Source organism: Paraburkholderia lycopersici, assembly GCF_900096975.1.
Taxonomy (GTDB): Bacteria; Pseudomonadota; Gammaproteobacteria; order Burkholderiales; family Burkholderiaceae; genus Paraburkholderia; species Paraburkholderia lycopersici.
In genome coordinates, this window is record NZ_FMYQ01000003.1 from 1 (window position 1) to 55194 (window position 55194).

General features: G+C 66.7%; 55 protein-coding genes (1 of these 55 only partly in view). 21 read left to right on the forward strand and 34 right to left on the reverse strand.

What is annotated here, in order from left to right; genetic code table 11:
* The 3 genes from BLU17_RS32200 to BLU17_RS04480 form a co-directional block, all read right to left on the reverse strand.
* Window positions 1-149 (reverse strand): FAD-dependent oxidoreductase (locus BLU17_RS32200; RefSeq protein WP_143189181.1); only part of this gene is annotated, 149 nt, incomplete at its 3' end.
* 42 nt (window positions 150-191) lie between these two features.
* Window positions 192-1982 carry an acyl-CoA dehydrogenase gene (locus tag BLU17_RS04475; protein WP_091995131.1) on the reverse strand — a complete coding sequence of 597 codons (1791 nt, stop codon included), beginning with the start codon at window positions 1980-1982 and terminating at the stop codon, window positions 192-194.
* A 225-nt stretch (window positions 1983-2207) separates the two neighbouring features.
* Entirely contained in the window at window positions 2208-3212 is a 1005-nt protein-coding gene (locus BLU17_RS04480) for an AraC family transcriptional regulator (protein WP_091995138.1), read from the reverse strand.
* Window positions 3213-3383: 171 nt separating this feature from the next.
* Here BLU17_RS04480 and BLU17_RS04485 point away from each other — a divergent pair, with 171 nt between their 5' ends.
* A complete protein-coding gene (locus BLU17_RS04485) occupies window positions 3384-3611 on the forward strand; it encodes a hypothetical protein (RefSeq protein WP_091995142.1) in 228 nt (75 codons plus the stop codon).
* A gap of 217 nt (window positions 3612-3828) precedes the next feature.
* Here BLU17_RS04485 and BLU17_RS33015 read toward each other — a convergent pair whose 3' ends face one another.
* Entirely contained in the window at window positions 3829-3984 is a 156-nt protein-coding gene (locus tag BLU17_RS33015) for a hypothetical protein (protein WP_176928918.1), read from the reverse strand.
* 311 nt (window positions 3985-4295) lie between these two features.
* Between BLU17_RS33015 and arcD the strand changes: the two genes are divergently transcribed.
* The 4 genes from arcD to arcC all read left to right on the forward strand — a co-directional run bounded on the left by arcD (window position 4296) and on the right by arcC (window position 9171).
* A complete protein-coding gene (arcD, locus tag BLU17_RS04490) occupies window positions 4296-5777 on the forward strand; it encodes an arginine-ornithine antiporter (RefSeq protein WP_091995145.1) in 1482 nt (493 codons plus the stop codon).
* Between the two features lie 13 nt (window positions 5778-5790).
* A complete protein-coding gene (arcA, locus tag BLU17_RS04495; protein ID WP_425434062.1) occupies window positions 5791-7044 on the forward strand; it encodes an arginine deiminase in 1254 nt (417 codons plus the stop codon).
* 75 nt (window positions 7045-7119) lie between these two features.
* On the forward strand, window positions 7120-8130 hold the full coding sequence (locus BLU17_RS04500; RefSeq protein ID WP_091995148.1) for an ornithine carbamoyltransferase: 1011 nt from the start codon (window positions 7120-7122) through the stop codon (window positions 8128-8130).
* 105 nt (window positions 8131-8235) lie between these two features.
* Entirely contained in the window at window positions 8236-9171 is a 936-nt protein-coding gene (arcC, locus tag BLU17_RS04505; RefSeq protein WP_091995151.1) for a carbamate kinase, read from the forward strand.
* Window positions 9172-9237: 66 nt separating this feature from the next.
* Here arcC and BLU17_RS04510 read toward each other — a convergent pair whose 3' ends face one another.
* The 5 genes from BLU17_RS04510 to BLU17_RS04530 all read right to left on the reverse strand — a co-directional run bounded on the left by BLU17_RS04510 (window position 9238) and on the right by BLU17_RS04530 (window position 11917).
* Window positions 9238-9492 carry a hypothetical protein gene (locus BLU17_RS04510; RefSeq protein WP_091995154.1) on the reverse strand — a complete coding sequence of 85 codons (255 nt, stop codon included), beginning with the start codon at window positions 9490-9492 and terminating at the stop codon, window positions 9238-9240.
* 94 nt (window positions 9493-9586) lie between these two features.
* A complete protein-coding gene (ppk2, locus tag BLU17_RS04515; protein WP_091995157.1) occupies window positions 9587-10408 on the reverse strand; it encodes a polyphosphate kinase 2 in 822 nt (273 codons plus the stop codon).
* Window positions 10409-10545: 137 nt separating this feature from the next.
* Window positions 10546-10977 (reverse strand): PRC-barrel domain-containing protein, encoded by a 432-nt coding sequence (locus tag BLU17_RS04520; RefSeq protein WP_091995159.1) that lies wholly within the window; start codon window positions 10975-10977, stop codon window positions 10546-10548.
* Between the two features lie 104 nt (window positions 10978-11081).
* A complete protein-coding gene (locus tag BLU17_RS04525; protein ID WP_245746725.1) occupies window positions 11082-11660 on the reverse strand; it encodes a cupin in 579 nt (192 codons plus the stop codon).
* Window positions 11657-11917 carry a hypothetical protein gene (locus BLU17_RS04530; protein WP_143189182.1) on the reverse strand — a complete coding sequence of 87 codons (261 nt, stop codon included), beginning with the start codon at window positions 11915-11917 and terminating at the stop codon, window positions 11657-11659. Before BLU17_RS04530 ends, BLU17_RS04525 begins: the two co-directional genes overlap by 4 nt.
* Before the next feature lie 253 nt (window positions 11918-12170).
* On the opposite strand from BLU17_RS04530, the gene BLU17_RS33020 reads away from it, so the two are divergent.
* Both BLU17_RS33020 and BLU17_RS04535 read left to right on the forward strand, forming a co-directional pair.
* On the forward strand, window positions 12171-12344 hold the full coding sequence (locus BLU17_RS33020) for a hypothetical protein (protein WP_176928920.1): 174 nt from the start codon (window positions 12171-12173) through the stop codon (window positions 12342-12344).
* 218 nt (window positions 12345-12562) lie between these two features.
* Complete coding sequence (locus tag BLU17_RS04535) at window positions 12563-13018, forward strand: thioesterase family protein (protein WP_091995166.1); 456 nt, start codon at window positions 12563-12565, stop codon at window positions 13016-13018.
* A gap of 15 nt (window positions 13019-13033) precedes the next feature.
* Here BLU17_RS04535 and BLU17_RS04540 read toward each other — a convergent pair whose 3' ends face one another.
* The 3 genes from BLU17_RS04540 to BLU17_RS04550 form a co-directional block, all read right to left on the reverse strand.
* A complete protein-coding gene (locus tag BLU17_RS04540; RefSeq protein WP_091995169.1) occupies window positions 13034-13351 on the reverse strand; it encodes a YnfA family protein in 318 nt (105 codons plus the stop codon).
* A 113-nt stretch (window positions 13352-13464) separates the two neighbouring features.
* Entirely contained in the window at window positions 13465-14268 is an 804-nt protein-coding gene (gene phnX, locus BLU17_RS04545; RefSeq protein ID WP_091995753.1) for a phosphonoacetaldehyde hydrolase, read from the reverse strand.
* A gap of 55 nt (window positions 14269-14323) precedes the next feature.
* Window positions 14324-15484, reverse strand: a complete 1161-nt coding sequence (locus tag BLU17_RS04550) for a 2-aminoethylphosphonate--pyruvate transaminase (protein ID WP_091995172.1) — start codon at window positions 15482-15484, stop codon at window positions 14324-14326.
* A gap of 125 nt (window positions 15485-15609) precedes the next feature.
* Here BLU17_RS04550 and BLU17_RS04555 point away from each other — a divergent pair, with 125 nt between their 5' ends.
* Window positions 15610-16467, forward strand: coding sequence for a LysR substrate-binding domain-containing protein (locus BLU17_RS04555; RefSeq protein WP_091995176.1), 858 nt, complete (start codon window positions 15610-15612; stop codon window positions 16465-16467).
* 17 nt (window positions 16468-16484) lie between these two features.
* Here BLU17_RS04555 and BLU17_RS04560 read toward each other — a convergent pair whose 3' ends face one another.
* Together BLU17_RS04560 and BLU17_RS04570 are read right to left on the reverse strand one after the other, a co-directional pair.
* Window positions 16485-16706 (reverse strand): hypothetical protein, encoded by a 222-nt coding sequence (locus tag BLU17_RS04560; protein WP_091995179.1) that lies wholly within the window; start codon window positions 16704-16706, stop codon window positions 16485-16487.
* 775 nt (window positions 16707-17481) lie between these two features.
* Entirely contained in the window at window positions 17482-17778 is a 297-nt protein-coding gene (locus BLU17_RS04570) for a YciI-like protein (RefSeq protein ID WP_091995755.1), read from the reverse strand.
* Window positions 17779-17973: 195 nt separating this feature from the next.
* Here BLU17_RS04570 and BLU17_RS04575 point away from each other — a divergent pair, with 195 nt between their 5' ends.
* The 3 genes from BLU17_RS04575 to BLU17_RS04585 all read left to right on the forward strand — a co-directional run bounded on the left by BLU17_RS04575 (window position 17974) and on the right by BLU17_RS04585 (window position 19710).
* Window positions 17974-18285, forward strand: coding sequence for a PsiF family protein (locus tag BLU17_RS04575; RefSeq protein ID WP_091995181.1), 312 nt, complete (start codon window positions 17974-17976; stop codon window positions 18283-18285).
* A 264-nt stretch (window positions 18286-18549) separates the two neighbouring features.
* On the forward strand, window positions 18550-18993 hold the full coding sequence (locus BLU17_RS04580; protein ID WP_091995184.1) for a hypothetical protein: 444 nt from the start codon (window positions 18550-18552) through the stop codon (window positions 18991-18993).
* Between the two features lie 129 nt (window positions 18994-19122).
* Entirely contained in the window at window positions 19123-19710 is a 588-nt protein-coding gene (locus BLU17_RS04585; protein WP_091995187.1) for a BPSL1445 family SYLF domain-containing lipoprotein, read from the forward strand.
* Window positions 19711-19737: 27 nt separating this feature from the next.
* Here BLU17_RS04585 and BLU17_RS04590 read toward each other — a convergent pair whose 3' ends face one another.
* The 9 genes from BLU17_RS04590 to mltG form a co-directional block, all read right to left on the reverse strand.
* Complete coding sequence (locus BLU17_RS04590; protein WP_091995190.1) at window positions 19738-20805, reverse strand: glycosyltransferase family 4 protein; 1068 nt, start codon at window positions 20803-20805, stop codon at window positions 19738-19740.
* Window positions 20806-21263: 458 nt separating this feature from the next.
* Complete coding sequence (gene otsA / locus BLU17_RS04595; protein ID WP_091995194.1) at window positions 21264-22679, reverse strand: alpha,alpha-trehalose-phosphate synthase (UDP-forming); 1416 nt, start codon at window positions 22677-22679, stop codon at window positions 21264-21266.
* Between the two features lie 79 nt (window positions 22680-22758).
* Window positions 22759-24069: a mechanosensitive ion channel family protein gene (locus BLU17_RS04600; protein WP_091995197.1), complete on the reverse strand. Its 1311-nt coding sequence runs from the start codon at window positions 24067-24069 to the stop codon at window positions 22759-22761.
* A gap of 226 nt (window positions 24070-24295) precedes the next feature.
* The gene (locus BLU17_RS04605; RefSeq protein WP_091995200.1) at window positions 24296-24658 is read right to left on the reverse strand and encodes a Rap1a/Tai family immunity protein; all 363 of its coding nucleotides are present in this window, start codon (window positions 24656-24658) and stop codon (window positions 24296-24298) included.
* Between the two features lie 64 nt (window positions 24659-24722).
* Window positions 24723-25448, reverse strand: a complete 726-nt coding sequence (locus tag BLU17_RS04610; protein ID WP_091995202.1) for an ankyrin repeat domain-containing protein — start codon at window positions 25446-25448, stop codon at window positions 24723-24725.
* A 66-nt stretch (window positions 25449-25514) separates the two neighbouring features.
* Window positions 25515-26300 carry a TatD family hydrolase gene (locus tag BLU17_RS04615; RefSeq protein ID WP_091995205.1) on the reverse strand — a complete coding sequence of 262 codons (786 nt, stop codon included), beginning with the start codon at window positions 26298-26300 and terminating at the stop codon, window positions 25515-25517.
* Window positions 26301-26342: 42 nt separating this feature from the next.
* Window positions 26343-27386, reverse strand: coding sequence for a DNA polymerase III subunit delta' (locus BLU17_RS04620; RefSeq protein WP_091995208.1), 1044 nt, complete (start codon window positions 27384-27386; stop codon window positions 26343-26345).
* Between the two features lie 86 nt (window positions 27387-27472).
* Window positions 27473-28093: a dTMP kinase gene (gene tmk / locus BLU17_RS04625; RefSeq protein ID WP_091995211.1), complete on the reverse strand. Its 621-nt coding sequence runs from the start codon at window positions 28091-28093 to the stop codon at window positions 27473-27475.
* On the reverse strand, window positions 28094-29104 hold the full coding sequence (gene mltG, locus BLU17_RS04630; RefSeq protein WP_091995214.1) for an endolytic transglycosylase MltG: 1011 nt from the start codon (window positions 29102-29104) through the stop codon (window positions 28094-28096). It abuts the gene before it with no gap.
* Between the two features lie 77 nt (window positions 29105-29181).
* On the opposite strand from mltG, the gene ygfZ reads away from it, so the two are divergent.
* Complete coding sequence (gene ygfZ / locus BLU17_RS04635) at window positions 29182-30201, forward strand: CAF17-like 4Fe-4S cluster assembly/insertion protein YgfZ (protein WP_091995217.1); 1020 nt, start codon at window positions 29182-29184, stop codon at window positions 30199-30201.
* A gap of 113 nt (window positions 30202-30314) precedes the next feature.
* The gene (locus BLU17_RS04640) at window positions 30315-31169 is read left to right on the forward strand and encodes an NRDE family protein (RefSeq protein WP_091995220.1); all 855 of its coding nucleotides are present in this window, start codon (window positions 30315-30317) and stop codon (window positions 31167-31169) included.
* Between the two features lie 7 nt (window positions 31170-31176).
* On the opposite strand, the gene BLU17_RS04645 is transcribed toward BLU17_RS04640, so the two are convergent.
* The 9 genes from BLU17_RS04645 to BLU17_RS04685 all read right to left on the reverse strand — a co-directional run bounded on the left by BLU17_RS04645 (window position 31177) and on the right by BLU17_RS04685 (window position 41163).
* Window positions 31177-32139 (reverse strand): alpha/beta hydrolase, encoded by a 963-nt coding sequence (locus tag BLU17_RS04645; RefSeq protein ID WP_091995224.1) that lies wholly within the window; start codon window positions 32137-32139, stop codon window positions 31177-31179.
* Window positions 32140-32160: 21 nt separating this feature from the next.
* A complete protein-coding gene (locus BLU17_RS04650; protein ID WP_091995227.1) occupies window positions 32161-33042 on the reverse strand; it encodes an SDR family oxidoreductase in 882 nt (293 codons plus the stop codon).
* Between the two features lie 77 nt (window positions 33043-33119).
* Window positions 33120-34118 carry an NADP-dependent oxidoreductase gene (locus tag BLU17_RS04655; protein WP_091995756.1) on the reverse strand — a complete coding sequence of 333 codons (999 nt, stop codon included), beginning with the start codon at window positions 34116-34118 and terminating at the stop codon, window positions 33120-33122.
* A 90-nt stretch (window positions 34119-34208) separates the two neighbouring features.
* On the reverse strand, window positions 34209-34712 hold the full coding sequence (locus tag BLU17_RS04660) for a PaaI family thioesterase (protein WP_091995230.1): 504 nt from the start codon (window positions 34710-34712) through the stop codon (window positions 34209-34211).
* A gap of 8 nt (window positions 34713-34720) precedes the next feature.
* Window positions 34721-35023, reverse strand: a complete 303-nt coding sequence (locus BLU17_RS04665; protein ID WP_091995233.1) for a Dabb family protein — start codon at window positions 35021-35023, stop codon at window positions 34721-34723.
* 147 nt (window positions 35024-35170) lie between these two features.
* Entirely contained in the window at window positions 35171-36349 is a 1179-nt protein-coding gene (locus tag BLU17_RS04670; protein WP_091995236.1) for an acetyl-CoA C-acyltransferase, read from the reverse strand.
* A 109-nt stretch (window positions 36350-36458) separates the two neighbouring features.
* Window positions 36459-37094 (reverse strand): bifunctional nicotinamidase/pyrazinamidase, encoded by a 636-nt coding sequence (gene pncA / locus BLU17_RS04675; RefSeq protein ID WP_091995239.1) that lies wholly within the window; start codon window positions 37092-37094, stop codon window positions 36459-36461.
* A 22-nt stretch (window positions 37095-37116) separates the two neighbouring features.
* Window positions 37117-39198: a 3-hydroxyacyl-CoA dehydrogenase NAD-binding domain-containing protein gene (locus BLU17_RS04680; RefSeq protein WP_091995242.1), complete on the reverse strand. Its 2082-nt coding sequence runs from the start codon at window positions 39196-39198 to the stop codon at window positions 37117-37119.
* A 234-nt stretch (window positions 39199-39432) separates the two neighbouring features.
* Window positions 39433-41163: a 3-(methylthio)propionyl-CoA ligase gene (locus BLU17_RS04685; protein WP_091995245.1), complete on the reverse strand. Its 1731-nt coding sequence runs from the start codon at window positions 41161-41163 to the stop codon at window positions 39433-39435.
* Window positions 41164-41294: 131 nt separating this feature from the next.
* On the opposite strand from BLU17_RS04685, the gene BLU17_RS04690 reads away from it, so the two are divergent.
* The 5 genes from BLU17_RS04690 (at window position 41295) to BLU17_RS04710 (ending at window position 45154) form a co-directional block, all read left to right on the forward strand.
* Window positions 41295-42890, forward strand: a complete 1596-nt coding sequence (locus BLU17_RS04690) for a protein adenylyltransferase SelO (protein ID WP_091995248.1) — start codon at window positions 41295-41297, stop codon at window positions 42888-42890.
* 48 nt (window positions 42891-42938) lie between these two features.
* Window positions 42939-43358, forward strand: coding sequence for a peptide-methionine (R)-S-oxide reductase MsrB (msrB, locus tag BLU17_RS04695; RefSeq protein ID WP_091995251.1), 420 nt, complete (start codon window positions 42939-42941; stop codon window positions 43356-43358).
* 102 nt (window positions 43359-43460) lie between these two features.
* Entirely contained in the window at window positions 43461-43994 is a 534-nt protein-coding gene (locus BLU17_RS04700) for a septation protein A (RefSeq protein ID WP_091995255.1), read from the forward strand.
* Window positions 43991-44299 (forward strand): BolA family protein, encoded by a 309-nt coding sequence (locus BLU17_RS04705; RefSeq protein ID WP_091995258.1) that lies wholly within the window; start codon window positions 43991-43993, stop codon window positions 44297-44299. The genes BLU17_RS04700 and BLU17_RS04705 overlap by 4 nt, the downstream gene beginning before the upstream one ends.
* 75 nt (window positions 44300-44374) lie before the next feature.
* Window positions 44375-45154 (forward strand): peptidylprolyl isomerase, encoded by a 780-nt coding sequence (locus BLU17_RS04710; RefSeq protein WP_091995261.1) that lies wholly within the window; start codon window positions 44375-44377, stop codon window positions 45152-45154.
* A gap of 249 nt (window positions 45155-45403) precedes the next feature.
* Here the strand turns inward: BLU17_RS04710 and purL are convergent, their stop codons facing one another.
* Window positions 45404-49480 (reverse strand): phosphoribosylformylglycinamidine synthase, encoded by a 4077-nt coding sequence (purL, locus tag BLU17_RS04715; RefSeq protein WP_091995264.1) that lies wholly within the window; start codon window positions 49478-49480, stop codon window positions 45404-45406.
* Window positions 49481-49989: 509 nt separating this feature from the next.
* Here purL and BLU17_RS04720 point away from each other — a divergent pair.
* From BLU17_RS04720 to pgi, 3 genes are all read left to right on the forward strand, one after another.
* Window positions 49990-51285 carry an FAD-dependent oxidoreductase gene (locus BLU17_RS04720; protein WP_091995267.1) on the forward strand — a complete coding sequence of 432 codons (1296 nt, stop codon included), beginning with the start codon at window positions 49990-49992 and terminating at the stop codon, window positions 51283-51285.
* A 141-nt stretch (window positions 51286-51426) separates the two neighbouring features.
* The gene (locus tag BLU17_RS04725) at window positions 51427-53019 is read left to right on the forward strand and encodes an NAD(P)H-hydrate dehydratase (protein WP_091995270.1); all 1593 of its coding nucleotides are present in this window, start codon (window positions 51427-51429) and stop codon (window positions 53017-53019) included.
* A gap of 276 nt (window positions 53020-53295) precedes the next feature.
* Window positions 53296-54915 (forward strand): glucose-6-phosphate isomerase, encoded by a 1620-nt coding sequence (pgi, locus tag BLU17_RS04730; RefSeq protein ID WP_091995274.1) that lies wholly within the window; start codon window positions 53296-53298, stop codon window positions 54913-54915.
* A 47-nt stretch (window positions 54916-54962) separates the two neighbouring features.
* Here pgi and BLU17_RS04735 read toward each other — a convergent pair whose 3' ends face one another.
* Window positions 54963-55194, reverse strand: the 3' portion of a protein-coding gene (locus BLU17_RS04735) for an ABC transporter ATP-binding protein (RefSeq protein WP_091995278.1). Its footprint extends 509 nt past the window's final position; the window shows 232 of its 741 coding nt (coding positions 510-741); the start codon falls outside the window, past its right edge; its stop codon occupies window positions 54963-54965.

Consider the following 55194-nt stretch of genomic DNA (forward strand, 5'->3'; position numbering starts at 1 on the left):
CAGACGCCGATTTCGACGCCTTTTTCCGCGGCCTGCTGCTTCAGGCGGATCGCCGCGGAAAGTCCGGCGGGGCCGCCGCCGACGATCACCACGTCATATTCCATCGACTCGCGTGGGCCGTATTGCGCAATCAGATCACTCGACAACATATCCTCTTCCTTGCTTACCAACTGAGCACCGTGCGCGCCCGGTCAAAACTGCACTTCGCTCAGCGCGAGCACGCTTGCGTCGCCCTTCGCGGCCACGATCGACGTCTCGAGGCCGCCGGCCTGCGCGAGGATGTGCTCGGCGTAGAACTGCGCGATGGCGATTTTCGCGCCGTGGAACTCGGGATCGTTGGCGAGTTCGCGTTGCGAGACGAGCATGGCGCGCGCCATCTGCCAGCCGCACAGCACGATGCCCGCAAGCTTCAGATACGGCACGCTGCCCGCGAACACCGCATTCGGGTCGCGCTTGACGTTCGCCAGCACGTAATCGACGACATTCGCGAACGAGCGAGCGCCCTTCTCCAGTTGCACACGCATCGATTCGGCCGCCGCGCCGCCCGCCGCGCCCAGCGCCTCTGCCGTTTGGGCGATTTCCGCGAGCAGCGCCTTCGCGACCGCGCCGCCGTCACGCACCGTCTTGCGCCCGACCAGGTCGTTTGCCTGGATCGCCGTGGTGCCTTCGTAGATAGCGAGAATGCGCGCGTCGCGGTAATACTGCGCGGCGCCCGTCTCCTCGATGAAACCCATGCCGCCATGCACCTGCACGCCAAGGCTCGCCACCTCGTTGACCATCTCGGTGCTCCAGCCCTTCACGATCGGCACGAGAAACTCATAGATCGCGAGATGCCGCGCCCGCACGTCGGCGTCGGCGTGGTAGTGCGCGGTATCGCTGTGGGCCGCCGCGACGTAGGCGAGCGCGCGGGCCCCCTCGGTCATGGCGCGCATCGAGCCGAGCATGCGGCGCACGTCCGGGTGATGGATGATGGTGGCCGACTGCTTGAGCGAGCCGTCGACGGGGCGGCTCTGCACACGCTCCTTCGCGTAGGCGACCGCCTTCTGATAGGCGCGCTCGGCCACGCCGACGCCCTGCATGCCCACGCCGAAACGCGCCGCGTTCATCATGATGAACATGTATTCGAGGCCGCGATTTTCTTCGCCCACGAGATAGCCGATCGCGCCGCCGTTGTCGCCGTACTGGAGCACGGCCGTCGGGCTCGCCTTGATGCCGAGCTTGTGCTCGATCGACACGCAATGCACGTCGTTGCGCGCGCCGAGCGAGCCGTCGTCGTTCACGAGGAACTTCGGCACGACGAAGAGCGAGATGCCCTTCACGCCTTCGGGCGCGTTCGGCGTGCGCGCCAGCACGAGGTGGACGATGTTTTCGGCCATGTCGTGCTCGCCCCACGTGATGAAGATCTTCGTGCCGAAGACCTTGTACGTGCCATCGCCCTGCGGCTCGGCGCGCGAGCGCACGAGCGCGAGGTCGGAGCCGGCTTGCGGCTCGGTGAGGTTCATCGTGCCGGTCCACTCGCCCGAGATGAGCTTGGGCACGTAGCGCGACTTCAGCGCGTCGCTGCCCGCCGTGAGCAGCGCTTCGATGGCGCCGTCGGTGAGCAGCGGGCACAGCGCGAACGAAAGGTTCGCCGCGTTGAGCATTTCGATGCAAGGCGTGGCGATCAGCTTGGGCAGCGCCTGGCCGCCGAACTCGGACGGATGCTGCAGGCCCTGCCAGCCGCCTTCCACGTACTGGCGAAACGCCTCCGGGAAGCCCGGCGTAGCGGTGACTTCACCGTCGCGCCAGCTGCTCGGCGCGCGATCGCCTTCGACGTTCAGCGGCGCGATGACTTCGCCGGAGAGCTTCGCGCACTCGTCGAGCACCGCCTGCGCGGTATCGAAGCCGGCGTCCTCGAAACCCGGCAGGGTTGCGACGGCGTCGATGCCAGCCAGCTCTTTCAGCACGAACAGCATGTCCTTGACGGGGGCGTTGTAGCTCATGATCGGTGTTCCAGTCAGACGAGGGAAAGAATGCGCCGCCGGGCCAGAGGGGCAAATATGGCCACGTTGCGGCAATACAGCGTGCATCGTAGCGCGAAATGGCGGCTCGCTGACTGGCCAAAATGGCCCACATGGTGACAATTCTGGCCACATCGTCGGCTGGCGCGGCCTCCCGTCGAGGATGGTCCCGCGCCGTTCGCCCGCGCCGGGGTCCCCGTGCGGCGCTCAGCCGCGGCGCCGGTAGGTGCCCGGCGTGCTGCCGGTCCAGTGGCGAAACGCGCGATGAAAGGCGCTGGGATCGTCGAAACCCAGGTCGCCGCCGATCGCCGCGATCGTGTCGTGGGTGTCGGTGAGGCGCTGGATCGCGACGTCGCGGCGCAGTTCGTCCTTGAGAACCTGAAACGTGGTTTCCTCCGCGGCGAGGCGCCGGCAGAGCGTGCGCACCGAGCAGTGCAGGCTTTTCGCCGTCTGCTCGATGGTCGGCAGATCGGGCAACTGCGCGGCCAGGTACTGGCGCACGTTGTGGCTCACGAGCTGCTCGCTGAAGGATTCGAAGATCCAGTCGCCGGGCGAGCGAGCAAGAAACGCGCGCAGGTTGCGCTTGCTTTGCCTGATCGGCATGTCGAGATAGGCGGCGCTGAAACGCATCAGCGTCGCCTCGCAGCCGAAACGCACCGGCCCCGAAAAGAAATAGCGGTGGTCGAGCGCATGCGGCGGCTGCGCGCAGGCGAAATCGACTTGCAGCAACGGAATGCGCTGCCCGATCAGCCAGGAGGACACGCCGTGCGCAAGCTTGAGCGTGAGCTCCTGGCCGAGCGGCCCGATTGCTCCGCATGCCGGATTGGCACGCAATGCCACTTGGGCCACGAGCCCCTGGCGGCGCGACTCGAGCCGGAAATCGTCGAGCACGATGTGAAAGAACTGGTCGAAGCGATGCAGGGCCGTCTCGAGGTTGCGGGCATCGAGCAGACTCAGGCAGAGAAACTTGAGCGTGCCGCTGCGCAACGGCCGCGTGAAGACGCCGGGCATTTCGTCGTCGAGCTCGATGGCGAGCGTTCGGTAAAGCGTGGAGAACTGTTCTTCCGTGACGCGTCCGCCCGGCTTGGCGAGCAGCTCCAGCGCGATGCCCGCTTCGTTGAGATAGCGGCGGATCACGGCGGGCTGCGCGTCGGCGCTGGCGAGAAAGCCGTTGACGAGCGAAATGGGGACGGTGGCGCTAGGCGATGGCATGCGTTGACGACGGGTGGCGGCTCGATACGGCCGGTCGTTGATGCCGGCTTGCGCGCCATTCTAAAACGACACCGCGCATCCTGCCCTCAAAGTCTCGCCATCGCGTGAGCCGCGCCATGGCGCCAGCCCGCTTTCGCTGCTCGAAACGAGCGCGGGGCAGGCTGCGTTCGCGTGGCGCAGGGCCTGCTCGACGTAGTGGAACTCGACACCGGGAAACCAGCGCGCTGGCGGTATCGCGGCATCGTCGAGCACGTTGCCGCGCGGCTCGCCAAGCCGCTTCATGAACCGTTGACGCGGGCCGATTCGATCTCCGGCGGTGTCGGTGCCCAGGCCGGGCTGGATGCGGGGACGGGTTCGTTCATCTCGATGTGCTGGCGAGTGCGGTTTCGTCTGAGCTAACGATGCCGGAGCGTGCGCGCGCCAAACAATCGACGGAAACCGGTGGGAATGTTTCCCGGTGCCATCGCCTCCGGAAAGCCCCGCAGTTGCGGCGAATTCCATCACATCGCGATCATTTTCAAATTTTCGATAAAGGAGGCGGCATTGAAAGTCGTTTTGGGCGAAGGACGTTTAATTCGCGATTCAGTTGGACAGGTGCAAATACTCGCGCTCCGACTCAACTCGTTACGGCATTGCCGCCATGAATAATGGCGCGATGCAACATTCCGGCATGGCGATATTCATGATGCACGGCGCGATTCGCTACGCGCTTCGGCGCTTCGCAGCGCGGCTCCCATCGCCGCAGCGCGATTGCACACGCATTGAGGATCATCGGTTTTCCATTGCGCGATGCATTACGCCAATTCCCATGAGTTGTTTTTGCATCGGCAATTCACACGACGTCAGTCATAAAAATGCAATGCATCAATGGCTTTAGCCGGTTTCGACGCCGCCGGCCAGCTATTTCATATCGGACCAAAGTCTTATTGTCAGATTGCGCGCCCCCTATCAGATTGTGCGCGTAGCGGCATGGGTTTGCGCTCTCGCGTCACGAGATCCGCGCCGCCGACGCAGGTGCACGCAAGCCGACGGGTTGGCGCGGCGCAAGATCTGCGACCCAGCCGGCTCGTATTGGAGACCCCCATGTCCGATTCGACGTCCACGCCGCGCCCCGCTGCCTCGCCCGACAGCGCCGCCACGCCGGCTACGGCCAGCAAGCTGCGTCTAGGCGCCCTCACGGCCCTCGTCGTGGGGTCGATGGTGGGCGGCGGCATCTTTTCGCTGCCGCAGAACATGGCGGTCAGCGCCGATGCAGGCGCCGTGCTGATCGGCTGGGCGATTACCGCGGTCGGCATGCTCATGCTCGCATTCGTGTTCCAGACGCTCGCCATGCGCAAGCCCGAGCTCGACGGCGGCGTCTACGCTTTCGCCAAAGCCGGCTTCGGCGACTATATGGGTTTCGGCTCGGCATGGGGCTACTGGATCAGCGCGTGGCTCGGCAACGTCGGCTACTTCGTTCTCCTTTTCAGTACGCTCGGCTACTTCTTCCCGATCTTCGGCGAAGGCAACACGCCCGTCGCCATCATCTGCGCCTCGGTGCTGCTCTGGGCGCTGCACTTCCTCGTGCTGCGCGGCATCAGGGAAGCCGCGTTCGTCAACCTGATCACGACGATCGCGAAGATGGTGCCGCTGTGCGTTTTCATCGTCATCTGCGCATTCGCGTTTCGCGCCGGCATCTTCATGACCGACTTCTGGGGGCAATTGAATCCGAAGCTCGGCAGCGTGACGAACCAGGTCCGCAACATGATGCTCGTGACCGTGTGGGTATTCATCGGCATAGAAGGCGCGAGCATCTTCTCGGCGCGCGCGGAAAAGCGCAGCGACGTGGGCAAGGCGACGGTCATCGGCTTCGTGGGCGTCCTGCTGCTGCTCGTGCTCGTGAACGTCCTGTCGCTCGGCGTGCTCACGCAGCCCAGACTCGCGACCCTGCAGAATCCTTCGATGGCCGGCGTGCTCGAAAACGTGGTCGGCCACTGGGGTGCGATTCTGATCAGCGTGGGGCTCGTCGTGTCGCTCGCGGGCGCGCTGCTTTCGTGGGTCCTGCTGTGCGCCGAAATCATCTTTTCGGCGGCGCGCGATCACACCATGCCAAACTTCCTGCGCAAGGAAAACGCGAGGCACGTGCCGGCCAACGCGCTGTGGCTCACGAACGGCATGGTCCAGATATTCCTCGTCATCACGCTGTTCTCGAAGGGCACCTATCTCTCGCTCATCTATCTCGCGACATCGATGATCCTGCTGCCCTACTTCTGGTCGGCCGCCTACGCGCTGCTGCTCGCGGCGCGCGGCGAGACCTACGAGGGCAATCCCGGCGAGCGCAACAAGGACCTCGTCATCGCGGCCATCGCCGTGGTCTACGCGGTCTGGCTCATCTACGCCGGCGGGCTCAAATACGTGCTGCTCTCCGCGCTGCTCTACGCGCCGGGCGTCGTGCTGTTCGCGCGCGCAAAGCGCGAGAGCGGCCAGCCCGTCTTCACCCCCATCGAGAAGCTCGTTTTCGCCGCGGTGCTGCTTGGCGCGCTACTGGCGGCTTTCGGCCTGTACAAGGGCTTTCTCACCCTCTGATTCGAGGAGTCTCATGATGAGTACGGACACTGTCGCCTTCGGCGTCAATTCCGAGGCGGGCAAGCTGCGCAAGGTCATGGTGTGCTCGCCCGGTCTCGCGCACCAACGGCTCACGCCCAGCAATTGCGACGAGCTGCTATTCGACGACGTCATCTGGGTCAGCCAGGCGAAGCGCGACCACTTCGACTTCGTGACGAAGATGCGCGAGCGCGGCGTGGAAGTCCTCGAGATGCACAATCTGCTGACCGAAGCGATCCAGAACCCGGAAGCGCTCAAGTACATCCTCGATCGCAAGGTGCGCCCCGAAACCGTGGGCGTCTCCCTCGCCGGCGAGGTGCATAGCTGGCTCGAAGGGCTCGAGCCGCGCCGCACCGCGGAATTCCTGATCGGCGGCGTGGTGGCCGAAGATATTCCGGATACCGAACAAAGCAAGATCCTCAAGGAGTTCCGCCGCTATCTCGGCTATTCGAGCTTCGTGCTCGCGCCGCTGCCCAACACGATCTTCACGCGCGACACGACCTGCTGGATCTACAACGGCGTCTCGCTCAATCCGATGTACTGGCCGGCGCGCCGCCAGGAAACGCTGCTCACCACGGCCATCTATCGCTATCATCCGCAATTCGCTGGCAAGGGCTTTCACGTCTGGTACGGCGATCCCGACGAGGACCATGGTTCGGCCACGCTCGAAGGCGGCGACGTGATGCCGATCGGCAACGGCGTGGCGCTCATCGGCATGGGCGAGCGCACGAGCCGCCAGGCCATCGGGCGTCTCGCGCAAAACATCTTCGCCAAGGGCGGCGCCCAGCGCATCGTCGTCGCGGGGCTGCCCAAGTCGCGCGCGGCCATGCACCTCGACACGGTGTTCAGCTTCTGCGACCGCGACCTCGTGACGATCTTCCCCGAAGTGGTCAACGAGATCGTGCCGTTCTCGATTCGCCCCGACGACAAGAGCCCCTCGAAGCTCGACCTGCGCCGCGAGGAAAAGCCCTTCGTGGACGTGGTGGCCGAGGCGATGGGCATCAAGAGCCTGCGCATCGTCGAGACCGGCGGCAATGCATTCGCGGCCGAGCGCGAGCAGTGGGACGACGGCAACAACGTGGTGTGCCTCGAACCCGGCGTCGTGATCGGCTACGACCGCAACACCTATACGAATACGCTGCTGCGCAAGGCCGGCGTGGAAGTCATCACGATCACGGCGAGCGAACTGGGCCGCGGACGCGGCGGCGGCCACTGCATGACGTGCCCGATCGTGCGCGACGCCGTGTAGTCCTGAGCGTTGCCCCGACCGGTGCGTTATCGCCCGTCACCCGCATTCCAACTGCCTTCGCAACGGAGAACCGACATGGCTTTCAATCTGCGCAACCGCAGCCTGCTCAGCCTCGTGCATCACAGTACCCGGGAACTGCGCTATCTGCTCGACCTCTCGCGCGACCTCAAGCGCGCCAAGTACACGGGCACCGAACAGCAGCACCTCAAGGGCGTGAACATCGCGCTGATCTTCGAGAAGACTTCCACGCGCACGCGCTGCGCGTTCGAGGTCGCGGCCTATGACCAGGGCGCGAACGTCACCTATATCGATCCGAACTCCTCGCAGATTGGCCACAAGGAGAGCATGAAAGACACGGCGCGCGTGCTCGGCCGCATGTATGACGCGATCGAATATCGCGGATTCAGGCAGGACATCGTCGAGGAGCTCGCGAAGTTCGCGGGCGTGCCCGTGTTCAACGGCTTGACCGACGAATACCACCCGACACAGATGCTCGCCGACGTGCTCACCATGCGCGAACATTCGGACAAGCCGCTCACGCAGATCAGCTACGCATATCTCGGCGACGCCCGCAACAACATGGGCAACTCGCTGCTGCTCGTCGGCGCGAAGCTCGGCATGGACGTGCGCATCGCGGCGCCGAAATTGCTGTGGCCGCACGACGACCTCGTGGCGCAATGCAAGCAGTTCGCCGAGGAAAGCGGCGCGCGCATCCTGCTGACCGACGACACCAGGAAAGCAGTCAAGGACGTGGATTTCGTCCACACGGACGTCTGGGTTTCGATGGGCGAGCCGATGGAAGCGTGGGGCGAGCGCATCAAGGCGCTGCTGCCCTATCAGGTGAACATGGCGCTCATGAAGGCGAGCGGCAGTGCGCAAACGCGCTTCATGCACTGCCTGCCCGCCTTCCACAACAGCGAGACCGTGATCGGCAAACAGATCGCCGACAAATATCCGGAGCTGAAGGGCGGCATCGAGGTCACCGAAGAAGTGTTCGAGTCGCCGCTGAACCTCGCGTTCGAGCAGGCGGAAAACCGCATGCATACGATCAAGGCCATTCTCGTTTCGACGCTCGCCGACATTTGAGCCACGCGGCGAGATGGGGGCGCCAGCGCGGCGCTGCCGGGCTTCGAATCCGGTCGCGCCGCCTCGCCCCGCTCCAACGACACGCACAAACCATGGGAGTGCATCATGCGAATCGTGATTGCGCTTGGCGGCAACGCGCTGCTGCGTCGCGGCGAGCCGATGACAGCCGAAAACCAGCGCGAGAACGTGCGTCTCGCGGCCACCCAGATCTCGCAGATCGCGCCGGGCAACGAACTGGTGATCGCGCATGGCAACGGCCCGCAGGTCGGGTTGCTCGCGCTGCAAGGCGAAGCGTACACGGCGGTGCCCGGCTACCCGCTCGACGTGCTCGGCGCGCAGACCGAAGGCATGATCGGCTACATGATCGAACAGGAGCTCGGCAACCTGCTGCCCTACGAGGTGCCCTTCGCGACGATTCTCACGCAGGTCGAAGTGGACGCGAACGATCCGGCATTCCAGCATCCGAGCAAGCCGATCGGCCCGGTGTACACGAAGGAGCAGGCGGAGATGCTGGCCGCCGGGCGCGGCTGGAGCATTGCCCCGGACGGCGACAAGTTCCGCCGCGTGGTGGCGAGCCCGAGGCCGAAGCACATCTTCGAGATCCGTCCCGTGAAATGGCTGCTGGAGCATGGCACGATCGTGATCTGCGCGGGCGGCGGCGGCATTCCGACACGCTATGGCGCGGACCACAAGCTGAGCGGCGTGGAGGCGGTGATCGACAAGGATCTCTGCTCGGCCCTGCTCGCGCAGGAACTGGAGGCCGATCTCCTCATCATCGCGACCGACGTGAACGCCGCCTTTATCGATTGGAACAAGCCCACGCAAAAGGCGATCGCGAGCGCCCATCCCGACGAACTGGAAAAGCTCGGCTTTGCGGCCGGATCGATGGGGCCGAAGGTGATGGCCGCCGCCGAATTCGCGCGCAACACAGGCAAGGACGCCGTGATTGGCGCGTTGGCCGATATCGTGGCGATCACTCAGGGCAAGGCGGGCACGCGCGTGAGCACTGCCACGCCGGGGCTGATTGACTACCGAGCCTGATCGCTCCCGTTCGAAAACACAGGACGCGCGCCGCGGCACGCGAAACGGTATGCGTCCTGCCGCCGCTCACTCCTCGCGCGCCGGCGGCATGACCTGCGCGCTGACGGTGTGTTCCCGCCAGAACAGGTTATGGATGCGGCCTTGCAGCTTGCGCAATCCCTCCTCGCTCGCCGTGTGGAAGGTGAGCAGCGCGGCCGGCCGGCCCGCCCCCTCGATACGCTGGATGGCGTCGAACGGCGGAAAGCCGTATCGCTCCAGAAACGCGTTGATTTCGGCGTCCGTAACATGTTCGTCGATATTTCCCAGCAGCAGATCGGCCATGGTCTACCCCTCGTGAGCGTTCAATCGTGATGATAGTGTGGATTGGTCCGGCATGACGGGACGCCGAGCCGGACGGTGAGCCGGGCCCCGACGATCAGAATTTTTCCGTCACGTAGCGGTAGGGGTAGTCCGGGTCCTGATAGCCTTGTGCCTTCTGGCGGGTGGGCAACGCGATCTTCTCGCGCGGCAGCGGTGCGTATGCGATGGTGTTCAGCAAATGGCTGATGACGTTCAGCCGCGCCCGTTTCTTGTCATCGGACCGGACGACGAACCATGGCGATTCCGGCGTGTCGGTCATGTCGAACATCTCGTCTCGCGCGCGCGAATAGTCGTACCAGCGCCGATACGATTCGAGGTCCATGGACGAAAGCTTCCATACCTTGCGCGGATCGTTGATACGCCCCTCGAGACGCCGGGTCTGTTCTTTCTGGCTCACCTCGAGCCAGAACTTGATGAGGATCGTGCCCGAGTCGATGATGGCGCGCTCGATGAGCGGCACGCCGCGCAGAAACTCCGTGGCTTGCTCCTGCGTGCAAAAGCCCATGACGCGCTCGACCCCCGCGCGGTTGTACCAGCTACGGTCGAACACGACGATTTCCCCGGCAGCGGGCAGCAGCGGGAGATATCGCTGAAAGTACATCTGGGACTTCTCGCGCTCCGTGGGCGCGGGCAGCGCGAACACGCGAAACACGCGGGGGCTCACGCGTTCGGTGAGCGCCTTGATCGTGCCGCCCTTGCCTGCGCCGTCGCGTCCCTCGAACAGGATGCACACCCTGAGGCGCTTTTTGACGACCCACTCCTGCAAGTGAACGAGTTCGCCATGCAAGCGCGCGAGTTCCTTCTGGTAGGCTTTTTCGCCGAGTTTCTGGCCCGGCTCTGCCGTGCGATCCGCCGTCTGTTCCTCTCTCTTCGCCATTGATGCGCTCCCCGCCGATGGAGCCTCCCACGAGGCATCTCCTCACTATGGTGCGCGGACGGGACGCGCGCAATAGGACTTTGGACTGAGGAACCCAACACCCGGACTTCGAACCGGCGAATTCCCGCGCGCAACCGCTAGTCGTGCGCGTAGTTGAATTCGGGCATGGCCTTCAGTTGCGCCTTGTCAGCCTGCAGCACGATCTGCCGGCTCGTAATGCGCAGGTCGTTGAACGGCACAGCCACGAAATGCTTGCCCATGCCAAGGAATCCGCCCACCGAGAGGATGGCGAAAGCGCCCTCGTCGGGCGACTCGAGCACGATGTCGTCGATCGCGCCGATCTTGCTGCCGCTGTTGTCGTACACATCGGAGCCTACGAGCTTCGAAGCGCGAAAGCCGGTCCCGGACTGCACCGTCGCCATGCGCTGCACGGCGATAGATTGCGGTGCGCCCTGCGCATGAGCGGACGTGGCGACGCCCGCCGCGCAACCGAGCGTCACGGCGAGCGCGCAGGCACGACGCAAGGCGATGTCACGAAGGTTCCGCGGGCGATTCGATCGTGTCGTCATGGTGTCCCCTCCCTCATGCGAATTCGCGGTGAATACCGCGCGAATGCAAGCGCTGTGCCCGGTGCGGCAATCGTTCGGGCGCAGTCATGGGCGCCCGAACGCGTTCATACCTGGGCGAGCCAGTGATCGATCAGCGGCCCTTGCCCGCCATAGAGGGGATCGCACGCGGGAAACGGCAGTGCCTGCATGGCGCGCAATTCGGCCGGCGCGAGCGCATCGCGCCGGATGTCCCATTGCTGCCCGCGCGGATAGCCGCCCGCCACGCGAAAGCCCTCCGCCAGCGAAAACAGACAATGCCCGGTGCCGGCGGGTAGCAGCAACGCGTCGCCGGCATGCACACTCAGTACGCGCCCACCCGGTCCGCCGAGAATCAACTCCGCCGTGCCCGCGAACACGCCCAGCACTTCGTGCGCCGTGGAATGGAAGTGGTGATAGTCGAATACGCCGTCGAGCCACTGCACAGGCCAGCCGTTCGCCTCGAAGCGTTCCTTGAATGCGTGCGCGAGATCCTCGGAGCCCGGCGCCAAAGCTTGCCGATATACGATGACCGGCAGGCGTGCGTTGTTCGGCACCCAGCCGTGCGGGGCCAGATGAAACGCCTCGACGCCGCTTTCGCGCTGGGCGATGCGGCGCTGGCCGGCATTGCGCGGAAAATGGAAGGCGCGATTGTCGTGCATTGTCATTGCCCCTTTGCATTGCCGCCGTTCGCCGGATTTTCGGCGCGATGCGGTTTGTGCCTGGAAGCCTGCGTCGTGCGCGTGGCATGCGCGCTTTTGCTCGCGGGCACGCCCTGCTCGACACCCTGGGTCGGTGCCGGGTACACGCCGTTGGCCTTGGCGCCGCTCGACTCCGTGGCGGGCGCGGTCGTGGGACGATCCGCGCCAGTGTTGTCCTGCGCCTGCACCTGCGCCACACCGGCGAATGCCAGCGCAGTGGCCACGAAAGCCTTCGTCAATGAGATGTGAGGATTCATCGGTTGTCGTCCCGCGAGGTACACGCACTTCGCGCAGCAACCTGCGTACCGGGCTGTCGAGCGTGGCCGTCTGGTGCGCGGCCACGCAGGGAAAATCCGTTTGCGCCCCAAAGCCTCGCTCACGGAGGAGACGGATGCCGGGCGCTGTCCGGCATGCGTTTTGCGCGCGTTATTTCCGTACGGATTCGCGCGGCACGCTTCGCGCATCCTGGAGATATCCATGCTTTCGTATCGCCTGTTTGCCATACGCGGTTTTCTCGGACCCGAGGCGCATCTGCCAACGCAGGAACCCGACGATCCCCATCGCCCGCCGCCGCCCGTGCCGGACACCGAGCCGCCGCCGGTGCCCGAGGGCGACCCGCCGCCCGAAGCGCCCCCGGAGCGTCTGGGCTAGCGCGGCGCGTCGAGCCCCACGTCGAGCCCCATTGCCTGCCGCAATCTGCCCGCGTCGGCCTGCCCGGCAAGATGCGCAAAGCGGGGGAGGCCGACAGTGCCGCGCGGCCCTGCCCGGCTCGCCATCGAGCCGGTGCGCGACCCGTTACAATCGCCACGCGCTCGAGGCCGGCCGCACGAGGCCCGGCGCCGCCCTTCCCCACCCTCGCGCATCGCACCATGGCCCGCATCCACCTCCAGTTCCCCGAAGACCAGTTCTACTACTCGACCCATCTCACGGTGCGCGTCACCGACATCAACGCGGCCAATCACCTCGCCAACGACTCGATGATTTCGATGATTTCCGAGGCGCGTGCGCGTTTTCTGTTCGACGCCGGCATCGAGGACATGAAGGACGCGCACACGAGCATCATCGTGACCGACCTCGCCACCACCTATCGCGCCGAAGCCTACGCGCGCGACGCGCTGTGCTTCGAAGTCGGCATCATGGATTTCAACAGGTACGGCGGCGACATCATCTTCCGCATTACGCGGCCCGCCGACGGCGCGCTCATCGCCATGGCGAAATCCGGCTTCGTGTTTTTCGACTACGAAGCAAAAAAGGTCGTGCCGATGCCGCAGGCGTTCCGCGACAAGTTTCCCCGGGTCAATACGGTCGGCCAGGCGAACGGCTGAGGCGCGCCAGCCGCTTCAGCGCGGCTGGAACATGATGAGCGCCATGCCGGCCAGCGTGAAGGCGATGCCCGCCCAGTCCCACGGGCTCGGCCGGATCGCCTCGACAGCCCACAGCCACAGGATGGCAACGCAGACATAAACGCCGCCATAGGCCGCGTAAGTGCGCCCGGCGGCGGTGGGGTGAAGCGTGAGCAGCCACGCAAAAAGCGCAAGCGAAGCCGCGGCGGGTACGAGGAGCCACGCGCTCGCGCCTTCGCGCAGCCAGCGGTAAGGCAGGTAGCAGCCGACGATCTCGGCGAACGCGGTCACGACGAAAAGCAGGAACGTCTTCATGGGCGGCGAAGCCAGGCGGCAGGGGCGCCCATGGTAACGCAGACGGCGCGGCAGACGGCGCGATCCCCGCCGACGCCGCGTCCGTCGATTCAAACCGCCTGAGCCAGCCTGGCTCAGGGCCGCTCGCCGCGCGCGAGCCGCGTCTCGATCTCGCTCACCACGGGCAGCAGGTCCGCGACGCTGTCGATCACGTAGTGCGCGCCCGCCGCGCGCAGACGCTCCACCGCCGCGGCGCGGCGGCGTGCGAACTCGTCGGGCGCGAGCGCGTGGACTTCGTCCTCGGTCAGGCCGAACGCGTTGCCGCTCACCGCCACGCCCACCGTCCACGTCCCGCCGTTGATGCCCTCCTCGATGCCGACTTCGGTGTCGTCGACCTTGATGGCGTCGCGCGCGAGCCACACGCCGAGCTGCGGCAGCGTGCGATAGATCATGTAAGGCGAAGGCCGGCCTTCGGGCGTGTCGCCGGTGCAGACGATGCTGTCCGCCTCGAAGCCCTGGGCCGCCGCGCCCGGCACGATCTGATCGATGATCTCCCGCGTGTAGCCCGTGGTCGAGCCGATGCGCACGCCGTCGGCGCGCAGCGCGGCCGTCACGGCCGCCACGCCCGGAATCACGTGGCTGTACTGCGCGGCCACGGCGACGTTCTTCGGCACGAAGACGTCATATACGGCGTCGATGTCGGCCTCGCCCGGCGCGTGGCCATAGCGCGCCTCCCACGCCGCCGCGACGCGCGGCAGCGCGAGCAGCGCCGCGATATGCGGGCGCTTGGCCATGCCCATCGGCCCGCGCGCCTCGTCGATCGTAACCGGCACGCCGAATTCCTCGAAGGTCTCGACGAAGGCGCCCATCGGCGCGCGCGAGCCGTAGTCGACCACGGTGCCGGCCCAGTCGAAAATCACTGCCTTGACGTGTTTCATTGCATGCATCCCGCTAAAAGAATCGATGGAGTGAGGTCGTGACGTTGTGCGCGAATCAGGCCGCGAGCGCCTCGCGCGCGCCGAGATCGGCCGTTGCGGGCGCGGCGCTCGCCACGCCGAGCGTGCGCAGCGCCGCACCGCAAGCCGCGACGACGCGGCGCATGACGGCTTCGTCGAGCGCGCCGATGCAGCCAATGCGGAAGCTTTCCACGCTCGTCAGCTTGCCCGGATAGATGACGAAACCCTGCGCCTTCATCCGCTCGTAGAAGTACGCGAAGTCGAACGCCGGATCGGCCGGCGAGAAGAACGTGACGATGATGGGCGAGCGCCAGCCCTGCGTGAGCAGCGGCTCGAAGCCGAGGCCGCGCATGCCCTCGACGAGCACGTCGCGATTGCGCGCATAGCGCGCGAGCCGCCCGGGCTGGCCGCCTTCGAGCGCATGCAGGCGCAGCGCCTCGATGAACGCCGCCACCGCGTGCGTGGGCGGCGTGAAGCGCCACTGTCCGGTGCGGTTCATGACGTCCCACTGGTCGTGCAGGTCGAGCGCGAGCGAGTGGCTCACGCCCTTTGCATCGCGCAGCACGTCCTTCTTCGCAATCACGAAGCCGAAGCCCGGCACGCCCTCGATGCACTTGTTCGCCGACGAGACGAACGCATCGCACGGCAGCGTGCGCACGTCGAGCGGCACCGCGCCGAACGCGCTCATCGAGTCGATCAACAGGCGACGGCCCTGGCGCGCGGTCACGGCCGCGATTTCCTCGATCGGATTCAGGATGCCCGAGCTCGTTTCGCAATGGACCGCGACCACATGCGTGATGCGCGGATTGGCGACGAGCAGGCGCTCGACGTCGGCGGCGCGCGGCGGCAGATAGTCGCCGGTGTCGTGCACCGTATGCTCGCGGCCCAGGTAGCGCAGCGTCGTGGCGATGCGTTTGCCGTACGCGCCGTTGGCGAGCACGAGCGCATGGCCGTCGCGCGGCACGAAGCTGCCCAGCATGGCTTCCACGCAGTAACTGCCGCTGCCCTGCAGCGGCACGCAGTCGTATTCGCCGCGCTCGTTTCCGGCGATTTCGAGCAGCGCCGCGCGCAGTTGCGCCGTCATGGCGCGGAAATCGGCGTCCCACGAACCCCAGTCGCGCTGCATCGCGGCCTTGGTCGAGGCCGCCGTGGTAAGCGGTCCGGGGGTCAGAAGGTACGGATCGGCGGGGGTAATCATGCGGGCTCCGGTGGGCGTCAGGACATTGGATGCCGACACGTTAGCGCAGCCCTTCCCATCGGTAAAATCGATATAATCGATGTTGGTATCAGTGAAACTTATTTTGATTTTTGGAGCGCACCGGCATGCAATACGCGCAGTTGCGGGCCTTTCATGCGGTCGCCGAACACGGCGGATTCTCGCGCGCCGCGCAGGCGCTCTCGCTCACGCAGCCGGCGGTGTCCGACCACGTGCGACGGCTCGAGCAGGATTTCGGGGTCAAGCTTTTCGAACGCGCGCCGCGCGGCGTGGAACTCACCGAGCTGGGGCGGCGGCTCTTTGCCGTCACGCGCCAGATGGTGGGTTGCGAGCGCGACGCACGGCGCTTGCTGGAGGCGGCGGGCGCGCTCGAATCGGGCGAACTCGCACTCGCCGCCGACGCGCCCGACCTCGCCATCAAGCTGATCGGCGCGTTCAGGCGGCGCTATCCGGGCGTGGTGGTCAAGCTAGCGATCGCGAACGCGACCGAATGCATGCGCCGCGTGCTGGCCAGCGAGGCAGACGCGGCGATTACCGCCGCGCGTCAGGTGCACAGCCGGCTGCAGGCGCGCGTGCTGCGCGAGGAACCGCTGGTCGCGGTCGTCCCCGCCGACAGTCCTGCCGCGAAAAAGCGGCGCATGACCTACGAGGAACTGGTGCGCGAACCGATGGTGTTTCGCGAAACGCACTCGGTCACGCAACAACTGCTCGAAGCCGAGCTCGTGCGCAAAGGGCTGCAGGTGCAGCCCGTACTCTACGTCGACGGCCGCGAGGCGCTGCAGACGGCCATTGCGCAGGGCGTGGGCGTAGGCGTGATCGCGCACGCGGAATTCGGCGAGTCGCGGCGCATCCGCATGCTGCCGCTCGTGGACTGCCAGGTGCGCATGATCGAATCGCTCACACGGCTCGCCGACACGTCATCGTCGAATCTGCTCGATGCGCTCTTTGCGACGCTCCTCGAGTGAGCGCCGCGCTGCGAACCTCACGACACAACGATCTCCGTGCCGACGGCATGAAGCAGATCGCGCAGGGCCTCGGCCTGGTCCATGCGCGCGCCATGGCGTAGATGGATGCGCAACGCTCGCCCCGCAATGCCATCGACCGGGCGCGCAAGCCACAGCTCGATGGCGAGCCCGAGCCCGTCGGGGGCATCGGGCACGACCGGTTCGACGACGCGCGGCTTGAAGGAAACGGAGTCGGACATGGCGGGAACTCGTCGGTGGCGGGATCGGCTTCATCCTAACGAGGCGGCCCGGCCGCGCCAAACGAGAAATCCGCGTATGCAAATGAGTGCCGCCCGCCGATGAATCGCGCTGAGGATGGCATGCGCGGTTGGCACACGGGCTCTCCCGGCACCGCACGAATTTGCGTGCCCGCTTTTCACGCCGGCATACGGCGCCGCGGCAAACTGGGCACATCGTTCCGCCTCGGTTCTGCCTGAGCCGCATGGGATGCCCTCCTCATGGAACGCCCTTTTACCGACCGCCGCGAGGTGGGCCGGCTGCTCGCCGCCCGGCTCACGGCCTATGCCGGCAGACGCGCCGTCATCGTGCTCGCGCCTGCGCGCGGCGGCGAGCCGGTGAGCTTCGAAGTTGCACCGATGCGGATTCCACTCGACGTATTGCCCGTGTGCGAGCTCGGTCTGCGCTGGCAGGCTGAACTCGCCATGGGCGCGCTGTCGTCGAACGGCGCGCAATACGTGGACAGCACGCCCGCGACGCCCGGTCCCCGCGCGCACCGTCGCGGCGCTCCCGGTGGCGCCCGCAGGCTCGCAGGAGCGGCTGGGCGGCGCCGTGGACGAGTTGGTCTGCGTGCGCACGCCGGAGGCGTTCCATGGCGTCCGCCCGTTCTATCTCGACTTCGACCAGGTCAGCGACGAGACGGTGCGCGACCTGGTCGCCAGGCCGCACCTGACGACACGAACGGCAGCACATCCGCGCGAGCCGCGGCCCAGCCGTCCATGCCGTGCGCGCTCGCGCTTACCGCACCGGATTCGAAGCCCGCTCGCCCACCACGGTTTGCCACGGCCGCACGCGCCAGCGCTTCACGAGCCCCGAACGCACATACGGATCGGCGCGCGCGAACGCTTCGGCGGCGGCCGGGGTGTCGCTCTGGAACAACAGCAGCGCGTTGTCGACGGGATCGGCGATCGCGCCCGCGAGCAGCAGTTCGCCACGCTCCGCCGCGGCCCATGCGAGCGCCAGATGCGCGCTGCGGTGCTCGGGCCGGCGTTCGAGGTAGTCTTCGGCGAGTTCGTACATCAACAGGTAATGCATGGCGTTCTCCATACTGTTGCGGCCGCTCCGGACTCCTGGCGGCCGATAGCGAACATTGTGCAGCAGCGCGCGCGTCAACCGAACGCACAGCCGCGTCGTTTTAATGGCGGCTTTGCCATAATGATGGCCGCGCAAAGGCGCACCAGCCATTCACGGTCCGGCCGGCGACAACGTCCAAATCCATGGGAGTGAACGATGAAAATGCAATCCGTCATTGCTGCAGTCGTACTGGGCGGCGCGCTGGCCGCGCCGGTTTTCGCGCAGACCGCCGCGCCGGCTGCGCCGAACAGCCAGCAAAACAAGATGAAGACGTGCAACGCCCAGGCCGGCGACAAAAAAGGCGATGAGCGCAAGGCATTCATGAAGCAGTGTCTCTCGGCCGCTGGCGCCCCCGCGCCGGCGATGACCCAGCAGGAACGGATGAAGGCGTGCAACACCCAGGCCAGCGACAAGAAAGGCGACGACCGCAAGGCCTTCATGAAGCAGTGCCTCTCGACGAAGAGCTAACGGCACGCCCAGGCATCAGTAGCATCGGCGCGCCGCGGCATCTGCCGCGGCGCGTTTTTTTTGCGCCGCAACGGCGGCTCATTTGCCGCCCGGATCGCAGCTCCGGTGTACGAATCATTGCAGAACCGCGTAGTCTCCGGCACTCGTCCGCACCGTTTTTCTCCTATGATGGCTGCAGCGGCGGCCCCCTTCCTACGAAATCACCTACAAGCCATCGGGCCGCTGCCTTGACGTTGATGCCAATGGCATCGAACGGAGGCGCAGATGGCATGGAGACACAAGAATCGCTGGTTTCGCCGCTGGCTGATGGTGATCGTCTTCTGGCTCGTGCCGGTGATGATCGTCGTGGTGCGCGAGATCCAGGACGAAATGGCGTATAACCGCGCGGACCTGCAGCGCGCGCTGACCACGTGGGTCTTCACCGACGCCGGGAGCGCTGCGGGGGCCGCGCTGCGCTGCCACGGCACGCCCGAAGCGGCACGCGCAGCCGGTTGCCCCGCTGACGTGCTCGCGTCGAACGCGCAACGGCAGCAGGAGGCACGCACCGAATACGCGGTGCGGCGCGCGACGCTCGCAAGCTATTTGTGGCACGCCTTCGTCGGCTACTGGATCGTGCCGGCGGCGGGACTGCTGGGGATCGGCATGCTGATCGGCGGCCTGCGGCGCGTATTGCGCCGGCCCACGGCCAAGCCGGTGCCCGAACGCTAGCCGTTTTGCCGCACGTCCTCGCGCGCAGCGACTGCGCTGCGCAACCTCAAGGTGCGGGTTCAAACCTCCGTGTTATAACCGACGCACGCCGCCGAATTGCGGCGTCCGGCAACCAAGACGGAGAACAAAATGACTGCATCTCGTTTCATTTTGAAGGCTTCTGCCACGATCGCGTTCGGCATCGCGGCGCTCTCAGGCTGTACGACCACCGGTAGCCAACCGCCCAACGCCGCCTCGAACGCCTCGCGCGCGCAGTCGATCGACGCCGATGTCGACGCCACGCTGTCGCGCCTCTACCAAACCGTGCCGGGTTCGCGCGAACTGGTCGGCAAGGCGCGCGGCATCCTGGTGTTCCCGCGCGTTATCCAGGCAGGCATCGGCGTGGGCGGCGAGCACGGCGACGGCGCACTGCGCGTGGGCGGCGCGACGGTTGGCTTCTTCAGCACGACTTCCGCCTCGGTGGGCGCGACGCTCGGCGTGCAGTCGAAATCCGTCATCTATCTCTTCATGACGGAAGACGCCCTGACCAAATTCCGCAACTCGAACGGCTGGTCCGCGGGCGGCGACGCCTCGGTCGCGCTCGTGAAAGTCGGCGCGAACGGCACGATCGACACCACCACGGCCACCAAGCCCGTGGAAGTCTTCGTGCTCACCAACAGCGGCCTGATCGGCGACCTCTCGCTCAGCGGCACGAAGATCACGAAGCTCGAACTCTGACGACGTGTGCCTCGCGTCCGCGCGCGTTCAGTTCGCAGACGTGTCGATCACCTTGAAGCGCGAGCGCTTGCTCGCGCGAATCACCGCCTGATAGGCCTGCACGTACTCCTGCGCCATGCGGTGCGACGTGAAGCGCTCTTCGAAGCGGCGCCGCACCCCCGCGCGCGAAATGCGCGAAATGCGGTTCACGGCTGCCACCGCGCCGATCTCGTCTTCGACGATATAACCCGACACGCCTTCGTCCACCACCTCCGGCACCGCGCCGCGATTGAAAGCGATGACGGGCGTGCCGCACGCCATCGCCTCGATCATGACGAGGCCGAACGGCTCCGGCCAGTCGATCGGGAACAGCAGCGCGTGCGCGCCGGAAAGAAACTCCGCCTTCTGGCTATCGTTGATCTCGCCCACGTATTCGACATACGGCAACTCGAGCAGCGGCTTGATGTCACGCTCGAAATATTCGCGATCAGCCTCGTCGACTTTGGCGGCAATGCGGATGGGCAATCCACAGCGCCCGGCGATACGGATCGCCGTATCGACGCGCTTCTCCGGCGAGATGCGGCCGAGGAACGCAAGATAGCGCTGCTCGACCGGTTGCGGCGTGTAGAGGTTCTCCGGCAGACCGTGATAGACCGTGCGCAGCCATCGCGCCTGCGGCATAGGCTGACGCTGCACATTCGAGATCGAGATGACGGGCGCGGTGTTGAACGTATCGAACACCGGCTGCTGCTCGGGCAAATCGAGACGGCCGTGCAACGTCGTCACGAACGGCGTTTCCTGGCGCTTGAACACCGAGAACGAGTAGTAATCCATATGGAAATGCAGCACGTCGAACTGGTCCGCCTGGCGGCGCACCATTTCCATGAGAAGCATGTGAGGCGCAATGCGGTCGCGAATGCCGGGGTCGAGCCGCAGTGCACGCGGCCACACGGGCTCGAGCCTCGCGCTCGTGAGCGAATCGCCGCTGGCGAACAGCGTGACGTCGTGCCCGAGGTCGACCAGCGCCTCCGTGATATATGACACGGCGCGCTCGGTGCCGCCATAGAGTTTGGGCGGGACCGATTCGGTCAGCGGGGCGATCTGCGCAATTCTCATCAAAGGTCTCCAGAAAACGGGCCGCGCGGTCCGTTCTTTCGGTGCTGCTCATTCTAAGCGAGGCGGGCCTTGCGTCCGCGCGGATCCTCGCCTTGTCGGGGTTCATATGGGGCCGGACCGGGGCGCATCGGCGACGCCCCGATCGCCTCATTATTCGGCAAGCCGCACGCTCGCGCCGCCAGTCTTTCAATTGCTATACGGAGTTACATGCCGAAACAAACACGCGCCATGAAAGCCGGTGCTGCGCGAGGCGACAGCCCTCCACGGGGCCGGAGCAACGGCTACCCGGCGCGCCGACCGGCAAGACGGGTTTGCGCCGCGAGCGGTAATTCGCCTTGGCAAGCGTTGTCGGCATGAAGGTGCGCGGCGGGTGCGCGGGCAGGCCGGCGCAGCATTGGCGCAGCATCATACGCACTCGTCAATCGCGTGGCCCGGGCGCGACCGGCGCCTCGTCGGCGTCAGCGCGACTGGGGCACGGCCGCGAGATCGCGCAGGAAGTTGTCGCGCCACACGCCGAGATCGTTGCGTCTGAGCGCTGCCATGTTGGTCTGGTAGCGCGCCTTGCGCTCCTCGAGCGGCATCGAGAGCGCACGCTCCAGCGCCTCCGACATGCCCGTCGCGTCATGCGGATTCACGAGCAGCGCGCCCGTGAGCTCGGCGGCCGCGCCCGCGAAGATCGAGAGCACGAGCACGCCCGGATCGTTCGGGTTTTGCGCGGCCACGTACTCCTTGGCGACGAGGTTCATGCCGTCGTGCAGCGGCGTCACATAGCCGACCTGCGACTCGCGAAACAGCGACATCAGCTTCCAGCGGTCGTACTGCTGGCTCAGATAGCGGATCGGCGTGTAGTCGAGCCCCGAGTAGCGGCCGTTGATGCGGCCCGCCTCGCGCTCGAGCTCCTCGCGGATTACCTTGTAGCTCGCGACGTCCGAACGCGTGGGCGGCGCGATCTGCACGAGCGTGACCTTGCCGCGCCACTCGGGCGACGTCTCCAGCAACTGTTCGAACGCATGAAAACGCTCGACGAGCCCCTTCGAGTAGTCGAGCCGGTCCACGCTCATGATGAGCTTGCGCCCCTCGAGGCTCTGCTTGAGATCGAGCACGTGCTGGCGGCTTTCGTAGCGCGCGGCCTGCTCGGCGATCTCGTCCGGAAACACGCCGATGCGATAGACGCCCGTGCGCAGCGTGCGCCCGTACGCCGCGACCTCGCCATGCTTGTCGTGCTCTTCGTTGACGGCCGGCTCGCCGACCTTGCCGTGCGCCTCGCGCACGACGTAGTCGTGGAACGCCTGCTGATCGTTGCGCGTCTGGAAGCCCAGCAGGTCGTAGCAGCACAGCGACCTGACGAGTTCGTCGTGCGGCGGAATCGTCTGCAGCACCTGCGGCGACGGAAACGGAATGTGCAAAAAGAAACCGATGCGGTTGCGCACGCCTTCGGAGCGCAGCGCCTCCGCGAACGGAATCAGGTGATAGTCGTGGACCCAGATGTTGTCGTCCGGGTGAATCAGCTTCATGAGCTTGTGCGCGAGCCACGCGTTGACGCGGCGGTAGCCCGCATACTCGTCGCGCTCGTAGCGCGCGAGGTCGTTGCGGTAGTGGAAGACGGGCCAGAGGGTGGCGTTCGAGAAACCGCGGTAGTACTGATCGTAGTCCTTGCGCGTGAGCCCGACCGTCGCGAAGGTGACGGGACCGTCTTCGACGAGCGTGGGCCCCGCGTTCGCCACCGTCTCGCTCACCACGTCGCCGCTCCAGCCGAACCACACGCCGCCCGCGTCCTTGAGCGCGCCGAACACGCCGACCGCCAGACCGCCCGCCGAGCCCTTCGTTTCCGTCGGCGTCGCCACGCGGTTCGAGACGACTATCAGTCTGCCCATCTTGCTGTTCCTCCGGCTGTCTTGCGCCCGCTGCATCGATTACCCCGGCAGCCTGCTGCAATTGTCGTTCGCCGCGCCCTCACCCGCTCTCGCGGCGGCTCGCCGCTGCGGGCTCGTGCGCGCTCGCCTCGCGCGCCTCTTTGGCCGCTTCGGCGTCCGCGGCGGCGTACGGCCCCGCAGCGCGGTGCGCGGCCAGTTCCTCGCCACCGTCCGGCACGCGCGTGCCCGTCACCGGATCAGCTTCGGTATGCGCCGCCGTGCTCGCCGCCGTCCGGCGTGTCGGGCGTAGCGCAAAGGCCGGCGGTCCCCCCATGCTGCTTTCGAGTTCCGCCGAAACCTCCGCACGCGCCCGCGGCAGGTACTGCGGATACTGCTCGTTCACGAAATCCAGCAGCCCTTCGCGCACGCGGCAACGCAGGTCCCAGTTGAGCCCGGAATCGCGCGAGCTCACGAGAACGCGCAGTTGCATGGCGCGCTCGTTGGCATCGGTGACCTGTAAAACCTGCACACGGCGGTCCCACTCGGGCGCACCGTCGACGATCCGCGCAAGCGCCTCGCGCAGCGGCGCGAGCGGCATGCGGTAGTCGAGCCACAAGAACACCGTGCCGATGATCTGGGAGCTGCTGCGCGTCCAGTTCGTGAACGGATTCTCGATGAACCATTGCAGCGGCACGATGAGCCGCCGCTGGTCCCAGATACGCACCGAAACGTACGTGCCCGTGATTTCCTCGATGCGCCCCCACTCTCCCTGGATCACGACCACATCGTCGAGCCGGATCGGTTGCGAGAGCGCGATCTGCAGACCGGCAATCAGATTCCCCAGCACGGGGCGTGCCGCGATACCGGCGACGAGACCCGCCACGCCGGCAGAAGCGAGCAGGCTCGCGCCGATCTGTCTCACGTTGGGGAAGGTCATGAGCGCCGCCCCGAGGCCCACGATGATGATGAGCACCATCACCGTGCGCGCGAGCACGCGGGCCTGGGTGTGGATGCTGCGGGCCTGGAGGTTGTCGGCGATGTCGAGCGGATGGGCGGCGATGATCGCCTCGCCGATGGCGGCCGCGCAGCGCACCGAAAGCCACGTGATCGCGGCGATCAGCGCGAACGCGCACAATTCGCGCAGGCCGCTGATGTGCCGAAGCGTGTCTGGCGCCTGCCACCAGACGAACTCGACGGCGAGGATGGCGAGCACGACCAGCGCGGGCTTTCGTACGTCGCGCAAGAACACGCTGACGCGCGGATACGGCCGCGCCACGCGCAGCAGCACGCGGCCGCCGAGCCAGTGGACAGCGAACGCGAAGACGAACGCGAGCACGCTCGCGAGCAACGTGCCAAGCCAGTTTTGCAGCGGAGCGTCGGCGAAATGGGAGAAGTCGTCGAGTGTCGGCATCTGCGGCCAGTTCCTCCTGAGCGATACGGCGACTCGTGGAAACGGCACGCGGGCGCAGGCCCGCGGACGAAAGTGGCGCGGCTCGCCACAGGCGGGCGGCGAGTGCCCCGGCCGCCGCTGCCGGTCGGCAACCGGTGCGCAGCGCAACCTCGATAATGGGCGGCGCGCGAGGAGAATGCGCGCCGCCGTGCTTCTGACTACTGCCTACGTCGTGGAACGGCCGGCTTCAGCCTCCGTTGCCGGTCTTGCAGGGAAACGCCTTGCCGAGCCCGAGCGAAATAGCCGTGCTGGCGTTGTAGCCGGCGACGTTCGGGTTGTCGGCGATGTACTTGCGCACCGCGTCGGTGAGCTGCGCCGAGCGCGCGTCCGGCGGGAGGCAAAAGTACTGGCCCACGCGCGGCCCCGTGGTGCCGCCGATCGCGTCGATGGTGTTGAAAATACCGTCTGCGGCACCTTCGATGTACGCGGCGCACGCGCTTCGCGAAGCGACGTCCGTCTTCGTGCAGAGACGGTTGAGGTCGCTAGCCGTAAATGCGAAAGCGGAAAGCGGCAACGCCATCGCGCCCGCACAGATCAGAACCCGCAGCATGGTTCTCCTTGAGTTGTCGGGGAAGCGGCGCCTCGCGCGCCGCGAGGCGGCCGCCTTCATCTCATTATTTTGCACTGTTTTGCGGCGCCGCCGTATTCGCCGTCGGCAGCCCTGCCTGCGTCATGCGCGCCGTGAGGTCCTTGATCGCGTCCGGCGCCTTGTACTGGCGCGCGAAATCGAGCGCGGTCATGCCGATCTGGTTCTTCGCGCCCAATGTCGCACCATGTTCGAGCAGCATCTGGATCGTCGTGAGATGGTCGCCGCGCGCGGCCATCATGAGCGGCGTCGTGCCGTTGGGCGACAGCGCGTTCACATCGGCCGAATAGCCGATCAGGAGTTTCACGACGTCGTCGTTGCCGTTCGCGGCCGCGTAATGGAGCGGCGTCCAGCCCTTCTTGTTGACCTCGGCGCCCTTGGTGATGAGCAGCTTGACAAAGTCGACGTCGCCGTTGAGCGAGGCAAGCATGAGCGCATTTTCGCCCGCGCGGTCTTCAGCGGCGATGTTCGTCTTCGGGTTGTCGAGCAGCACCGCCGCGACCTTGTCGGACTTTTCGCGCGCGGCCAGCACGAGGAGCGGCATGCCCTGGCCGTCGGTGGCGTTCGGGTCCATGCCGGTCGCGAGCGATTTCTGGACGCCCTTGTCGTCGTCGAACTTGACGCTCTTCACGAGCGAATCGATCGGTGCGGCGTGGGCGGCGGCGCCGAACAGCGTAGCGGCAACGCCGAACACGAGCGCGGCGGCGGCGCGGCGAACAGGATAGGCGGCGTGCGAAAGCGGTTTCGAGTTCATGTCAAGCCTTGATATTATCTGCTATCTCGTTGATATAAAAACAATTATCAGCATGCGGCCCGCGATTCAGGCGGTTGGCTGGATCTTGAAGAGCCGGAAAAAATTCTGCGTGGTGGCAGCGCCAAGTTCGGCGTCCGGCAATCCGCGTTGCTGCGCAATGAACCTTCCGACATGGCTGACGTACGCAGGTTCATTAGGTTTGCCGCGAAATGGCACCGGCGCGAGATAGGGCGAATCCGTCTCGATCAAAAGACGCTCGATCGGCACGCGGCGCGCAACCTCCTGCACATCCAGCGCGCTCTTGAACGTCACGATGCCGGACAGCGAAATATAGAAGTTTTGCGCGAGCGCCCGCTCGGCGACGGCCCAAGGCTCCGTGAAGCAGTGCATCACGCCGCCCGGCTCGCCCGCGCGCTCCTCTTCCATGATCCGCAAGGTGTCGTCGGAGGCCGCGCGCGTGTGGACGATGAGCGGCTTGCCCGTGGCATGCGCGGCGCGGATGTGCGTGCGAAAGCGCTCGCGCTGCCATTCCATGTCGGCGATGGTCCGGTCGCCCAGGCAATAGTAATCGAGCCCCGTTTCGCCGATCGCCACCACTTTCGGGTGCTGCGCCAGTTCGACCAGCTCGGCCACGTCCGGCTCCCTCATGTGTTCATGATCGGGGTGCACGCCTACCGATGCGTAGACGTTCTCATAGCGGCTCGCGATGTCGAGCACCGAAGGCAGCGTTTCGAGGTCGACCGAAACGCAGAGCGCGTGCGTGACCGCGTTCGCGCGCATGTTCTCGAGCACCTGCGGCAACCGGTCGGCGAGGCCCTCGAAGTTGATGTGGCAATGCGAATCGACAAACATGGGTGGTCCTGCGAAGGATGAATCGGGTGTGAGCCGCGCCTGTCAACTGAACAGTTCACGATAGCCGAGAAAAAGTTCCTCGAACACGAGGCGCGCATTCAGCGGGTGGTTCTCCACGGCGCGCTGGCGCGTGACGGTCTTCATGTAGCGAGCCAGCGCCGCCGCGTCGAGCTTCGCGGCGCACCGCGCGAGCCCGCTGGCGGCCTGCGGGTAATAGCGCGGGCGGCCGGCCGTACGTTCGGCGAGCAGGTCGTAGGCCCAGCGCTGCAGCCAGCCGAGCACGAGCGGCACCGGCAGCTTCTGCAGCGCCTCGCCGCAGGCGAAGGCGTCGCAGGCCGGGCCCGCGGCGAGTTGCGCGAGCGTCCAGTCGCGCAGCGTGCGGTTTTCGTCGTGCGCGAGCGCGAGCGCGGCAAGCGGCGCGCCACCGGCTTCGGCGAGGAGCGCAGGCGCGTCGTCCACGCCCTGCTGCGCGAGCCAGGCCGTAGCCGCCGCAGGCGCAGGGGTGCCCATCGGCCATTGGCGGCAACGACTGACGATGGTGGGCAGCAGACGGTCGACGCGTGCCGACACCAGCAGGAACACCACGCCCGCGGGCGGCTCTTCGAGGGTCTTCAGAAGCGCGTTGGCGGCCGCGACGTTGAGCGCCTCGGCCGGATACAGCACGACCACGCGCAAGCCGCCGCGGTGCGAGCCCACACCCGTGAAGTCGAGCAGCGCGCGCACCTGCTCGATGCGGATTTCCTTGCTCGGTGCGCGGCCCTTCTTGCCTTCCTCGCCTTCGGCCTTGTCGGCTTTATCGGCCTTGGCGTCGTCCTCGCCGGCGGCGCCGACTTCTCCGGCCAACGCCTCGGGCACGACGATGCGGTAATCGGGATGATTGCCCTGGACAAACCAGTTGCAGGCCGCGCAGGCGCCGCAGGGCTCGCCGTTGGCTTGCGGCGATTCGCAGAGCAGCCCCTTCGCCAGATGCTGCGCGAACTGCAACTTGCCGATGCCTGCCTGGCCATGCAGCAGGAGCGCGTGCGGCCAGTGGCTGCGCAACTGCTGCAGGCGGTGCCAGTCGTCGGTTTGCCAAGGATAGATCATCTTTTCAATCAATCGTTTAAGCGATCTTGACGAGAAACCAGTTGAAGATCGCGCGGCTACATGAGAAAGCCGACGTTACTGCAGGATCAAAGGGTTGCGATAACTTGCTCGAGCTTCTTGCGAATGGCGTCGACGCTCTGCGAGGAATCGATGATCGAAAACCGGTACGGCGCCTCTTCGGCACGGCGCAAGTACTCGGCGCGCGTGCGCATGAAGAACGCGTCGGTTTCGCTTTCGAAGCGGTCCGGCTCGCGCGCCGCGCCGCGGCGCTCGCTCGCAGTGCCGGGCGGCAGGTCGAACAGCACCGTCAGGTCCGGCTGGAAACCGCCTTGCACCCAGCGCTCCAGCGTTTCGAGCTTGTCGCGCGGCAGGCCCCGGCCGCCGCCTTGATAGGCGAACGTGGCGTCGGTGAAGCGATCAGAGAGCACCCAGTCGCCGCGCGCGAGCGCCGGTTCGATCACTTTGGCGAGGTGCTCCCGGCGCGCGGCGAACATCAGCAGCGCCTCGGTTTCGAGGTCCATTGGCTGATGCAGCAGGATTTCCCGCAGCGACTCGCCAAGCGGCGTGCCGCCGGGTTCGCGGGTCATGACAACCGTGCGGCCGGAGGGCGCCAGCTTCTGGGCAAGCTGGTCGCGAAACCAGGCGAGATGCGTGGTCTTGCCCGCGCCGTCGATGCCCTCGAACGTGATGAATCGGCCCCGCGCCATTTAATTACCCCGGATATATTTGTCGACGGCCTTGTTGTGGTCGACGAGATTGTCAGAGAAAACGCTGCTGCCATCGCCGCGCGCCACGAAATACAGCGCAGCCGTCGACGCCGGATTGAGCGCCGCCTGGAGCGCCGCGGCGCCGGGCAGCGCGATGGGCGTCGGCGGCAAACCGAGACGCAGGTAGGTATTGTAAAGAGTGTCCGACTGCAGATCGCGCTTGCGCAAATGGCCTGCGTAGTTGTCGCCGAGACCGTAAATCACGGCGGGGTCGGTTTGCAGCGGCATGCCGGCCTTCAGACGGTTCGAGAACACGGCAGCCACGAGCGCCCGGTCGTCGGCGCGGCCCGTTTCCTTCTCGACGAGCGAGGCGAGCGTAAGCGCCTCATAGGGCGACTTGAGCGGCAAGCCCGGCGCGCGGGCGCCCCAGGCCTCGGCAAGGCGCGTCTGCATCAGGTGATAGGCACGGCGATAGACATCGAGGTCGCTCGAACCCTTGTCGAACAGATAGGTATCGGGGAAAAACAGTCCCTCGCCGCTGCCGTTCGGCGCCGGCGGCGCACCGATCGCGGCGAGCAGGTCGGCATCGCTCATGCCGCCCGTATCGTGGCGCAAAGACGGATTCGCGTCGAGTTCGGCGCGCATGTGCCTGAAGGTCCAGCCTTCGATAATGGTGGCCACCGACTCGTTCACGTCGCCGAGCGCCATTTTCTGGAGCACCTGGTAAGGCGTGACGCCCGCCTTGAACTCGTAGTTGCCCGATTTGAGCTGGCTTTGCAGGCCGAGCAGCCGGGTCATGAGCACGAAAAGCTGTGCCTGCACAGGCACGCCGCCGCGCCGAAGCTGCAGCGTGACGCTGCGCACGGTGCTGTGCGGCTTGATGGTGACGTCGAGCTGTGGGGCGGCAAGCTCGAGCGGCGTAGTGGCCCAGCGCCAGACGCCGCCCGCCGCGGCGGCGCCCATCACGACAAGCGCGGCGCCGGCAACAAGGCATTTCTTCAGGAGGGACATGGAAACACGACTCAGGGGGACCTCATATAATAACTGCTTGCCTTCGCTAAAGTCAGGATTGACTGTTCCCCGAATCCATGAACTCATCGCTCGATCCCGCTTCCACGCTTTCCGCTCCTGAATCCGCGGCAAATTTCGACGCCGCCCTGAAAGGCGGCGCCTATGCAATCCTGCCGCAGTTCGGGGTGATCGACGCCAATGGCGACGACGCCGCGACCTTCCTGCACAGCCAGCTCACCAACGACATCCAGCATCTCGACGCGGCGAGTGCGCGCCTCGCGGGCTACTGCTCGCCGAAGGGCCGCCTGCTCGCCTCGTTCCTCATCTGGAAGACCGGCGAAGTGATCCGCCTGCTGATCTCGAAGGACATACAGGCCGCCGTGCAAAAGCGGCTGTCGATGTTCGTGCTGCGCGCCAAGGCGAGGCTTGCCGACGACAGCGACAAGCTGCTCGTGGTGGGCTTCGCGGGCGACGTGCGCGGCGCGCTCGCGAGCGAATTCGACGCGCTGCCCGACGGCGTGCACGTGAAGGTCGACGATCCGTCCGGAACGCTGATTCGCGTACCCGATGCGGCCGGTATTCCGCGTTTTCTGTGGGTCGGCCCGAAGGAGGCCGTCGAGGCGCGGCTTGCCAGGATCGACGGCGCGCTTCAGCGCGTGTCGCCGGCTGCCTGGGACTGGCTCGACATTCGCGCGGGCGAACCGCGCATTACGCAGGCCGTGAGCGAACAGTTCGTACCGCAGATGCTCAACTACGACGTGCTGGGCGGCGTGAACTTTCGCAAGGGCTGCTATCCGGGCCAGGAAATCGTGGCGCGCAGCCAGTATCGCGGCACGATCAAGCGCCGCACCGCACTGGCGAGCGTCGCGGCCGGTCTGGACGCCGCGCATGCGGGCGTGGAGCTTTTCCACTCCGACGATCCGGGCCAGCCGTGCGGCATGGTCGTGAACGCCGCGGCCGCGCCCGACGGCGGCGTCGATCTGCTTGCCGAAATGAAGCTTGCCGCGCTCGAAACGGGCAGCGTGCATCTCGGCGCCGCCGACGGCCCCACGCTGCGCGTGCTGCCGTTGCCGTACGCGTTGCCGGCCGAGGTTTGACGCTGCCTTGATGCTCCTTTGAAACTCCCCGCCACATCCATCGCGCGCGAGGCGCCGGCCGTCTCGCGCTGCGTTACCGTGGCCTCGCTGCCGCGCCCGCGAGGCCCCCGCTCATGTGTCTGATCGTCTTCGACTGGCGTCCGCGCGCGCGCGCCGGCGCGCTCTTCACGCTCGCCGCCAATCGCGACGAATTCCTGCGCCGCACCGCCGAGCCGCTGCACTGGTGGAGCGCCGCGGACAGCGTCACGTCGCCGGGCAGCTCGGCCGCTGGCGTGCTGGCCGGCCGCGATCTCGTGGGCGGCGGCACCTGGCTCGGCGTGACGCGCAGCGGGCGCTTCGCCGCGCTCACGAACTATCGCGCGCCAAACGACATGCGGCCCGACGCGCCCACGCGCGGAACGCTCGTCTCGCGCTGGCTAACGGACGCGCAAGATCTGCCGGATACGCCGCTCGGTTATCTCGACGAAGTCGCGCGCTCGGGCGACCTTTACAACGGCTTCAATCTGATCGTCGGCGACTGGGCGCGGCGCGAGCTAGCCTGGTACTGCAATCGCGCCGACCGCCCACCCGCCCCGCTTCCCGAAGGCACGCACGGCATTTCGAACGCCGTTCTCGACACGCCATGGCCCAAGCTCGTGCGCAAACGCGCGGAGCTCGCGCGACTGGCCGCAAGCGAAACGCAGGTGCCGCTCGTCCGGTTCGTGGAGATGATGCGCGACCCGCAAATCGCGCCCGACCGCGAACTGCCCGCCACGGGCATTCCGCTCGAACGCGAACGCGCGCTTTCGGCGGCGTTCATCGAGACGCCCGACTACGGCACGCGCGGCACGACTGCCCTGCGCGTGACCGTGCGCGGCATGCAACTCGACGTGGAAGCGCTGGAGCGCAGCGACGACGACGGCTCGCACCGCGTCGTCCGACCCGGCGGCTTCGAGCGCAGCGAGCGCTACACGGTCGCGGCCGCCTGAGCGCGCCTCAATCGACGGTGCCGAACGCCGCCCGCAACGCGAGGGCGGCTTGTTGCTGCGCGCTTCGCGCCTCGTCGACGAACGCGCCCATCTTGATGAACTCGTGGATCACGCCTTCATAGCGCACGAGCGTTACCTCGTTGCCGGCCTCGCGCAGTTTCCGCGCATAGGCTTCGCCTTCGTCCGCAAGCGGATCGAATTCGGCCACGGCAATCCATGCGGGCGCCACGCCGCGAAAATCCGGCGCGTCGCGGGTTCCGTCGAGCGGCGCGAAACGCCAGTCGTCCCGGTCCGCAACGTCGCGCACGTAGTGATCGAAGAACCACCGGATAGTCGACCCGGTCAGCAGATACCCCTTGGCGAGGCGCTTGTGCGATTCGGTCCGCTGATGCGCGCTCACCGCGGGATAGATCAGCAGTTGCAACACCGGCGCGATGCCCGCGTCGCGCGCGAGCATCGCGCAAACGGTGGCGAGCGTGCCGCCCGCACTGTCGCCGCCTACGGCGAAGCGCGACGCGTCGAGCGCGTATTCGGCCGCGCGCGCGTGGAGCCACGCATAGGCGTCGAAGGCATCATGAACCGCGGTCGGGAAGCGATGTTCGGGCGCAAGCCGGTAGTTCACGGAAAACACGGCGCAGCGCGCGTCGCGCGCGAACATGCGGCAAAGCGCGTCGTGCGTATCGATGCTGCCGATCGTGAAGCCGCCGCCGTGATAGTAGACGAGCACGGGCAACGGCGCGGCCCAGTGCGGCTCGCTGGGCAGATAAAGGCGCGCGCGGATCGTAGCGCCGTCACGCATCGGCACGTGCAGGTCTTCCACCGAATGCATGGGCGCGGAGGGAATCTCCAGCACCGACGCGCTCTTCTCGTACTCCGCGCGCGCTGCCTGCGCCGTTTGCTCGTGATAAGGCGTGCGGCCCGCCCGGGCCACCATGTCGAGCACGAGTGCGATCTTTGCTGAAAGTGGCATTACGCGGCCCCCGTGCGCCGTTTATTGCGGTGCTTTCCTGACTTCCGGTTTGAGCGAGAGCGGATCGGTCGGATTGCGCAACGTTTCGATGTCCTCATGACGCAGCTTCACCGAAGCGAGAATCTGCGGATGCGTGAGGATATAGAAGCGTCCTTCGCGCACCGCATCGAAGGTCGCCTTGGCGACGTCATCGGGCGTGAGCTTGCCCGAGCGCACAGCGCGCTGCAATTGCAGATCGGCGGCCTGCTGCGAGCGCGTGAGCGGCGCATCGTTGCGCAGATCGCCGGGCCGGCTGCGCTCGGCGTTCGCAATGCCGGTGGGCACGAAAGCCGGGCACAGCAGCGAGCAGCTCACATCCTCGCTCACGTTCTTCAGGTCGTGATAAAGCGTTTCGGTGAGCGCGACCACCGCATGCTTCGAAGCGTTGTACACGCCCATGGCGGGCGGCGAAAGAAGCCCCGCCACCGACGCCGTGTTGACGATGTGCGCGCGCTCGCGCTGTTCGAGCATGACGGGCGTGAAGCTGCGCACGCCATTGGCGACGCCCATCACGTTCACGCCGAACACCCACTCCCAGTCTTTGGCGCTGCTCTCCCAAACAAAGCCGCCGGTGCCGACGCCCGCGTTGTTGAAGAGCAGATGGACCTTGCCGAACGCGTCGAGCGTGGCTTTGGCTAGCGCGTCGACCTGTGCCGCGTCGCGCACGTCGGTGCGCACGCCGATGGCCCGCGTGCCGCCAGCGCGCAACGCGTTTACGGTTTCGTCGAGCAGCGTCTGATCGACGTCGGCGAGCACGAGCTGCATGCCGAGCGCGGCGGCGTGTTGCGCGAACGCGCGGCCAAAGCCGCTCGCCGCGCCCGTGATGACGGCCACGCGGCCGTCAAACTCGAACGGTTCTGACATTGCGAATCCTGCGGTGAATGCTGCGGGCGGAAAAGCGAAGCGCCCTTTGCGGGCGCTTGCGCCAGACAGTCGAATAACTAGATCAGCTTGACGAGTTGCTTGCCGAAGTTCTGGCCTTTGAGCATGCCGAGGAACGCGCCGGGCGCCTTCTCCAGCCCTTCGGCCACGGTCTCGCGATACGCGAGCTGATGCTTCGCCACCAGCGTGCCGAGTTCGGCGAGCGCCTGCGGCCACACATCCATGTGTTCGCTCACGATGAAGCCTTGCACGAGCAGCCGTTGCGTGAGCAACAATTGCGGATGTCTGAGCGGCACCGGCTGCGCGTCGTAGCACGCGATCATGCCGCACAGCGCGATGCGCCCGAACGCGTTCATGCGCGCAAGCGCGGCGTCGAGCACTTCGCCGCCCACGTTTTCGAAGTAGCCGTCCACGCCATCCGGCGTCGCGGCCTTCAGATCCTGATAGAGATTGCCTGCCTTGTAGTCGATGCACGCGTCGAAGCCGAGCGTTTCGACGACGTAGCGGCATTTCTGCGCGCCGCCCGCGATGCCCACCGCGCGGCAGCCCGCGCGCTTCGCGAGCTGGCCGACCACGCTGCCCACCGCGCCGCTCGCCGCGCTCACGACGACGGTTTGCCCGGCTTTCGGCTCGATGATCCGGTTGAGCCCGTACCAGGCGGTGACGCCCGGCATGCCGACGGGCCCGAGATACGCCGAAAGCGGCACATGCGTCGTGTCGACGACATGCAGATCGCCACCGTTTGACGTGCCGAACTCCTGCCAGCCGAACATCCCCACCACCTTGTCGCCGGTCTTGAATTTCGCGTTGCGCGACTCGACCACCTCGCCCGCCGTGCCGCCGATCATCACCGAGCCGAGCGGCTGCGGCGCCGCATACGACTTGCTGTCGTTCATGCGGCCTCGCATATAGGGGTCGAGCGAGAGGAAGTGATTACGCACGCGCACCTGGCCTTCTTCGAGCGGCGCGAGCGGCGTTTCGACGAGACGGAAATTGTCGACGCTAGCGGCGCCTTCGGGGCGCGAAGCGAGCAGAATCTGGCGATTGGTCTGGGTCATGGCAGTCATGTTGCTTCGTTGGACGCGGCAGGGCGTTGCCAGCCCGCCGCGCAAAAGAAGCGCGATCGGGCGCGCGCCCGATCGCGCGTTTCAGCCGTCGCTTGGGCCCGGACGCGCGTCGGGGTCGCTGCGCAGACGCTGACGCGTCACGTCGCGGCCCACGGCGAGCCTGCGCATGTACTTGAAGGTCCCGAGCGCCTTGGCGACGAAATGGCCCTCGCTGTCGCGAATTTCGCCTTCGCAATAGGCCATCGTGGTGGAACGGTGCAGCACGCGGCCCGTTGCGCGCAACTCGCCGCGCCCGGGCTGCATGAAGTTCACTTTCATTTCGACGGTGACGACGCCCACGCCGTCCGCGGCGACGCTGCGGGCCGCCATGGCGAGCGCGATGTCGGCGAGCGTCATCGTCACGCCGCCGTGCGCGACATCCCATGTGTTCAGATGCCGCTCGGCGAGCGGCAGCACGACCTCGCTGGCGCCGTCGCGCGCGCTCACGAGCTGCGCGCCGAGATGATCGACGAAAGGACTCTCGACGATCGTAAGCGGCGTTTGGGGGTGCCCGCCTTGCGGGGATCGATCTGCGGTACCGGTCATGATGCGCTTCAGACCACGTAATCCACGCACTGGCGCGATTCCACCACGAGCGTCGCGAACTGCTTCACGACGACGTGCTCCGGGTGGTCCTGGTAGCCGTCGAGCGCGGCCTGGTCGGTGAAGTCGGAAACGAGCACGAGATCGGAGGTGGAAGCGAGCCCCGGCTGGGCCACGCCGACTTCGAGGTGCAGCGTTCCCGGCGCGAGATCGCGGCAGCTTTCGAGCATCGCCTTGAACTTGACGACGTTTTCCGCACGCGTCGCGCCTTCGGCCGACTCCTTGAACCTCCACATCACGATATGACGAATCACGAACTCACCTCTTCAGTCTGTACGGGAACCTGCCGCCATGATACCTGCAGCGGCACGCGCGCGAGGGCGGCTCCGCACGCGCCGGACAGCGTGAAAGCGGTGGAACGGTACGGCGGTTGGGCATTCGCGAATCCGCCGCGCCTCGCATCAGACGACCTCGAAGAGGCCCGCGGCACCCTGCCCGCCGCCGATGCACATCGTCACCACGACGAACTTCGCGCCACGCCGCTTGCCTTCGATGAGCGCGTGCCCCGTGAGACGCGCGCCCGACACGCCGTACGGATGGCCGACCGCGATCGCGCCGCCGTTCACGTTGAGGCGATCGGCGGGAATGCCGAGCTTGTCGCGGCAATACAGCACCTGCACCGCGAACGCTTCGTTGAGTTCCCACAGGCCGATGTCCCCGACGTTCAGGCCCGCCTTCTTGAGCAGCTTCGGCACGGCGAACACCGGGCCGATGCCCATCTCGTCCGGCTCGCAGCCGGCCACGGCGAAGCCGCGGAAAATGCCGAGCGGCTGCAGACCTTCGCGCTCGGCGACCTTCGCGTTCATCACGACGCAGGCGCTCGCGCCGTCCGAGAACTGGCTCGCGTTGCCGGCCGTGACGACGCCGCCCGGCAACGCCGTGCGGATCTTCGAAACGCCTTCGAGCGTCGTGTCGGCGCGAATGCCTTCGTCGGCCGCGATCGTCACTTCCTTCGTGACGAGCTGGCCCGTGGCCTTGTCGGCAACGCCGGCGAGCACCGTCATCGGCACGATTTCGTCGTTGAAGAGACCCGCCGCCTGCGCGGCCGCCGCGCGCAACTGCGACTGCACGCCGTACTCGTCCTGACGCTCCTTCGAGATTTCATAGCGCTTCGCGACGTTTTCGGCGGTCTGCAGCATGCTCCAGTAAATTTCGGGCTTGTGCCGGTTGAGCCAGCCTTCGGCCATCATGTGGCGGTTCATCTCGTTCTGCACGCACGAGATCGATTCCACGCCGCCCGCCACGAACACGTCGCCTTCGCCCGCGATCACGCGTTGCGCGGCAAGCGCAATCGTCTGGAGTCCGGATGAACAGAAACGGTTGACGGTCATGCCCGCCGTGCTCACCGGCAGGCCGGCGCGCAGCGCGATCTGGCGCGCGATGTTCATGCCGGTGGCGCCTTCCGGGTTCGCGCAGCCCATGATCACGTCCTCGACGCGTGCGGGGTCGATCTTCGCGCGCTCGACGGCGGCTTGCGTCACATGCCCGCCGAGCGTGGCGCCGTGGGTCATGTTGAAGGCGCCCCGCCAGGATTTGGCGAGGCCCGTGCGGGCGGTCGAAACGATAACGGCGTCAGTCATGTATGTCTCCTGTCGGCCAGCGCTGGCGTTCTGGCGCTTGCGCATGGTTCCTTGCAGATATGGGTTCCAGAGGATGTCTTCAATTGAACGTTCTAGCGGACGAAGTCATTCACGCGGCGCCGCTCAGCACCTCGGCAGACTGCGCGCGCTTCACGCCGGCGGCGAGCAGTTGCTCCCACGCGGCGGCTAGCGAGCCGTTCAGGTCGATGGCGCGCGAAGCGTCCTCGATCAGCACGGTCTCGAAGCCGGCGGCGCGCGCGTCGAGCGCGGACCACGCAACGCAATAGTCGGTCGCGAGACCGCAGCAGTACACGCGCTTCACACCCACGTCGCGCAGGTAGCCCGCGAGCCCCGTTGGCGTCTTGCGGTCGGCTTCGAGGAACGCGGAGTAGCTGTCCACGTCGGCGCGATGGCCCTTGCGGATCACCGCGCGCGCATGCGGCACGTCGAGATCGCGATGGAGAGCCGCCCCTTGCGTGGCCTGCACGCAATGCACGGGCCACAGCACCTGCTCGCCATAGGGCAATGCGATCGTCTCGAACGGCGCTCGCCCCGCGTGGTTCGCCGCAAACGAAACATGCCGCGCCGGGTGCCAGTCCTGCGTGAGCACCACGTCGCTGAAACCTCGCGCGAGCCGGTTCGCCACCGGCACGACTTCGTCGCCGTGCGCGACGGCAAGCGCGCCGCCCGGCATGAAGTCGTATTGCAGGTCGATCAGCAGGAGCACGTCGTCTGCGCTTCTCATGATGTTCGTCCGAAAGAGAAACCTAGTTGAACGTACCGCCCTTCGCGGCCAGATCGACGATTAACGGCGCGATTTCCCACGCGTCGCCGTTGGGCTGCTGCGCATAACGGCGGATGGCGCGCTCCACGTTGTAGAGCCCGACCGTGTCGGCGTACAGCATCGGGCCGCCACGCCACAGCGGGAAGCCGTAGCCCGTGAGATAGACCATGTCCACGTCCGACGCCTTCGAAGCGATGCCTTCTGCGAGGATCTTCGCGCCTTCGTTCACGAGCGAGAACACGAGACGCTCGACGATCTCCTCGTCGCCGATCGTGCGGCGCTCGACGCCCGCTTCCTTCGAGTACGCGACGATCATCTCGTCGACGAGCTTCGAAGGCAGCGCGTCGCGCTCGCCCGCCTTGTAGTCGTACCAGCCCGCACCCGTCTTTTGCCCGAAGCGGCCGGTCTCGCACAGACGGTCGGCGATCTTCGAGTACTTCATGTCGGGGTGTTCCTGATAGCGGCGCTTGCGGATCGCCCAGCCGATGTCGTTTCCGGCCAGGTCGCTCATGCGGAACGGCCCCATCGCGAAGCCGAACTTCTCGATCGCGCGATCCACCTGGGCGGGCAGCGCGCCTTCTTCGAGCATGTAGAGCGCCTGACGCACGTACTGCTCGATCATGCGGTTGCCGATGAAACCGTCGCACACGCCCGAGACCACCGCCGTCTTGCGAATCTTCTTCGCGACCTGCATGACGGTGGCGAGCACATCCCTGGCCGTTTCTTTGCCGCGCACGACTTCGAGCAGCTTCATCACGTTGGCAGGACTAAAGAAGTGCAGGCCCACCACGTCATGCGGACGCTTCGTGAACGCCGCGATCTTGTCGACGTCGAGCGTCGAGGTGTTCGAGGCGAGAATCGCGCCAGGCTTCGCGACTTCGTCGAGGCGCTTGAAAACCTGCTCCTTCACGCCGAGCTCTTCGAACACCGCTTCGATGATCAGGTCCGCTTCCTTCAGATCGTCGTAGGCCAGCGTCGGGCGAATCAGCGCCATGCGCGCTTCGAGCTTTTCGACCGTGAGCTTGCCCTTCTTGACCTGGGCTTCGTAGTTCTTGCGGATCGTCGCGAGGCCGCGATCAAGCGCTTCCTGTTTCGTTTCGAGCAGCGTGACGGGCACGCCCGCGTTGAGGAAGTTCATCGTGATGCCGCCGCCCATCGTGCCCGCGCCGATCACGGCCACCTTCTGGATCTCGCGCGTGGGCATGCTCGACGGCACATCGGGGATCTTGCTCGCGGCGCGTTCGCCGAAGAACGCGTGACGCAGCGCGCGGCTTTCCGGCGTCTGCACGAGTTCGACGAAATACTCGCGCTCGCGCAGGAGCCCCTTGTCGAAGCCCTGCTTCACGCCTGCCGCGATGGCGTCGACACACTTCACCGGCGCGGGATAGTTCTTCGACATCGCGGCCACCGTGTTGCGCGCGAACTGCAGGAAGCCTTCGGCGTTCGGATGCTCGATCTTGCGATTGCGCACGAGCGGATGCGGGCCTTGCCTGTCGGCTGCCCTGCGTGCGAAAGCAATGGCGTCTTCGAGCAGATCGCCTTGCGCGATGGCGTCGAAAAGGCCCGAATTCGCGAGCTTTTCGCTCATCGCGGGCGAGCCCGTCACGATCATGTTGAGCGCGGCTTCGAGGCCGATCGCGCGCGGCAGGCGCTGCGTGCCGCCTGCGCCGGGCAGGATGCCGAGCTTCACTTCGGGCAGCGCGATCTGCGCGCCCGGCGCGGCAATGCGATAGTGCGCGCCTAGCGCGAGTTCGAGGCCACCGCCCATCGCCACGCCATGAATCGCAGCCACGACGGGCTTCGCGCTCTTTTCGACTTCGTTGATGACGGTGTGGAGCGTGGGCTCCTGCATCGCCCTCGGCGTGTTGAATTCGGTGATGTCCGCGCCGCCCGAGAACGCCTTGCCCGCGCCCGTGATCACGATGGCCGAGACCGACGGATCGCTCGCGGCGCGCGCGATGCCCTCGACGATACCGGCACGGGTCGAATGCCCGAGGCCGTTGACGGGCGGATTATTGAGCGTGATGACGGCGACGCCGTCGCGAGTCGTGTAGTCCACTGCCATTTGCCTGCCTCCATGCATGCGGGTCGCGAGGTGCGTGGTCGGCTTCATTGTCCGACATTCCCGGTCAGCAGGCAGAATACCGAAAAAAGAACGTTCGTTCAATTTTTTGCGGCATTGCGGGCGCCAGGGTTTGTACCGAGCGCGCGCAACCGATCGGTATCCGGCAAAAAACAGACGAAAAAAACGCAGCCTCGAGGCTGCGCCGGAGAACCTTCGGCGGCCGGCTGAAACGGCTCAGTCGCGCATGGAAAGCGGCTTTTCGCCGGGAGAGGCTACGTTGCCTGCGCCAGCCGCGTCTTGTGCCGGATCGAACGGGCACGCTGCCTCCGCAAGCGCAGTCGGCAGCACGTACGAGCGGAACCGCTCTCGCAGCTTGAGTTTTTGCAGCTTGCCCGTTGCCGTATGCGGCAACTCGTCGACGAAAACGGCGTCATCGGGTAGCCACCACTTCGCCACCTTGCCTTCGAAGAAAGTCAGCAGTTCGTCGCGCGTGACCGCGGCGCCGGGCTTCTTCACCGCGACGATGAGCGGCCGCTCGGTCCAGCGCGGATGCGCGCAGGCAATGCATGCGGCCTCGGCGATGGCCGGGTGCGCCACCGCGATGTTCTCGAGATCGATCGAACTGATCCACTCGCCGCCCGACTTGATCACGTCCTTGCTGCGGTCGGTGATGTGAAGGAAGCCGTCGGGGTCGATCGTGGCGACGTCGCCGGTGGGAAACCAGCCGTCCACGAGGGGGGAGCCGCTTTCTTGTCGATAGTAGCGGTCGATCACCCACGGACCGCGCACGTGCAGGTCGCCAGAGGTCGCGCCGTCCCACGGTAGCTCGCCGCCGTCGTCGCCCACGATCTTCATGTCCACGCCGAAAATCACGCGCCCCTGCTTTTCGAGCAGCGCCTGCCGGGCCTCGCGCGGCCGCTGCGACTGCTCCCAGTTGAGCCGCGAAAGCGTGCCGAGCGGCGACATCTCCGTCATGCCCCAGGCGTGGACCACCTGCACGGCGTAATCGTCCTCGAAGCTGCGCAGCATCGCGGGCGGGCACGCCGAGCCGCCGATCACCGTGCGCTTGAGCGTGGAGAAATGCACGCCCGCGCCGCGCATATACGCAAGCAGGCCGAGCCAGACCGTCGGCACGCCGGCCGAAGCCGTCACGCCTTCGGCCTCCATGAGTTCGTAGAGCGACTTGCCGTCCAGATCCTTGCCCGGCAGCACGAGCTTCGCGCCCGTGAGCGGCGCCGCGTGCGGAATGCCCCATGCGTTCACATGGAACATCGGCACGACGGGCAGAACCGCATCGCGTGCGGAAAGCCCCATCGCGTCGGGCAGCGAAGCGCCATAGGCGTGCAGCACGGAAGACCGGTGCGTGTAGAGCGCGCCCTTAGGGTTGCCCGTCGTGCCGGACGTGTAGCAGAGGTTCGACGCGCTGCGCTCGTCGAGCGCGGGCCAGGCGTAGTTGCCGTCCTGCGCGGCGAGCAGCGTCTCGTAGCACAGCACTTCGGTGCGCATTGGCGGGCGGTGCGATTCGTCGCACAGCGCGATCCAGCCGCGCACGTTCGGACACTGCGGCGCGAGCGCGTCGACGAGCGCCGCGAACGTGACGTCGAACAGCACGTAGCGATCGTCGGCGTGATTGACGATCCAGGCGATCTGCTCGGGAAAAAGCCGCGGGTTGACGGTGTGGCAGACGGCGCCAAAGCCGGTCACGCCGAAATAGGCTTCGAGGTGCCGGTAGCCGTTCCACGCCAGCGTGCCGACGCGCTCGCCCGGTGCGACGTTCAGCGCCATGAGCGCCTGCGCGAGCTGCTTCGCGCGCACTTCGCACTCGCGGTACGTATAGCGATGGATATCGCCCTCGATACGGCGCGAGACGATCTGCGCGCTGCCATGATGGCGCGCCGCATGCTCAATCAACGACGAAACCGTGAGTGGCACATCCATCATTTGACCCAGCAGCGGCGCACTCATCGGTAGCGGTCTCCTCGCGTTGATCGGCGTTGTCTGTCTTTGTCTGACTGGCGGGCCGGCGGGCTTCGTGGCTGCTCCAGCACGCCGGCGGGTGCGGAATTACAATATCGACTATTCAACAGGCCCTCAATATGTCGTTTTCACCAGGCACTACCGAATCCCACGGCGGCTCGACCGCTTCGTATCCCGCCGCCGGTCCGCTTGCCGAGTTCGAACGCGCACTGACAGTGCCGCGCGAGAACGCTTTCGCCTCGCTCGGCGCGCACTTCTATACCCGGCTGCCCGGTGCGCCGCTGCCCGCGCCCTATGTCGTCGGTTTTTCGCAGGCCACGGCCGCGCAACTCGGCCTCGATCCGTCCGCCGTCGCCGACCCCGCGTTCGCGGCGCTCTTTTGCGGCAATTTCACCCGCGAGCGCTCGCCTTCGACGATGTCGTACGCCTCGGTCTACTCGGGTCACCAGTTCGGCGTATGGGCGGGCCAGCTCGGCGACGGCCGCGCACTCATGCTCGGCGAAGTCGAGCACGATGGCGAACGCAACGAGGTACAGCTCAAGGGCGCGGGCCGCACGCCCTATTCGCGCATGGGCGACGGCCGCGCGGTGCTGCGTTCGTCGATCCGCGAGTTCCTTTGTTCGGAAGCGATGCATCATCTCGGCATTCCGACCACGCGCGCGCTCGCGGTGACCGGCTCCGACCAGCCCGTGCGCCGCGAAGAAGTGGAGACGGCCGCCGTCGTCACGCGCGTTTCGCCGAGCTTCGTGCGCTTTGGTCACTTCGAGCATTTCTATTCGCACGACGACGTGGACGCGCTGCGCGCACTCGCCGATCACGTGATCGCGCGCTTCCATCCGCAACTGCGCGAAGCCGACGACCCGTATCTCGCGCTACTCGACGAAGCGGTGCGCAGCACGGCCGCGCTGATGGTGGAGTGGCAGGCTGTCGGCTTCTGTCACGGCGTGATGAACACCGACAACATGTCGATCCTCGGCCTCACGATCGACTACGGTCCGTTCGGCTTCATGGATGGCTTCGACGCCGACCACATCTGCAATCACTCCGATTCGCAGGGCCGCTATGCGTACCGCATGCAGCCGCAGATCGCCTACTGGAATCTCTTCTGCCTCGCTCAAGCGCTCGTGCCGCTGTTCGGCGCGCACTACGACATCGCCGACGAAAAGAAGCGCGGCGAGCGCGTGGTGGCCGACGCACAAGCCGTGCTCGAACGCTTCAAGGGGCATTTCGCGCCCGCGCTCGAAGCGCGCATGCGCGCGAAGCTCGGTCTCGAGCAGGTGCGCGAAGGCGACGATGCGCTCGCGAACCGGCTGTTCGAAATCATGCACGCCAACCGCGCCGACTTCACGCTCACGTATCGCAATCTCGCGCGCGTTTCGAAACATGACGCGAGCGGCGACGCGCCGGCGCGCGACCTGTTCCTCGACCGCGCCGCCTTCGATGCCTGGGCCGCCGACTATCGCGCGCGCCTTGCGCAGGAAACACGCGACGACGCCGCGCGCGCCGCGGCGATGAACCGCGTGAATCCGAAGTACGTGTTGCGCAACCATCTCGCGCAAACGGCAATCGAGCGCGCCGCGCAAAAGGACTTCAGCGAGGTAGAACGTCTCGCGAAGGTGCTTGAGCGCCCGTTCGACGAGCAGCCCGACAAGGCGGCTTACGCGGCGCTGCCGCCCGACTGGGCGAGTTCGCTCGAAGTCAGTTGCTCTTCGTGAGCGCGCCCCGATCTACTCCGTCTTGTTCCCACCCGACAGGAATCCGATATGAGCCAGGACGACCACAACTCCACCGCCTACCCCGGCCACAAGTCTGACGAGCAATGGCGTGAGCAGCTCGACCCGACGCAGTATCAGGTCACGCGCCACGCGGCCACGGAGCGTGCCTTCACGGGCAAGTACTGGGATCACTTCGACCGCGGCGTGTACGACTGCGTCTGCTGCGGCGCGCCGCTCTTCGAATCCGGCACGAAATTCGACGCCGGGTGCGGCTGGCCGAGCTATTTCCGCCCCATCAACGGCGAGGTGATCGAAGAGAGAACCGACCGCTCGCATGGCATGCTGCGCATCGAGGTGCGCTGCAAGAACTGCGGCGCGCATCTCGGCCATGTATTCGAGGACGGTCCGGCCCCGACGGGTCTTCGGTATTGCATCAATTCGGCTGCGCTACAATTCGAGCCCAAGTGATCGCTGGCAAGGCCGCCCCGCGCCTCCGCGCGGGGCGCAATGCGGCCTTGAAAGCGTCGTGCCCTCTTTTTGCGGCTCATTTCGTAAACTTTCAGGCCGATAATGAAATTCCTGTTTGACCTGTTCCCGATCATCCTCTTTTTCGCCGCCTTCAAGCTTTGGGGCATCTTCACGGCGACGGCCGTGGCCATCGGCGCGACGCTCGTGCAGATCGCATGGGTGGCGTTCCGCCATCGCAAGGTCGATCCCATGCTGTGGCTTTCGCTCGGCATCGTCGTGGTGTTCGGCGGCGCCACGCTGATGCTGCACGACGAAACCTTCATCAAGTGGAAGCCCACCGTGCTCTACTGGGCGTTCTCGGTCGTGCTGTGCGTGTCGCAGGTCGTCTTCGGCAAGAACCTCATCGAAGCGATGATGGGCAAGCAGATCACGCTCCCGCCGCGCATCTGGACGCAACTGAACTTCGTCTGGTCGATCTTCTTCGCGCTGCTCGGCATCCTTAATCTCTTCGTCGCGTATCACTTCTCGACCGACGCATGGGTGGACTTCAAGCTGTTCGGCGCGACCGGCATTCTCATCGTGTTCATCGTCGGGCAGAGCCTGTGGCTTTCGCGTTACATGAAGGAGGAAGAATGAGCGACGTCTTTCTGCACGCAAGCCCGGCCGAGCGCATGGCGCTGATCGAAACGCGTCTTGCCGCAGCGCTCGCACCCGTTTCCCTCGACGTGCGCGACGACAGCGCGCAGCACGCGGGACACGCCGGGGCCGCTGCCGGCGGTCATTATCACGTCACGATCGTTGCGGCCGCATTCAAGGGGAAAGCCCGCGTGGCAAGGCATCGCATGGTGTATGATGCGCTGGCCGAGGCCATGCAGCGCGGCATCCACGCTCTCGCGATCACGGCGCTCACGCCCGAAGAAGCCGCGGCGCCGCCCCGGTAACCCACGTTTTAATTCGACCTGTTCGGCCCATTTGATTTAGTTCGCCATTTTGGTTCGCCCTGTTAGGACTTTCCGATGACCCTGAAGAAAACCCGTCTCTGGGTGTTGCTGGCTGCGTGCGCGGCGGCTCCCGCCTTTGCGCAGAACATCGCCGTCGTGAACGGCACGCCGATTCCCAAAGCGCGCGCCGATGCGCTCGTCGAGCAGCTCGTGCATCAAGGCCAGCAGGATTCGCCGCAACTGCAGATGGCCGTGCGCGAAGAACTCGTGAACCGCGAAATCCTCATGCAGGAAGCCATTCGCGAAGGGATCCCGAACAAGCCGGACGTGAAGGCGCAAATCGCCGTGGCGCAGCAGACCGTCGTGCTGCGCGCGCTGATCGAAAACTTCGTGAAAAACAACCTGCCCAGCGACGCCGAAGTCAAGGCGCGCTACGAACAGCTCACCAAGGACGCGGGCGGCAGCGAATATCACTTGCACCACATCCTCGTGGACAACGAGCAGCAGGCCAAGGACCTGATCGCCAGGATCAAGGCCGGCGCAAGCTTCGAGGACCTTGCCAAGCAATTCTCGAAGGACCCGGGCTCGGCGAAGAACGGCGGCGACCTCGACTGGTCGGATCCGAAGGCTTACGTGCCGGAATTCGCGGCCGCGGCCACGCACCTGCAGAAAGGCCAGATGACCGATACGCCGGTGCACACGCAGTTCGGCTGGCACATCATCCGCGTGGACGACATCCGCCCGGTCACGCCGCCGCCGCTCGAACAGGTGCGCCCGCAGATCGTCCAGCAGATCCAGCAGGAAAAGCTGCAGGCGTTCGAAGAGAATCTGCGCAAGCAGGCGAAGATTCAATAAGCCATTACGCCCTTCTCATCGCAGGTGCTGCTGCGATGGCAAACCCCGCGACCTTCTTCGAAGCCGCGGGGTTTTTTCATGCGGCAAAGCAAGCGCTACTGGGCAAGGCCGCCAGGCAGCGTGCCCGCACCGCTGCACTCGGCCCGGAGCGACGCCCAAGACGCAAAAACCCCGCCTGCGCCGGAAATTCCGGCGCAGGCGGGGTTTTGCGCCAGAGCTAGCTGCCCCGGCGCAGCACATCGACGCCGCTTAGCCGATCCACTTGCGCGCGTTCTGGAACGCGCGCATCCACGGGCTCGCCTCGCCCCAGGCCTCGGGGTGCCAGCTCATCGTCACCGTGCGCTGCACGCGCTCGGTGTGCGGCATCAGCACGGTGAAGCGCCCGTCGGGCGTCGTGACCGACGTGATGCCTTGCGGCGAGCCGTTCGGGTTGAACGGATAGGCCTCGGTGGCCTGACCGCGATGGTCGACGTAGCGCATCGCCACGGCCACCTTCGAGATGTCGCCCTGCTGCGAGAAGTCCGCGTAGCCTTCGCCGTGCGCGACCGCCACCGGAATGCGCGAGCCTTCCATGCCGCTGAAGAAGATCGACGGCGAGCGCTGCACTTCCACCAGCGAGAAGCGCGCTTCGAACTGCTCCGACTTGTTGCGCGTGAACTTCGGCCATGCTTCGGCGCCCGGGATCATCGAGGCGAGGCTCGAGAGCATCTGGCAGCCGTTGCAGATGCCGAGCGCAAACGTGTCCTCGCGGGTGAAGAACGCCGCGAACATGTCGGCGAGCTTCGCGTTGAAGCGGATCGTCTTCGCCCAGCCTTCGCCGGCGCCGAGCACGTCGCCGTACGAGAAACCGCCGCAGGCCACCGCGCCCGCGAAGTCGGCGAGCGTGGCGCGGCCTTCGAGCAGGTCGCTCATGTGGACGTCGTGCGCGTCGAAGCCCGCGCGATCGAATGCATATGCCGTTTCGAGGTGCGAGTTCACGCCCTGCTCGCGCAGGATCGCCACGCGCGGACGCGCGCCCCTGGCCACGAACGGCGCGGCGATGTCCTCGGCGGGGTCGAACGTGAGATGCGGCTGCATGCCGGGATCGGCGGCGTCGAGAAGCGCGTCGTATTCGGAGTCGGCGCACGCGGGATTGTCGCGCAGGCGCGCGATGCGCCAGCTCACTTCGCTCCACACGCGTTGGAGTTCGGCGCGCGGCGCTTCGTAGATGCGCTTGGCGTCGCGGTAAATTTCGATCGAGTCGCGCGTGTTCAGCGTGCCGATCACGTCCGAACACACCGAAAGACCGTGCGTGCGCAGCACCGCCATCACGGCGTCGCGCTGCTGTGCGGGCACCTGGATCACGGCGCCGAGCTCTTCGGAAAACAGCGCGCGCAGCGTGCGGTCGTCGCGGCGGCCGCTCGTCTGCTTCGCCCAGTCCTTTGCGTCGCCGTAGTCGGATTCATGCCCGGCGTCGAGCGTGAGCATGTCCACGTTCAGCGACACGCCCGTATGACCCGCGAAGGCCATTTCACAGACCGTCGCCCACAGGCCGCCGTCCGAGCGGTCGTGGTAGGCGAGCAGTTGCCCGTTTGCATTGAGCTGCTGGATGGCCGCGAAGAACTGCTTGAGGTCGTCCGCATTGTCCACGTCGGGCACGGCGTCGCCCACCTGCTGCGTGACCTGCGCGAAGATGCTGCCGCCCATGCGGTTCTTGCCGCGGCCCAGATCGATCGCGATCAGCACCGACTCGCCCGCTTCGTCGGCGCGGCGCAGTTGCGGCGTGAGGTGGCGGCGCACGTCGTCGACCGGCGCGAACGCCGAGATGACGAGCGAAACCGGCGCAACCACTTCCTTCGCCACGCCTTGCTCGTTCCACTTCGTGCGCATCGACAGCGAATCCTTGCCCACCGGAATGCCGATGCCGAGCGCCGGGCACAACTCCATGCCGATCGCCTTCACAGTGTCGTAGAGCGCGGCGTCTTCGCCCGGCGCGCCGCACGCGGCCATCCAGTTCGCCGAAAGCTTGAGCTTGTCGAGCGACCGGATGGGCGCGCTCGCGATGTTGGTGATCGCCTCGCCCACGGCCATGCGGCCCGATGCGGGCGCGTCGATCACCGCGAGCGGCGTGCGCTCGGCCATCGTCATCGCTTCGCCCTTGTAGCCGGCGTAGTCGAGCGCGGTGATCGCGCAGTCGGCCACGGGCACCTGCCACGGGCCGACCATCTGGTCGCGCACGGTCGTGCCGCCCACCGAACGGTCGCCGATGGTGATGAGGAACGACTTGCTGCCGACGGTCGGATGGCGCAGCACGCTCTTCGCGACTTCGTCGAGCGAAATGCCCGTGACTTCGACCGGCGCAAGCGGCGCGCTCGCGTGCTCGACGTTGCGGTGCATGCGCGGCGGCTTGCCGAGCAGGATGTCCATCGGCATGTCGACGGGCTGGTGGCCGCCGCTGGCCGCGAGCGCCTGCTCGTCGGTGTCGACGAGCTTCAGGTCGCGCGCTTCGGTCGCGACGCCCACGACGGCGAACGGACAACGCTCGCGCTCGCAGATCGCCTCGAATTCGGCCAGATCGGCGGGCGCGATCGCGAGAACGTAACGCTCCTGCGATTCGTTCGACCAGATTTCGCGTGGCGAAAGGCCCGACTCTTCGAGCTGCACGTTGCGCAGTTCGAAGCGCGCGCCCTTGTCGGCGCCGTCCACGAGTTCGGGGAACGCGTTCGAGAGACCGCCCGCGCCCACGTCGTGAATGCTCAGAATCGGGTTGCGCTCGCCGAGTTGCCAGCACGAGTTGATGACTTCCTGCGCGCGGCGCTCGATTTCCGGGTTGCCGCGCTGCACCGAATCGAAGTCGAGTTCGGCGGTATTCGTGCCCGTCGCCATCGAGCTGGCCGCGCCGCCGCCCATGCCGATGCGCATGCCCGGACCGCCGATCTGGATCAGCAGCGTGCCGGCCGGCAAGTCGTGCTTGTGCGTATGCTGCGCGCTGATGTTGCCGAGGCCGCCCGCGATCATGATCGGCTTGTGATAGCCGCGCACGGTGCCCGCGACGTTCTGCTCGTAAGCGCGGAAGTAGCCGCCGAGGTTCGGGCGGCCGAATTCGTTGTTGAACGCGGCGCCGCCGAGCGGGCCGTCGATCATGATCTGCAGCGGCGAGGCGATGCGGTCCGGGCGGCCGTAGGCGCCCTGCGTGTCGGCGGGATTGCGCAGCGAGAGCGGCGTGGCCGCGTCGCGGGCGTCTTCCCACGCTTCGCGCGCGCCGGGCAGGTCGAGGTTCGAGACCGTGAAGCCCGTGAGCCCCGCCTTCGGACGCGCGCCGCGACCCGTCGCGCCTTCGTCGCGAATTTCGCCGCCCGAGCCCGTGGCCGCGCCGGCAAACGGCGAGATCGCCGTGGGGTGATTGTGCGTCTCCACCTTCATCAGCGTGTGCGTGAGTTCGGTGTGGCGGCCATAGCGCTCGCCCGGCGTGCCGGCCGCATTGGCCTTGCGCGGGAACCAGCGCTCCGCGACGGCGCCCTCCATGATCGACGAGTTGTCCGAGTAAGCGACGATCGTGCCTTGCGGGCTCATCTTCTCGGTGTTGCGGATCATCGCGAAGAGCGACATATCCTGGTCCTTGCCGTCGATCGTCCAGCTCGCGTTGAAGATCTTGTGGCGGCAGTGCTCGCTGTTGGCCTGCGCGAACATCATCAGCTCGACGTCGGTCGGGTTGCGCCCGAGCTTCCCGAAGTTATCGACAAGGTAGTCGATTTCGTCGTCGGCGAGCGCGAGGCCCAGCTCGCCGTTCGCGGTCTCCAGCGCCGCGCGGCCGTTGCCGAGCACATCGACGGTCTGCATCGGCCTGGCCGGCAGTTCGTCGAACAGATGCAGCGCCGCGTCGCGCGAGGGCGCCACGCTTTCCGTCATGCGATCGTGCAGCGCCGCGGCCACGGCCGCGTGCGCCTCGTTCGACAGCGTCTTCTTGCCGCCGAGCAGGCCCGGCTTGAGCACCACGGTGTACTCGACGCCGCGTTCGATGCGGCGCACCTGATCGAGGCCGCAATGGTGCGCGATGTCCGTGGCCTTGCTCGCCCACGGCGACACCGTGCCGAAGCGCGGCACGACGAGAAACGTGACCGCGCCGCCGCGCTCCTGCGGGGCCGCGAACGGCGCACCGTAGTGCATCAGCGCTTCGATCTTCGCGCTGTCGTCAGCGGAGAGCGGCGTGGCCGAATTGACGAAATGCAGATACTGGCCGTGCACGCCGACGATGTTGGCGTCGATACGCTGGAGCGTTTCGAGCAGGCGGGTCTGACGAAAGTCGGAAAGGGCCGAAGCACCGGGGAAACACGAGAAGTGGGCCATGGACTGGGGCGTTGCGTCGAGGTTGCGTCGCGGCTTCGCCTCGCGCGAAACACGTCGCAAGGTGGCGATGCGTCGCGCGCGGGGATGGCGACGGTCAGGCGAAGGAAGACCGCGATTATAACCCGGAAGGCCTGTCCTGACCGCCCGTCGGCCGTGCCGCCGGAGGGGTTTGCGCGTGCGCTTCGCGCCGTTTCGCGACGCTACCGGCCGGCGATACGGCATGCGCTCCATGCGCGGCGCCGCCTTCGCGCGCCGTGTTCCCGATATGCTGGTCGCATCGGCAAGCCTTCCGGCCTCCGTTCTAGACGCATGCCCCCGGCGGTGCTCGCCGCTACGCGCAGCACGCGTCCACCCGGTCCCGCGCATGGCGACGCGGGCGCTTTCGCTGCTATGATTGCGCGTTTCGTCTGATCGGCGCGCCCTGGCATGGCTTCGGCGCGCCGCACGCCCCACCCACGGCTCGGCGCCCTCGCCCGACGGCGCGCCGCCTGCCTGCAGATCGTATCGTCATGGATGTCATCGTCATCGGCGGCGGAATCGCCGGCATCGCCACCGCCTGGCAGCTGCGCGCGGCCGGGCATCGCGTCTGCGTGATCGAGCGCCACGCCACGGTTGCCCAAGGCGCAACCTACGGCCATAGCGGCATTGCGCTGCCCACGCCGCTCGACGTCTGGTTCGGCCCCACCTTCCTGCGCAACGGCCGGCAATCCTCGGGCGGCGTGATCTGCAAGACGGGCTGGCGCGGCGCGGCGCACAGCTTCGTCAAGCGCCTTGCCGCGCTGCACGGCTCCGAGGCGTTCGCCGGCCGCTATGCGCTGCTGCGCCCGCTCATCGACTCGGCGCACGCGGCGCTCGCCGACATCGACGCGCGCTTCCAGCTCGACTACGAGCAGCGCGACGGCCTGCTCTATCTCGTGCGCGGCAACGACGAATGGTCGCTCACGCAGCCGGCGCTCGAGTTGCTGCGCCGCTTCGAGACGCCGCACCACGCGCTTTCGCCCGCCGAATGCGTGGCGTTCGACCATGCCATCCCCGCCGATCCGCCGTTCGCGGGCGGCGTGCGGTTCGAGAGCGGGCGCGTGGCGAACTGCCCGCTCTTCGTGAAGCTGCTCAAGCAGGTGCTCGACGCCCAGGGTGGCGTGCAGTTCGAAACGAGCCGCGAAGTGAGCGCGATCCGCCTGGAAGACCGCCGCGCGGCCGTGGAACTCGCGCCGCCCGCCCACGAGACAGGCCGCTCGCGCGATGTCGAGGTGATTTCGGGCGACGCCGTGGTGGTCGCCGCGGGCGCGCAAACGCCGCGTCTTCTCGCGCCGTTCGGCATCAAGCCGCCGTTCTATCCGCTGCGCATGCATACCCTCAATTCGCCGGTGGCGCATGAGGAATGCGTGCCGCACGCGACGATCGTCGACGCCGGCAAGCGTATCGCCATCACGCGCATGAATCACCGGCTGCGCATTTCGGGCGCTGCTGTGTTGCTGCGCGCAAAGGAAGTCGACGAGGCGCTGCCCGAGACGCTCACCGAGGACGCCCTGGCGCTGCTCGGCGAAGCTTCGCGCGACTGGGCGCCGGGCGCCGCGCGCATCTCGGCGGCACTCGCGTGGGAAGGCGTGAAGCTGCTCTCCGCCGACGGTTTGCCCGCGGCCGGCAACGTGGGCCATCCGCGCCTCTTCGTCAACGCGGGGCACGGGCCGGCCGGATGGGCGCTCTCGCTCGGCTCGGCGCGCCTGATCGCCCAGCAGATCTCGAATGAGACGCCCAGTCTCCCGGCCGATACCGTCAAGGCGCTCTGGCCGGGCCGCGATTGAGCGGCTCACGCGAGTAACGCCGCCAACGCACAGGGCGACGCCGTGGCCGCCGCGCCCGTGCGTCGCGCTCATGGGGCGTGCCGCTCGGGCGCTTGCTCGGGTATCGTTGCGGTGTCGCCCGCCTCCCATGACCGCTTCGCCATGACGCACACCCCGCTCTCCGCCGCCGCCGCTCAGCCGGCGCTCATCGACCCGCACGACCGCGCGGTCCCGCTCTTTACCGTCGAGCAGTTGCGAGCCGCCGAAGTCGCGGCTCAGGCAGCGCTGCCCGCGCACGCGCTGATGGCGCGCGCGGGGGCCGCCGCCGCGCACTTCCTGCGCGAGCGGCTCGCCCACGCGCCCTCGCCCGCGAGCAGCAAGCCCGTCTGGCTCGCCGCCGGGCCCGGCAACAACGGCGGCGATGCGCTCGTCGTCGCCACGGAGCTGCATCGCGCGGGCGTGGCGGTGGAGGTCTGCATGCCGGTCGAAGTCAAGCCCGACGACGCGCGCTGGGCGCTCGCGCAGGCACGGGCGGCCGGCGTGCCGATCGCGGGGTCCGCGCCCGCGTCGTTCGACGCCTACGGCTGGCTCGTCGACGGGATGTTCGGCATCGGCCTCGCGCGCGGGCTCGAAGGCGTATTCGCCGAGCTTGCCGAGCGGCTTTGCGCGCGCGCGCAAAGCCATGGCCACGTGCTCGCGCTCGACGTGCCGAGCGGCCTCGACAGCGACACGGGCAACGTGGTCGCCGACGGCCCGGCCGTGCGCGCGACCCACACCGTGACTTTCATCGCCGCGAAGCCGGGGCTCTACACGGGCGTCGGGCGCGACTACGCGGGGAGCGTCGCCGTCGCGCCGATCGGCATCGACACCGAAGCCGCGCCCGGCGCCGTGCGCCTGAACGCGCCCGCGCTCTTCGCCGCCGCGATGCCCGCGCGCGACTTCGCGACCCACAAGGGCACGTTCGGCACGCTCGCGGTCGTGGGCGGCGACACGGGCATGTGCGGCGCGCCGATTCTCGCGGCGCGCGCGGCGCTCCTCACCGGCGCCGGCAAGGTGCACGTCGGTTTTCTGGGCAGCGATGCGCCCCCCTACGACGCGCCTCACCCCGAACTCATGCTGCATGCCGCGGCCAGGCTGGCGCTCGGCGCGATGGACGCCGTCGCGGCGGGCTGCGGCATGGGCAGCAGCGCGTCGGCGCGCCAGCTCGTGGACGCCATCCTGCGCCTCCGGGCCCTGGTTCTGCTCGACGCCGACGCGCTCAACCTCGTCGCGCGCGACGGGGCGCTCGCGGCGCACGTCGCGCAGTCCGCTGCCGCGCGCGGCACGCCTTGCGTGCTCACGCCGCATCCGCTCGAAGCCGCGCGCCTGCACGGCTGCGACACCGCCGCCGTGCAGCGGGACCGTCTCGCAGCGGCGCGCGCGCTGGCCGCACGCTATGCGGCCGTCGTCGTGCTCAAGGGCAGCGGCACCGTGATCGCCGCCCCGGACGGCCGCGTCGCCATCAATCCCACCGGCAATGCGGGCCTCGCAACGGGCGGCACCGGCGACGTCCTCGGCGGCATGATCGGCGCGCTTCTCGCGCAACGCCTGCCGGCTTATGAGGCAGCGCTGGCCGGCACCTACCTGCACGGCCTCGCCGCCGATACACTGTGCGCGCAAGGCGACGGCCCCGCCGGCCTGACGGCGGGCGAACTCGCGCCGATGGTCCGCAAGCTCGTGAACCGGCTCTTTTACGCGCCAGGCTACGACGCCTGATACACGAAGACACGAAGACGCGAACGCCACCTCCGCACGCTCGTTCGTGCGGCACGCGGCTTGCTGTCCGGCGCGGTTTGACGCGTTCCCGCGCGCATTCCGAGGGCCAGCGACACAACGCTGCGCGGCGACACGCCGGCCCGCTATACTGATCCTCCGTGCACCGTCTCCCACCGGAGGCGGCCCGTGCTTCCCCGCGGCGCGCGAAGCGCGCGTTCAGCCAGACCGGCGAACCGCGCCTGCCGCCCTCCATTCGTGATCCCTCGCTAGACGAACATGACGAATCCCCTCCCCGCCTGGTCCGCGCTACGGACGCACTACGAACAGATCCGCGACGAGAAGCTCCGCGACTGGTTCGCCCCCGCCAACGACCCCGCACCGACGCGCGCCGAGCGCTTCACGTACGCGGGCGGCGGTCTCGCCGCCGACTTCTCGAAGAACCGCATCACCGACGCCACGCTCAAACTGCTCGTGCAACTCGCGCACGAGGCCGGCGTCGAAGCGCGCCGCGACGCCATGTTCAAGGGCGAAGTCGTCAATCCGACCGAGGGCCGCGCGGCGCTGCACACCGCCTTGCGCGCCACCGAAGCCAACGCGCCGTTCCATGCGCAGATCCTCGCCGAGCGCGCGAAGATGGCGAAATTCGCCGACGCCGTGCGCAGCGGCGCATGGACCGGTTACACGGGCAAACGCATCCGCCACGTCGTGAACATCGGCATCGGCGGCTCGGACCTCGGCCCGAAGATGGTCGTGCACGCGCTCCAGCACCTCGAACTGCCGGAGATCACGTCGCACTTCGTCTCGAACGTCGACGGCGCGGACCTGTGGCGCACGATCGAAAACATCGATCCCGAAGAAACGCTCGCGATCATCGTTTCGAAGACCTTCACGACGCTCGAAACCATGACCAACGCGCGCTCGATGCGCGACTGGTTCGTCAAGCACGGCTGCCCCGAAAACGCATTGGCGAAGCACTTCGTGGGCGTCTCGGCCAATCCGGCCGAGGTCGTGAAGTTCGGCATCGCGAAAGAGAACGTGTTCGAAATGTGGGACTGGGTGGGCGGCCGCTATTCGCTGTGGTCGGCGGTGGGTCTCTCGATCATGATCGCCATCGGGCCGCAGCAGTTCGACGAACTGCTCGCCGGCGCGCACGACATGGACAAGCACTTCCGCGAAGCGCCGCTCGAGAAGAACCTGCCAGTGCTGCTCGGCATGATCGGCATCTGGTACCGCAACTTCTTCGGTTCGCAAAGCTATCTCGTTGCGCCGTACTCCGAAGCATTGCACTACTTGCCCTCCTATCTCCAGCAGCTCGAAATGGAGAGCAACGGCAAGTCCGCGCGCCTCGACGGCACGTTCGCCGATTACGCGACCTCCGCGATCACCTGGGGCGAGCCCGGCACGAACGGCCAGCACGCGTTCTTCCAGATGCTGCATCAGGGCACGACGATCGTGCCGATCGACTTCATCGCCGTGCTCACGCCCGAGCATCCGCTCGCCGATCATCACCCGAAGCTGCTAGCGAACTGTTTCGCGCAAAGCGAGGCGCTCATGCTCGGCCGCACCGAGGAAGAAGCGCGCAAGATCGCGGGCCCGGACAAGCCCGAACTCGTGCCGCACATCATGTTCCCCGGCAATCGCCCGACCACGACGCTGCTCGTCGAGGCGCTCACGGCACGCTCGCTCGGCGCGCTCATCGCGCTTTACGAACACAAGGTGCTCGTGCAGGCGTCGGTGTGGGACATCAATCCGTTCGACCAGTGGGGCGTAGAACTCGGCAAGGTTCTCGGCAAGGTGGTCGAAGCCGATCTGAACGCGGCGAGCGCCGACGTGAAGGCACATGATTCGTCGACGGCCGCGCTGATCGCGCGCGCGCGCGCGGCACTCAAGCGCTGACTCGCGGCGATCCGGCATACGCGCATGCGCCGCGCATGGGTCGGGCGCTAGCGCCCGGCTTCGACGTTGCTCGGATCGCGCGAAGCAGCCGCGCCGTGCGGCGCGTTGGCCACGCGGCGCCCTGCCTCGATCGTGACGATGGTGTCGCAACGTTGCGCAAGATCGATGTCGTGGGTGACGAGCACGAGCGTCGCACCGTTCGCGCGATTGAGTTCGAACATCAGGTCGATCACGGCGTGGCCCGTGGCGGCGTCGAGGCTGCCCGTGGGTTCGTCGGCG

Bases quoted from the DNA above. Each gene is read 5' to 3' on its own strand.
- BLU17_RS04550 (WP_091995172.1), bottom strand. From the start codon at position 15,484: ATGATTACCCCCGCCGATCCGTACCTTCTGACCCCCGGACCGCTTACC.
- ppk2 (WP_091995157.1), bottom strand. From the start codon at position 10,408: ATGGCGAAGAGAGAGGAACAGACGGCGGATCGCACGGCAGAGCCGGGC.
- BLU17_RS04575 (WP_091995181.1), top strand. From the start codon at position 17,974: ATGAAAATGCAATCCGTCATTGCTGCAGTCGTACTGGGCGGCGCGCTG.
- phnX (WP_091995753.1), bottom strand. From the start codon at position 14,268: ATGAAACACGTCAAGGCAGTGATTTTCGACTGGGCCGGCACCGTGGTC.
- BLU17_RS04660 (WP_091995230.1), bottom strand. From the start codon at position 34,712: ATGACCGGTACCGCAGATCGATCCCCGCAAGGCGGGCACCCCCAAACG.
- msrB (WP_091995251.1), top strand. From the start codon at position 42,939: ATGAGCCAGGACGACCACAACTCCACCGCCTACCCCGGCCACAAGTCT.
- BLU17_RS04610 (WP_091995202.1), bottom strand. From the start codon at position 25,448: ATGAACTCGAAACCGCTTTCGCACGCCGCCTATCCTGTTCGCCGCGCC.
- otsA (WP_091995194.1), bottom strand. From the start codon at position 22,679: ATGGGCAGACTGATAGTCGTCTCGAACCGCGTGGCGACGCCGACGGAA.
- BLU17_RS04580 (WP_091995184.1), top strand. From the start codon at position 18,550: ATGGCATGGAGACACAAGAATCGCTGGTTTCGCCGCTGGCTGATGGTG.
- BLU17_RS04475 (WP_091995131.1), bottom strand. From the start codon at position 1,982: ATGAGCTACAACGCCCCCGTCAAGGACATGCTGTTCGTGCTGAAAGAG.
- BLU17_RS04615 (WP_091995205.1), bottom strand. From the start codon at position 26,300: ATGTTTGTCGATTCGCATTGCCACATCAACTTCGAGGGCCTCGCCGAC.
- arcD (WP_091995145.1), top strand. From the start codon at position 4,296: ATGTCCGATTCGACGTCCACGCCGCGCCCCGCTGCCTCGCCCGACAGC.
- BLU17_RS04725 (WP_091995270.1), top strand. From the start codon at position 51,427: ATGACGCACACCCCGCTCTCCGCCGCCGCCGCTCAGCCGGCGCTCATC.
- BLU17_RS33015 (WP_176928918.1), bottom strand. From the start codon at position 3,984: ATGATCCTCAATGCGTGTGCAATCGCGCTGCGGCGATGGGAGCCGCGC.
- arcC (WP_091995151.1), top strand. From the start codon at position 8,236: ATGCGAATCGTGATTGCGCTTGGCGGCAACGCGCTGCTGCGTCGCGGC.
- purL (WP_091995264.1), bottom strand. From the start codon at position 49,480: ATGGCCCACTTCTCGTGTTTCCCCGGTGCTTCGGCCCTTTCCGACTTT.
- BLU17_RS04640 (WP_091995220.1), top strand. From the start codon at position 30,315: ATGTGTCTGATCGTCTTCGACTGGCGTCCGCGCGCGCGCGCCGGCGCG.
- BLU17_RS04670 (WP_091995236.1), bottom strand. From the start codon at position 36,349: ATGACTGACGCCGTTATCGTTTCGACCGCCCGCACGGGCCTCGCCAAA.
- BLU17_RS04645 (WP_091995224.1), bottom strand. From the start codon at position 32,139: ATGCCACTTTCAGCAAAGATCGCACTCGTGCTCGACATGGTGGCCCGG.
- BLU17_RS04480 (WP_091995138.1), bottom strand. From the start codon at position 3,212: ATGCCATCGCCTAGCGCCACCGTCCCCATTTCGCTCGTCAACGGCTTT.
- BLU17_RS04685 (WP_091995245.1), bottom strand. From the start codon at position 41,163: ATGAGTGCGCCGCTGCTGGGTCAAATGATGGATGTGCCACTCACGGTT.
- mltG (WP_091995214.1), bottom strand. From the start codon at position 29,104: ATGTCCCTCCTGAAGAAATGCCTTGTTGCCGGCGCCGCGCTTGTCGTG.
- pncA (WP_091995239.1), bottom strand. From the start codon at position 37,094: ATGAGAAGCGCAGACGACGTGCTCCTGCTGATCGACCTGCAATACGAC.
- BLU17_RS04510 (WP_091995154.1), bottom strand. From the start codon at position 9,492: ATGGCCGATCTGCTGCTGGGAAATATCGACGAACATGTTACGGACGCC.
- BLU17_RS04600 (WP_091995197.1), bottom strand. From the start codon at position 24,069: ATGCCGACACTCGACGACTTCTCCCATTTCGCCGACGCTCCGCTGCAA.
- BLU17_RS04700 (WP_091995255.1), top strand. From the start codon at position 43,461: ATGAAATTCCTGTTTGACCTGTTCCCGATCATCCTCTTTTTCGCCGCC.
- BLU17_RS04680 (WP_091995242.1), bottom strand. From the start codon at position 39,198: ATGGCAGTGGACTACACGACTCGCGACGGCGTCGCCGTCATCACGCTC.
- BLU17_RS04570 (WP_091995755.1), bottom strand. From the start codon at position 17,778: ATGCATTACCTGTTGATGTACGAACTCGCCGAAGACTACCTCGAACGC.
- arcA (WP_425434062.1), top strand. From the start codon at position 5,791: ATGATGAGTACGGACACTGTCGCCTTCGGCGTCAATTCCGAGGCGGGC.
- BLU17_RS04705 (WP_091995258.1), top strand. From the start codon at position 43,991: ATGAGCGACGTCTTTCTGCACGCAAGCCCGGCCGAGCGCATGGCGCTG.
- BLU17_RS04540 (WP_091995169.1), bottom strand. From the start codon at position 13,351: ATGAAGACGTTCCTGCTTTTCGTCGTGACCGCGTTCGCCGAGATCGTC.
- BLU17_RS04690 (WP_091995248.1), top strand. From the start codon at position 41,295: ATGTCGTTTTCACCAGGCACTACCGAATCCCACGGCGGCTCGACCGCT.
- BLU17_RS04590 (WP_091995190.1), bottom strand. From the start codon at position 20,805: ATGAGAATTGCGCAGATCGCCCCGCTGACCGAATCGGTCCCGCCCAAA.
- BLU17_RS04525 (WP_245746725.1), bottom strand. From the start codon at position 11,660: ATGACAATGCACGACAATCGCGCCTTCCATTTTCCGCGCAATGCCGGC.
- BLU17_RS04500 (WP_091995148.1), top strand. From the start codon at position 7,120: ATGGCTTTCAATCTGCGCAACCGCAGCCTGCTCAGCCTCGTGCATCAC.
- BLU17_RS04720 (WP_091995267.1), top strand. From the start codon at position 49,990: ATGGATGTCATCGTCATCGGCGGCGGAATCGCCGGCATCGCCACCGCC.
- BLU17_RS04535 (WP_091995166.1), top strand. From the start codon at position 12,563: ATGGCCCGCATCCACCTCCAGTTCCCCGAAGACCAGTTCTACTACTCG.
- BLU17_RS04710 (WP_091995261.1), top strand. From the start codon at position 44,375: ATGACCCTGAAGAAAACCCGTCTCTGGGTGTTGCTGGCTGCGTGCGCG.
- BLU17_RS04655 (WP_091995756.1), bottom strand. From the start codon at position 34,118: ATGACCCAGACCAATCGCCAGATTCTGCTCGCTTCGCGCCCCGAAGGC.
- BLU17_RS04555 (WP_091995176.1), top strand. From the start codon at position 15,610: ATGCAATACGCGCAGTTGCGGGCCTTTCATGCGGTCGCCGAACACGGC.
- BLU17_RS04520 (WP_091995159.1), bottom strand. From the start codon at position 10,977: ATGACGACACGATCGAATCGCCCGCGGAACCTTCGTGACATCGCCTTG.
- tmk (WP_091995211.1), bottom strand. From the start codon at position 28,093: ATGGCGCGGGGCCGATTCATCACGTTCGAGGGCATCGACGGCGCGGGC.
- BLU17_RS04560 (WP_091995179.1), bottom strand. From the start codon at position 16,706: ATGTCCGACTCCGTTTCCTTCAAGCCGCGCGTCGTCGAACCGGTCGTG.
- BLU17_RS04605 (WP_091995200.1), bottom strand. From the start codon at position 24,658: ATGCTGCGGGTTCTGATCTGTGCGGGCGCGATGGCGTTGCCGCTTTCC.
- BLU17_RS04650 (WP_091995227.1), bottom strand. From the start codon at position 33,042: ATGTCAGAACCGTTCGAGTTTGACGGCCGCGTGGCCGTCATCACGGGC.
- BLU17_RS04620 (WP_091995208.1), bottom strand. From the start codon at position 27,386: ATGATCTATCCTTGGCAAACCGACGACTGGCACCGCCTGCAGCAGTTG.
- BLU17_RS33020 (WP_176928920.1), top strand. From the start codon at position 12,171: ATGCTTTCGTATCGCCTGTTTGCCATACGCGGTTTTCTCGGACCCGAG.
- pgi (WP_091995274.1), top strand. From the start codon at position 53,296: ATGACGAATCCCCTCCCCGCCTGGTCCGCGCTACGGACGCACTACGAA.
- ygfZ (WP_091995217.1), top strand. From the start codon at position 29,182: ATGAACTCATCGCTCGATCCCGCTTCCACGCTTTCCGCTCCTGAATCC.
- BLU17_RS04585 (WP_091995187.1), top strand. From the start codon at position 19,123: ATGACTGCATCTCGTTTCATTTTGAAGGCTTCTGCCACGATCGCGTTC.